We start from the raw sequence: 49,377 nt of genomic DNA, 5'->3' as shown, positions 1-49,377 counted from the left end.
GCGGGGGCGACCAGGGCGCTGCGGCCGGTGCGGGCGAGGGCGAAGATCAGCAGGACGAGGCCTGCGGTGGCGACGACATCGCCGAGCAGATGCCCTGCCGAGAACCGATCCGTCGTGGCGATCGTCGTCGGGGCGTCGAACATCAGGTTCGCCAGCACCGCCCCGCCGATCCCTCCGGCGATCTGCGCGACGAGGTACGCGGTGATCTCGGTCGGCCGGTGTCGGGTGCCGAGGAGCCGGTCGGCGAGGGTAACGACCGGGTTGAAGTGCGCCCCGCTGACGGGCTGGAAGATCAGGATGAGCACGGTCAGGCCGAGCGCGGTCGCCAGCGAGTTCTCCAGCAACTGCAGGCCGACGTCATCTGGCGAGAGTTGCTGGGCGGCGATGCCGGAGCCGACCACGACGGTCACCAGCAGTCCGGTGCCGAGGAACTCGGCGATCGCGCGCCGCCACAGCGGCGAGGAGGTCGATCTTGCGCTTGTTTCGTGGTTCACCTTGACGACGATACATTGCTCAGTCACTATTGAGGTAATGAACATTGAGCGAACTGACTTGACGGGGCGAGTGGCGCGGTATGCGGCGCTGGCCGATCCGGTGCGACTGCGGATCATGGACCTACTGACCCTGGGCGATGTCGCCCCGGTCGAGCTGCAAGCCGGGCTGGGAATCTCGTCCAGCTTGCTCGCGCATCACCTGAACCAGCTCGAGCACGCCGGATTCCTGGTGCGCACTCGGTCTGAGGCCGACCGGCGCCGCACCTACCTGCACCTCGCCCCCGACGCGTTCTCGGGGCTGACCCCGTCGCCGGGGCTCGGGGTGCGGCGGGTGGTGTTCGTCTGCACCGGCAACTCCGCCCGCTCCCAGCTCGCCGCCGCCCTCTGGCACGACGCCAGCGACATCCCGGCAGCCTCGGCCGGCACCCACCCGGCAAACGCCATCGAGCCCGGCGCGATCGCCGCCGCGAACCGGCACGGCCTCACCCTCCGCGCCACCCGGCCGCGCGCACTGGAGGACGTGGCCGAGGCGGACGACTTCGTGGTCACCGTCTGCGACACCGCCCACGAAGAACTCGCCGGCACGGGCGGGGTGCACTGGTCCGTGCCTGACCCCGTGCGCGACGGGTCCGATGCTGCATTCGATGCGGCCTTCGAAGACATCGCCGACCGCATCCAGAGCCTCGCCCCGAGACTGACCACCACCAAAGGATGACGACGCTACCCCGCCAGGGGCGAGCGCTGAACCGATGGCCGCGAGCATCAGTTCTCCATCTGCAGCGCACAGGCGTGAGTGCTCAGGAGGCCGCGTCAGCTCCCGTCCTTGCGGAGCACGAGGAATGCTGCGGCGATCGCGGCGGTGACGATGACGATGTCGGCGACGTTCCCGATGAACCAGTTGCCGTAGGCGAGGAAGTCCACGACGTGCCCCTGCGCGAATCCTGGTTGGCGGAAAAGCCGGTCGCCGGCGTGCGAGGCAGCGGCCCCGCCGAGCGCACCGATCACGATCGCCCATCCGGGGCGTCGGACTCGGAACGCGAACACGATCGCGGTGACCGTGGCCGCGACGGCGATGAGAGCGAACACCCAGGTGGAGCCCTCGCCGAAGGAGAATGCCGCGCCGGGGTTGTAGGCGAGTTGCAGGCCGAGCAGGTCGCCGATCAGCGGGATGCGCTCGTGCTCCGACAGAGTGGCCTCGGCCCATGCCTTCGTCCCCTGATCGATGAAGACGACGACCACGGCGATCAGGAGTGCCCAGGCAGTGAGCCGCCAGCGCCCCCTCTGCGGCCGCTGTTCCGATGCCGACTCAACGTCTGCGTTCGTGTCCGGAGTCATGCGAGGACCTCGAAGAGACGGACGATGACGCCGGACTCGATCAGGATGAACAGGCCCAGGCCGATGAACACGACCGGGACGAGCCAGTGCTCGACGCGCTCGAGCGTCTCGGTGACCGCCTTGTGCGTGCCGATCAGGCGTCCGGCGGCACACCAGACGGCGACGAGGATCAGGAACACGACGATCATGATCACGACGTCGCCGGGAGTGCTGGTGCGGAAGATCGGCGTGTAGAGGGAGATGTTGTCCGCCCCGTTGGCGATCGTGATCCCCGCCACGCCCCACAGGCCTACTGCGGTGATCTTGTCGTCATCGTCGTCACCGTCGCCGTTGCGGCGCAGGCCGCGCACGAGGGTCCAGATGCCGATGGCGAGCGGGATGAGACCGAGGAAGCCCACCCATTCGTCCGGGACGATCGTGAGACCGAGCGCGGCGATCACGCTGATCACGACGAGGGTGATGAACCCGAGATACTGCCCAGCAACGATCTGCCACGGCCGTGGCTTGCCCCGACTGGAGGCAAGGAACAGCACCGTGAGCACGACGATGTCGTCGATGTTGGTCGCAGCGAACAGGCCGATCGCTGAACCGATGGTCGCGAGCATCAGCTCGCCAACTGTGGCGTGCGGGTGCGGGCGGCGCGCAGGCCGTTGAGGATCACGACGACCTCCGCGACCTCGTGGACCAGAACGACAGCCGCGAGTCCCAGCACACCGAACAGCGCCAGCGGGAGCAGTGCGGTGATGATCAGCAGCGACAGGATGATGTTCTGGTTGATGATCCGCCGACCCCGCCGCGCGTGGTCGAACGCCCGCGGGATGAGACGCAGGTCATGGCCGGTGAAGGCCACGTCCGCGGACTCGATCGCTGCATCGGAGCCGGTCGCCCCCATCGCGATGCCGATGTCCGCGGACGCCAGGGCAGGGGCGTCGTTGATGCCGTCGCCGATCATCGCGACCGATTCCGCCTTCGACAGCTCGCCGATTGCGGCCGCCTTGTCCTCGGGACGCAGCTCCGCGCGCACGTCACCGATCCCCGCCTGCGCAGCCAGCGCACGAGCGGTGCGGGCGTTGTCCCCGGTGAGCATCGTCACGCCGATGCCCTGATCCGTGAGCGTACGGACGACCTCCGGGACTTCAGGGCGCAGCTCGTCACGGACGCCGATCGCGGCGACCGGCACTCCACCGCGGTGGACGATCACGACGGTCATGCCCTGTCCCTCAAGAAGCGCGACCCGGTCGCCGAGCTCGCCGACGTCGAGCCAGCGGGGGCTGCCGACCGTGATCGTCACGCCGTCGACGCTGCCTTCGATGCCGTGTCCGGCCTGCTCGGTCACGTCCGCGGCCGCGGAAACGCCCGGGGCGGCGGCGGTGATCGCGGCGGCGAGGGGGTGCGTGCTGTGCTGCTCCAGCGCTGCCGCCCAGGCCAGCGCCTGCGTCTCGGTCACGCCGTCCGCAGTGAGGACTGCGGTGACCGCGGGCTCGTTGCGGGTGAGGGTTCCGGTCTTGTCGACCGCGACGTGCCGGACCGTGCCGAAGCGCTCGAAGACAGCACCGGACTTGATGATCACGCCGAACTTGCTCGCCGCGCCGATCGCGGCGACGACCGTCAGCGGAACCGAGATCGCCAGTGCACACGGAGAGGCGGCGACCAGCACGACAAGCGCGCGGGTGATCCACACCTCCGGATCGCCCAGCAGCGACCCGATGATCGCGACGAGAGCCGCGAGGATCAGAACACCGGGCACCAGCGGGCGGGCAATCCGGTCCGCGAGACGGGCACGCTCGCCCTTCTCCGTCTGCGCCTGCTCCACCAGCTCGACAATGGTGGTGAGCGAGTTGTCGGTGCCCGCCGCGGTCGTCTCGACCTCCAGCGCGCCGGCGCTGTTGATCGCGCCGGCCGACACCGCATCCCCGGGCTCGACCTCGACGGGGATCGACTCCCCGGTGATCGCCGAGGTGTCCAGGCTGGAGCGTCCCGCACGGACGATCCCGTCGGTCGCGATCCGCTCGCCGGGACGGACCACCATGACCTGGCCGACCGTCAGTTCCTTCGCCTGCACCTGCACGAACACGCCGCCCTGCAGCACAGTCGCAGTCTCCGGCACGAGCTTCAGTAGCGCCCGCAGCCCGCCCCGGGCGCGGTCCATCGCCTTGTCCTCCAGGGCCTCAGCAATCGAGTACAGGAACGCCAGCGCCGCGGCCTCCTCCACGTATCCGAGGATGACCGCGCCAATCGCGCTGATCGTCATCAGCAGCCCGATGCCGAGCTTGCCCTTGAACAGCTTCCGGATCGCGCCAGGAGTGAACGTCGACGCCCCGGCCAGCAGCCCCGCCCAGAACAACACCAACGCTGGGATCTCGAGGCCGGACCATTCGAAGATCAGACCCGTCAGGAACGCGACACCGGAGAAGACCGGCAGCAGGATCTCGCGATCCTTCCACCACGGCCCATCGTGGTCATCGTCGTCGCTCTCCACCTCGTCGACCTGCGACCCCGTCACCGCGCTCACGCGTCTACCCCCGTGTCGCAGCATCCGGGCACCGTGCACGCAGAATCCACGCACGGCGCATCCTCATCCACCGCGAGCGTGACGTCGATCAGAGACGTCAACGCAGCCGCGAGGTGTGGGTCCGCGATCTCATAGCGGGTCTGCCTACCCTCAGGTTCAGCAACAACGATCCCGCAATCACGGAGACACGTGAGGTGGTTGGACACATTCGAACGCGTCAACTCCAGCTCGCGCGAGAGCACGGCAGGGTAGCTCGGGTGCTCAAGCAGCGTCATGAGTATCCTGGAACGCGTCGGATCCGCCATGGCCCGGCCCAGCCGGTTCATCACATCAAGTCGCGAAGCAATAGTCAGCACACGATGACTATATAGCCGATGGTGACCTATGGGCAAGCCGTCGACTCTTGTGTCCATCCGCCCTGGTGCCGCTCGCGCACGATGCGGGCCGGGAGGAGCCGCGGGATAAGGTGGACGAAGACGACCATTACGATGAGCTCGACGAGGGGCTGCGTCACCACGACGAGCGGGGCAAGGACGAGGATTACGCGCTGGAGACGGAGCGCACCGACACCCGACTGACCATCCACCACGCCAAGGTCGACGACTCCACCACTCGTCGCAGCTGAGAGCATTTGCTGCGCCTTCGCGGACTGGAACATCGACGAAACCCACGCCGACCTTCGACTCATCATCACCGGGACGCCGCAACAGCTCGCCACGCTCAACGTCCGATAGTCCGCTCACCCGACTCGCGGGAACCTGCTCACCCCTCCCGGTCGAGCCCCTTACTGAGGTCTGGGTCGAGGACGCGGAGGTAGCGGGTGGCAGCGTCGACGCCAATGCCGAAGAGATCGGCGATGCGGCGGACGTCGCCGCCGGTGGCTTGGATTTCTTGGATGATGCGGTCGTTGCGGAGCGCTTGGGCCGAGATCCCGGCTTTCTGCCAGGGAAACTGATGTCCCGGCGGGCTGAGGCGTCCTGCGGTGAGCAGGCTGACGAAGAGGTGTGGGTTGAGGGTCCGCGGCCAGGTCGTCGCCCGGTGGTCGAGCCAGACCGCCAGGCGAACACGGACGGGCTCGGCGAGCGGAATCACCCGCCCGTCGGGGAGGGAGAGTCTGCCATCGATGATGTCGGTGAGTTGGATCTCTCGGATCTGGCCGCTGGTGAGGCCGTCGAACGTGACAATCGAGGTCGCGAGGGCGATGGCCGGGTCTTCGTGGTTCAGGACGGCGAGGATTGTGTCGGTGTCGATCGGGAGTGGGATGCTCTCTCCGGAGTCGGTGAGGGGGATGCCGCGGGTGGGGTCGGCGAAGATGAGCTTGCGGCCCTTGAGGATGCTGAACAGGGTGCGGCATCCGCGCTCGGCCCAGTGTCGTTTCCCGCGCTCGGCCGGGAGGGCGTCGAGGATCATGTCCGTGGTGATCTCGGCGAGAGAGTGATGGCCGGCCGCTGCCCAGTCGGTGATGATCGGCGCGATGCCGAGGATCTGAATCTTCACCGTGGCGGGGTCGCGGGGTTTGCGTCGGGGCGGGGTGCGGCTGCCGTGGATCATGATGTCGAACCAGAGCTCGAGCTGGGTGCGCATCGTGGGCGGGAGGCTCTCGAACTTCCCGTCGAAGTAGCGGTCGATCGTCGGCACCCGGTCATCGATGAGGATGCCTGCGGCGTCGAGGACGTCGAGGGTGGAGACGACGTTCGCGTCGGCATCGTGGCGGCGCAGGCGGAGGACTTCGCTGGCGCGGATCGTGTTCGCGCCGGGGTTGAGGATCTGGAGCATCTTCAACGAGCGGCGGACCTGGTTCGTTTGGCGTTTCGACCAGCCGAAGCGTTCGGCATGCTCGAACACGATCGTGTCGGTGCGGTAGGTCCAGTCGCGGGCCTGCTCGGTCGCCAAACGCCGCAGCACCTCGGGGTCGGGATCGACATCGAACAGGGCCGGCTGTTCGTAGGCAGCGGCCGCAGCCGCGGCGGCTTCGGCGTCGAGGATGATGCGGGAGGCGCGCAAGAGCTGCTTGGGCTGTTTCGGTTTGCGGGGTGCGGGGAGGTTCGCGAAGAAGAGTTGCTGGCCGGCGGTGAGCACGTCGTCGAGGTTCGGGGCGGTGCCCGCGGGGGCGATGCGGCGGGCGGATTCGAGGCAGAGGCGGCAGGCTCCCGTCTCTCCGATCGGGACGTGGCGGCCGCACCAGGCGCAGTCTCCGACCGGGTAGTGGCCTTGCCACCAGCGGCATTGCCAGCATCGCCAGTTGTGGCGACGGTAGACACCCCAGGCCAGGCAGTCCTTGCAAGCACCGAGGTATTCCGGGCTGCCGGGATGGCATCTCTCGCAGAGCCCCTGACTGAAATACGCCGCCGACCCGCATCGTGAGCACGGTGGCGGAGCGAAGGGGCCGCCGGGAAGGCAGGCGTAGCAGTAGTCGACGCGGGGCCGCACCCAGGCCACTCGGGCGACGCCGCAGCCGGTGCATTTCTCCGGTGGGCGCAACCTCGCAGTGGGGCCGGGCGCGGGGCTCATAGCGGTGGCTCTGGCCGGCTCCCGGTGAAGCGGGGACGCACGATCGACGGCGACCCGTTACTGGTCTGCTCCTCGATCTCGGCCTGGGGTTTGCGTGCGGCAGCCGCAGCAAGGTCCGCGGTCAGCAAATCACCGGGGGTGCAGTCCAGTACCGCGCAGATCACGTCGAGGTCATCCAGCCGTAGCGTGGTCGGGGTCGTCGTCCACAGCTTCGACATCTTCCCGACGCTGATCTCCAGACCGGCGTCGGCGAGCATCCGCCGCAGCTCCGAGGACTTCCAGATGCCGCGCTCGGCGGCAGCCATCCGTAGGTTCCATTTCATGGGTTCACACCCTCCCTCCGAATCGGGTCTCCAGACGCCGGTTCGCGTTGACCCATGCCTGTTCGACATGGTCGCTGGAGACGTGAATGTACCGGGTCGTGGTGGAGAGCCACTCGTGTCCGAGGACCTCCTGGATCGCTTTGAGGTCCATGCCCGCCCCGTAGAGCGACGACGCACAGTAGTGCCGCAAAACGTGCGGGGTCATCCGGCCCACCCATGCCGGGAGGAACACTGCGGTCTGTGCTTTCAGGCCCTGCCGCAGCACGTCGTCGCTGGCCCGCTGGCAGCGGCCCAACTCAGCGTCAAACCGCTCCGAGGGAATCATCGGCGCGTCCGGGTCCTCCCAGTCCGGGCCGAACAAGTGACGCACCTCAGCAAGCCACCAATCAATCAGACGGTCCGTGCCGTTGATCGCCGGTACCAATCGCGGTTTCGCACCGCGCCCACGAGAGCCCTTCCCGAACCGGACATGGAGCTTCCCGAACTCGCCCAGGTCCGGCCGCCAGTCACGGATGTCGAGCTTCGCTGACTCGCTGATCCGCAACCCCAGCCTGCGCCAGAGCGATGCGGCGAAGTAGTCGCGGGCTGCGGGCAGGAACTTCCTCGCGCTCGACAGTGAACTCCGCCAGCCCGCGAACAGCACCTCCACCTCAGCATCCGACGGTGGCACGCGAATCCGACCCAGCGAGTTGCCCGACTGCCGGTTGAACTCGTCGATCGGCTGCTCCAACACGAACCCCGTCAACGCATGCACGTCCGCCTGGTAGCGGGTGATCGCGAAGTCATAGAACTGGGCCAGCACGCCAGCCTTCCCCGCCCTCGTGCTCACCGCCCGACCCGCGCGACGCAGCCCCGACAAGAACCTGTCAGCGTCATCCGGTCCCGCCGTCCACAACGGTGCCGCCAAGCCCTGCCGAAACTCGAACACCGTCGCCCGAGCAACGAGGATGTGCGCGTCGGTCAACCCGGCGGCCGCCATCGCCAGCGCGTACTGATCGACGATCTCCTGCTCGAAATCCGCCGCGTCCTGCTCGTCACGGAACCCGCGGGCACTCCCGATGCTCCGCACCGCAGCGAGCCTCATGACCCCGCCAGTTCACGAACATCACCCATGCATCAACAATACGCCGATTCTTTCACGAATCGTGAACTACTTTCGTGAATCTATGCGAGCGGTGGGAGCCCAGCGCACCTCTCAACTATGAGAGATCAACGCGTGATGCCCGTGCGCAAACTCACGGCAGTTGGGACAACGTCGCCATAAAGATGAACTTCAGGTGACAGAACAAATCTCAACTTGATTTCTGAATCGAAGTATCTCAATATAGAAACATGTCGAAACAAGAGGTCGAGTTAGTCATCGTCGGATCAGGTCCCGCGGGCTATACGGCGGCGATCTACGCTGCCCGTGCGGGTCTTGCCCCGGTGGTGATCGTGGGTTCGGTGACCGCTGGCGGCGCGCTGATGACGACGACCGAGGTTGAGAACTTCCCCGGTTTCATCAACGGCGTTCAGGGTCCGGAACTGATGGATGCGATGCGTGCACAGGCAGAGCGGTTCGGGGCGCGGATCGTCACCGACGATGCGACTCGGCTCGACATCTCTGGGCAGGTGAAGATCATCGAGACTGGTAATGGGGAAACGTATCTCGCGCAGGCGGTGATTCTCGCGATGGGCTCTGCCTACCGCAAGCTCGGCCTCCCCGCTGAGGAGCGACTGTCCGGCCATGGTGTGTCCTGGTGCGCGACGTGCGACGGGTTCTTCTTCCGTGAACGGGAGATCGTGGTGATAGGCGGCGGGGACTCCGCAATGGAGGAGGCACTTTTCCTCACACGTTTCGCGTCGAAGGTGACCCTCGTGCACCGCCGCAATGAGTTTCGAGCCTCAAAGATCATGGCGGAGCGGGCGCTGGCCGATCCGAAGATCCAGGTCGCCTGGAATAGCGAGGTGACGGAGATCATTGGAGACAGCCAAGTCACCGGGATTCGCTTGCGCGATATCGTCACCGGCGAGGAGCATGTGGTAGATGCCACCGGGGTGTTTGTCGCCATCGGTCACGATCCTCGCTCAGAACTCGTCAACGGGCAGGTCGACACAGATGCGGACGGGTATGTGCGAGTCGAGCATCCATCGACCCGGACAAGCCTGTCCGGGGTGTTCGCCGCGGGTGACCTCGTGGACCACACCTACCGGCAAGCAATCACCGCGGCAGGCACCGGGTGTGCCGCCGCACAAGACGCTCAGCACTACCTCTCCAGTCTCACGCCCGTCCAACCGCTCGAAGCCGTCGCCGAAGGAGTTCCCGCATGAGCCTGGTCACTCACGTCACCGACACCACATTCCAAAGCGAAGTACTCAGTTCCGAGCTACCCGTGGTCGTGGACATCTGGGCGTCCTGGTGCGGCCCTTGCAAAGCTATCGCGCCGATCCTTGATGCACTCGCCGCGGAGTACGGCAGCCGGGTCAAGATCGTAAAGGTAGATGCTGACGCGAACCCTCAGACGGTGACCGCTGCTGGTGTGACCTCGATTCCGACGCTCGGCTTCTATCGTGGCGGAGAACGAGTCAGCATGCTGATCGGCGCGCACCCGAAGCCGGTCATTGCTGCGAAGATCCAGGAGCTGCTCGCATGAGTGCGCCAACTACAACTGCCGCCCGTACGACACCGAAACGACTCTCTACCCTCGACAAGTGGTTACCGCTGTGGATCGGACTCGCCATGGTCGCGGGCCTCCTGCTCGGACGCTTCGTTCCCGGGGTCTCCGGCTTGCTGGCCAGGATGGAAGTCGGCGGTATCTCGGTGCCGATCGGGCTCGGGTTGCTAGTGATGATGTACCCGGTGCTCGCCAAGGTTCGCTACGACCGCATCGCGGCAGTCACGGGCGATAAACGCCTGCTCGTCTCGTCGCTGCTGCTGAACTGGGTCGTCGGCCCCGCGGTGATGTTCGCCCTGGCCTGGCTGTTTCTACCTGACCTGCCCGAGTACCGCACCGGCCTCATCATCGTCGGGCTCGCGCGCTGCATCGCGATGGTCGTGATCTGGAACGATCTCGCCTGCGGCGACCGTGAGGCCACCGCAGTGCTCGTCGCGATCAACTCAGTTTTCCAAGTCGTGATGTTCTCGGTGCTCGGCTGGTTCTACCTCACGGTGCTGCCCAGCTGGCTCGGCCTTGACACCCAGGGCCTCGAAGTGTCGGTCTGGCAAATCGCCCTGAACGTGCTCGTGTTCCTCGGCATACCACTCATCGCGGGGTTCGCATCTCGCTGGATCGGCGAGAGGCACCGCGGTCGCGAATGGTACGAGGCGAAGTTTCTTCCCGTGATCGGGCCGTGGGCGCTGTACGGACTGCTGTTCACGATCGTGCTGTTGTTCGCTCTTCAAGGCGACGCCGTGATCCAGAACCCGCTCGACGTGGCCCGGATCGCGCTGCCACTGCTGATCTACTTTGGGCTCATGTGGTTCACAGGCCTGCTACTCGGCAAGGGCCTCGGGCTCGGCTATGCCCGTTCAACTGCCCTCGCGTTCACCGCGGCTGGCAACAACTTCGAGCTTGCCATCGCTGTTGCGATCGGTACCTTCGGCGCAACCAGCGGGCAGGCGCTCGCCGGGGTGGTCGGCCCACTCATCGAGGTGCCCGTGCTCGTCGGCCTCGTCTACGTCTCGCTGTGGGCCGCTCGCGCCTGGTTCCACACTGACCCCTACGCCACCGAAATGAGGGCATCATGACCAGTAGCGTGAACAATCTTGACGAAAGATCATGCACACCAAGCGCATCGCATCCGATCAGTCTCGGTGCCGCGACTACAGTAGCGGGTGCCCTGAAGGCGCTGGCGGATCCACTGCGGTTGCGAATGCTCTCCGCGATCGCGACAGACCCTCGCGGAGAAGCCTGCGTGTGCGACTTGGCGGAACTTGCGGAAGTCTCTCAACCCACTGTCTCTCACCACCTCAAAGTCCTCAAGGACACCGGCTTGCTGAGTTCGGAACGTCGCAGCACCTGGGTGTACTATCGCGTTCAGCCTCATCAGCGAGACGCGGTGACGACACTTCTCGAAGCATTCGCGCCCGCAGCAGTCATTGCAGCAGATCCCAGGGTTGAGTCGCATAGTCCCGACTCCAAAATCGCACCAATGCCAGACATGGATGGTCGCGTCACCAGACTTGCCAGTGAACTTGCAGACGAACTTCCTGAGCTGAATCGCGATCTCGTAGTAGCGATCGTTCGTGAGTCCTACGCCGGGCTAGCTCGCACTGCGAAAGTTGCCCAGCATTTGATCCCACTCACCGAACGATTCGCGCGTCAGCGCCTGACGGATCTGACCCGCGACCGCGCGACCGGGGTGCCGCAAGTGTTGTTCGTTTGCGTCGCCAACGCGGGCCGCTCCCAGCTCGCAGCCGCCCTAGTCAACCGCATCGCGGAAGGACGCGTGATCGCACGTTCTGCCGGCTCCGCACCCGCTTCGGAAGTCCATCCTCACGTCCGCTCGCTACTTACCGAGATCGACGGCGAGGACCAGGCTCAGGAACGCTTCCCGAAGCCGCTGACCGATGACGCGGTGCGCGCAGCAGATGTGGTCGTCACGATGGGATGCGGAGATGTATGCCCGATAATCCCCGGCGTCCGCTATGAGGATTGGGCGGTCGGCGATCCGGCGCTCGCTTCTTCCGAAGGCGTCCAGGCCATTCGGGAGGATATTGAGAGCCGTGTCCGTGTACTTGTTGGCGCGCTCCTGACAGACCAAGAGCTAAAGAACGAAGAAGAGGAATACCCACATGGCTGACCAGAAGCCCTCAGTCCTGTTCGTCTGCGTCCACAACGCTGGTCGTTCGCAGATGGCAGCGGGCTATTTGCGACACTTCGCCGGCGACCGAATCGAGGTCCGATCTGCCGGGTCCATGCCTGCAGAGCAGATAAACCCTGTAGCAGTCGCGGCGATGCAGGAGGATCGAATCGATATCACGGCAGAGGCGCCTAAAGTACTGACGACCGAAGCCGTGGAAGCATCGGATGTTGTGATCACGATGGGCTGCGGCGATGCATGCCCGTTCTTCCCGGGAAAACGCTACGAAGACTGGAAACTCGACGACCCGGCAGGTCAGGGAATCGAAGCCGTACGCCCGATTCGCGATGACATCAAGACCCGAATCGAGGCATTAGTCGCTGAATTGCTCTGAAGACGACGGCCGTCATGACAGCAGACACCATAGGTCTCAGTTCCAGCTTGGATGCCATCGTCATCGGCGGGGGGCAGACCGGCCTCGCCGCAGGCTACTACTTGCGTCGGGCGGGGCTCCGCTTTGCGATTCTCGATGCTTCAAAACTCGCAGGGGGTGCTTGGCGGCAGGCATGGGATTCCCTACACCTGTTCTCACCCGCTGAGCACAGTTCGCTGCCTGGTTGGGGGATGCCTCCCCAGGAAGGCGAAACTTTTCAAGGTGGCGAGCCAAAGACAAGCCACCGAACGCACAGGTGTTTCCGTTTCCGAGCTTACTGACCTCGGTGACATAGTGATGGTACCGTCGCTGCGCGCAGCCCGTGACCGTGGCATGGTACGCACTCACCCAATGTTACGGCGTTCAGCACGAACGGAATCACCTGGAACGATGGTAGCGAATGGCACTGCGACGTCATCATCTGGTGCACAGGATTTCGGCCCGAGCTAACCCACCTCGCGCCGATCAATCTCACCCCCGAAGAGGGAGTGCCTCGCACCCGTGGAACCCGCTCAATCGATGAGTCGCGGCTGCAGTTGCTTGGCTACGGTGACTGGAGTGGTGTAGCTTCGGCCACCATCATCGGCGCTGGCCGCACCCCGCGGGCGGCCGTGGCGGAACTCTCCGGGCTCTGATTGTGGGGACAGCCGATCGATATTTCGGTGGACGCCCCGAGCTGCGGACCGAAGCGGGAGCCCAGGCCTAAAGTGCGACCAAAAGTCCCCGGATGTTCCGCTGAGATTAACCACTCGTTCATATAGATGAGCTTCTATGGTTCTGTTGATAGATGGTTATCTATCAATCAGATGGCGTTCTCGCCGTCATAGATCGATCAACACATCGAGAACCGAAGGAAGACATGACCGTGAAAATGAACACCCTCAAGCGTACGACGCTGGTAGCAGCAGCGCTTATTAGCGCCTTCGCGTTGAGCGCCTGCGGTGGTCAGTCCACCGGAAACAGTTCGGAAGGGAACGGACTCGCTGGCTCCGTGACAACCGACGGCTCGTCAACCGTGGCGCCGCTCACCGAGGCCGCGGCGGATCTCTTCCGCGATGAGACCCCGGATGTGAACGTCTCTGTGGCGACCTCGGGGACAGGTGGCGGCTTCAAGACGTTCTGCGCGGGCGAAACCGACATCTCCAACGCCTCACGTGAGATCAAAGACGAAGAAGCTACCACTTGCGCCGATAACGGGATCGAGTATACGGAGATCGTCGCTGCAAACGACGGGCTCTCAGTGATCGTCAACACAGAGAATGACTGGGCCGAAGATCTCACGGTTGAGCAGCTCAACAAGATCTGGGGCCCGGAGGCAGAAGGCGTCATCACGAACTGGAACCAGGTAGACCCAAGCTTCCCCAATGTCCCGATTACACTCTTCGGCGCGGGCACCGATTCGGGCACCTTCGACTACTTCACCGACGCAATAAACGGAGAAGAAGGGGCAATCCGTACTGACTACAGCCCCTCAGAAGACGACAACATCACCATTCAGGGTGTGAGTGGCGACAAGGGCGCGATCGGCTTTCTCGGCTTGAGCTATGTCGAAGAGAACGCAGGTGTGATCAAGGCAGTCAAGGTCGATGGAGTGATGCCGAGCACCGAGACCGTTCAGGACGGGACATACACGCCGCTAGGTCGACCCTTGTTCATCTATGTAAACAACGCCTCTTACGTGGAGAAGTCGCAGGTTGCTGCCTTTGTGGATTTCTATGTCGCAAATGCCGCAGCGATCTCCGAGCGCGCCCTGTTTGTGCCGCTGACTGAGGACCAGATCACTACGGCCGCTGACGAGCTTGCCTCTCTCGGCTAGTTCTGAACCTACTAAAAAGGTTTCGTCGATGACGACCACGATTGAGAGGCCGGGGAGCCATTTCACTAGCACGGCTCCCCGGCCGGGCGGCCAGTTCACTGGCCGCCCCCGCCCTGGCGAGTTCGTAATCCGCCTACTTCTGCGTGGTGCCGCCGCGATCACCGTGATCACCACGCTGGGGATTCTCCTCGCGCTACTCATTCCCTCACTCGGGTTTTTCTCGGAGGTACCGGTATTCGAGTTCCTCTTCGGTACTCGCTGGGCGCCAAGGTTCGCCGATGCATCATTCGGGGTACTGCCTCTGGTTACAGCGACGCTCTGGACCACAGTGATCGCGCTACTCGTGGCAGTACCGTTCGGGCTAGGAGCGGCGATCCTACTTGCTGAATACGCGAAGCCTCGATTGCGCAAGGTACTCAAGCCAATACTCGAGATTCTTGCGGGAGTTCCCACCGTCGTCTACGGGTTCTTCGCGTTACAGTTCGTCCAAACGATTGTGCTGAGGGACTGGCTGCAGTTACCTACTGGGGCATTCAGCGTACTTGCCGCAGGTCTGGTCATGGGCGTCATGATCATTCCCACAATCGCCTCGATTGCGGAAGACGCAATGTCGGCAGTGCCAAACAGCCTTCGTCAAGGCAGCGCGGCACTTGGCGCCAATCGGATGCAAACCACGCTCCGCGTCGTGTTTCCAGCAGCGCTCTCGGGCATCGTTGCGGCCATCGTTCTGGGAATATCCAGAGCTGTTGGGGAGACCATGATTGTCGCGATTGCAGCCGGAAGCCAAGCAAAAATCGTTACAAACCCGCTTGACCAGGGGCAGACCATGACAGGGTTCATCGCGAACGCTGCGCTCGGCGACTCAAGGGTCGGCAGCATTGAGTACAACACACTCTTCGCTGTCGGACTTCTTCTATTCCTGATCACGCTACTGATCAACTTCATCAGCATCCGCGTCGTCCGCCGGTTCCGAGAGGCCTATTGATGAACACAAACCTCCAGCGTGGCCCCGCCCCGGCTGCGAGCTCGCGCGGCCTCGCAACTGGGCGCAATGGCGAGCTTCGGCCATCCGCACTCGCATTTCTCATACTCATCTGGTTGGCGCTCTTTGTCGCTCTCACTGTACTTGCAACCCTGCTCGTGACTATCGTGATGTCCGGGCAGAATAAGTTCTCTTGGCAACTCCTCACCGCATTTCCTTCCGCCGACCCCGAGGAAGCCGGAGCCCGGCCCGCAATCTTGGGCTCGATCTGGGTCATATGCACCACAGCGGTGCTCACCCTCCCGCTCGGCATCGCTGCGGCGGTACATCTTGAAGAGTTTGCGGACCGGAAAAAATGGTTCAATCGCGTCATCGAACTCAACGTACAGAATCTCGCCGCGGTGCCTTCCATTGTCTACGGGTTGCTCGCGCTCTCCTTCTTGACCCTGCTGAATGTGACAAACAAGAACATCGTTATTGGCGGAGCTCTCGCGCTCACTTTGCTCATTCTGCCGGTGATCATCATCTCTACTCGAGAAGCACTTCGGGCGGTGCCGCGCGAGATCCGAGATGGTTCGCTCGCGCTCGGCGCTACGCCGTGGCAAACCACATGGCGACAGGTGCTTCCGTCGTCGGTTCCGGGTATCGCGACGGGTTCGATTCTCGCCCTTTCGCGGGCCCTAGGAGAAGCTGCACCTCTACTCGTTCTCGGCGCGCTGGTGTACATCACCTTTGACCCCAACGGCCTGCTCAGCGGCTATACGACGCTTCCCATACAGATTTTCAACTGGACAGGTCGCCCGCAAGCAGGGTTCCATGAACTCGCGGCTGCCACCAGCGTGCTGCTCCTGATCGTCCTCATCCTAATGAACGGTCTCGCGATCTTCATCCGCAACAAGTACCAGAAACGGTGGTAACCCCATGACTGATCTCCACGCTGCCTTCCAGACTCCCCATCCTTCGGGTCAGGAGGAGACATTGCCAAGCACGACAAGTGTCGTTCACGGCATTATGCGATGCGAGGACGTGAACGTTTACTATGGAGATTTTCGTGCGGTCACTGGTGTCGATCTTGAGTTCGGACGGAATGAGATCACCGCGCTCATCGGCCCATCAGGCTGTGGCAAGTCCACACTGCTGCGCTCGTTGAACCGCATGAATGACCTTGTCGACGGGGCACGAGTAGAGGGGGGTGTTCTCTTCCAGGAGGAAAACATCTACGGGAAAGGCGTTGACCCGATCGAGGTGCGCCGACGCATCGGCATGGTGTTCCAGAAGCCCAATCCGTTCCCGAAGTCCATTTACGACAATATCGCTTATGGGCCACGGGTCACCGGAATGAAGGTTGACTCGATGGATGACCTCGTCGAAGAGGCCCTCACACATGCTGCTCTTTGGCATGAAGTTAAGGACAAGCTCAAACAGTCTGCGTTCGGACTTTCAGGCGGTCAACAGCAGCGGCTTTGTATCGCTCGCACGATCGCTGTGCGTCCAGATGTGATCCTGATGGACGAGCCCTGCTCTGCGCTTGACCCGATTGCGACTTCGCGCATTGAAGATCTCATGAATGATCTGAAGCGCGACTATACGATCATAATTGTTACGCATAATATGCAGCAGGCGGCCCGGGTAGCAGACCGTACTGCGTTCTTCACTGCACTTGCTGATGAGACAACCGGCGATCGCACCGGGGTGCTTGTCGAGTATGGCCTGACTAAGCAGATCTTTGATACGCCAGCGGATCAACGCACCGAAGACTACATCAGCGGGAAGTTCGGATGATTGCGCAAGGTCAGAGACTCACAACACGTTTCATTTTGCTCTCCACGGAGGCTCGTTCTCTCCGCGGTAGTAGGGCTGAGTTCCTTCACTTCGGGTTTCCGCTTACGCGGCATGCGGAGGCTATAGATGCGCTTGCGGATCTCGCACACGATCCTTACACCGCCTTGATAGTTGCAGCTGAGCCAGAGCTTGAACTGGTTCCGCGGGTACTGCAGGTCGCCTGTGGAATTCCGGATCGCTCTGTGTACCTCGCGACTCGCGCATCAACGCAGGAGCATGTCATCAACGCCGCAGTCAGGTCAGGAGTTCAGGGATTCCTGACGTTGCCACTCACCCCGCATGGTCTTCACGACGCGCTCGCGATCTCCCCGCCTCCTGCGCCCGGAGAACGTGAGATTCAGTTCCACGACCTCATAGTGCATCTCGATGAGCAGCGGGTCAGTTGGAAAGAGAAATCCTTGATCCTCCCCGTAGGCGAGTTCAAGCTTCTGAGCTACATCGCACAGGCCTACCCTGAAACAATCACACTCGACACTCTTATATCGGTGTATGGGGCCACTCCTGACAAAAGAAAGTCCTCGGTTCGTACAGCGATCGCGAGACTCCGGCGCAGGCTTCGAGGCCTCGATCCTGGTGCAGACTTCATCCGGACAGTTCAGTTCGCCGGCTACTCCCTATCTGCCTGACCCATGTCGTGGAGAAGGCTAGCCACTCGATCACGAATCTCATCCCTGATGCGCCGCAGCCCCGAATCATCGAGCATCAAAGGATCTTCCAGATCCCAATCCAGATAGCGCCGACCCGGGAATACTGGGCATGCATCGCCACATCCCATGGTGACCACATAGTCTGCTGCGCGTACGACTTCATCTGTGAGAGGTTTTGGGAACTCGCCCCACACTGGGATACCGAGTTCTTCCATCGCTGCTACCACTCTCGGATGCGCCTCACTGCTTGGTTCTGATCCAGCAGTCCGAACGTGCACGCGATCCCTTGCGAAATGGCGCATAAATGCGCCCGCCATCTGTGATCGACCAGCGTTGTGGACACATACAAAAAGAACTTCCGGCGAACGGTGGAGACGCAACCCTCGCACAGATGCCAGCGCCTCTAACCGATCCGCCGCATATCTAGCGGTGAGCGACATGATGTGAGCATGCACTCTCGCGCGATTTGTGAGCAAAAGATAGCTCTCAACGACATAACGCGCAACTGTTTCTGGCGAAAAGATACTGTGGAATCGATAACCTAAATCATCAATGATCGTTGTTACGGCGGGAGGCAGCGCCGCGAGGGGTGTGGACGGCAAATCTGCCTCGCCGGTGATGGCTCCTACGAGTAGCCTTCCAAACCGGACCCAGGCGTTGGCTGTGAGTACGGGTTCAGCTGTCTCGATGCGTTGAACCAGGCCTGCCTCCATCAGCGTGTCGATTCTGCGGGCGATCTCTGAGGTCTCCATCTGGAATCTCGCCATCAACATCCTGGGGGTAGACCCAGCGGCGATTGCGCTGAGCAAGGTGAGATTCAGCGGATCGCTGAGTACCGCTGCCTGAGCTGCACGCTCTATCGCTGCTTCATAGTCAAGTGGTGCACCAATTCGACCCACCGAAGCTGCTCTAGTCATCTCAATAGGTCTTCTACGGAAGCGCGGCGTTCCTTTGGAACGGACAATCGGATGACCTTGCCTTCTGGACGACGAACCAGGTATCCATCAGCGACAAGGATATGCACATGGTGAGTCACCGTCGGCTGACGTAAGCCCAGAACCTGTGCCAGTTGGCCGACTGTCAAACAGCCTTGTTCGGAGTTGATGATCGAACTGAGGATCTGAAGACGAGTCGGATCGGCAACCGCGCGGAGTGAACGCGCCAACTCCTCAGCAATTGCCCGATCTAAAGGCGCACCAGGTGCAGGCTCATTCGACTTCGGGTACGGCAGCATAGAAGACAGTCTATTGCTGGATCTTTGACCTCGGTCAGCCCGGACGGCGGAAGCGATTCTCTTTGCTTTCAGTGGAGCTGACTCCCTGAGCACATTTCGAGCGAGGTTCCCGAGCACTCACGACCACCAGCACTGTTCCGATTGCGGCCACGGCCGAGAGCACACCGAACCCCATCGCATAGCTCCCTGTTACCAGCGCGAGGATGCTGCCTCCCCAGGGAGCTATTGCGGCTGCAAGCAGAACCGGCAGACTGAATGCAGCGGATAGGTGCCCGTAGGCCCGGTGCCCCCATCGCTCTGTAACCGCAGTCGCCTGGAGTAGAGTTGCGATTCCTCTTCCTATGCCGGCCATCATCGACATCGCTATGAGGTATGGGGTTGGTCCCGGAACGAACGCTAGTGCAGCCGTACTTATCGTGACTATTCCAAAGACCAGCGCTGTGCGTACTGCGAGCGAGGCCCAGCGCGCAAACACTGCGTAGAAGAGCCGGCCGGCGACCTGCCCGACTCCTCCTAGCCCAAGTATCCACGCGGCAGTTTGCGAGGTGAGGCCCCGTTCGAGCATTAGTGGCACTGTGGCAAGCAGCGTGGCGTACATCGTGATGGACGCAAGAGTCATTCCAGCCGAGAGTAGCCAGAACCTCCTAGTCTTGATAACGGTTGATGTATACGCTCGTTCTGCGCCGTGATCTTTGCTCCTGGCGTGCTCCTGAACGGGCCAAGGCCTGCGAAGCAAAACTCCGTGCAATGGGATCGTAAAGGCTGCAAGAATCACCGCTGCCCACAAATATGTGGCCCGCCACCCGAGACTGGTACTCATCGTCGCGGCGAGCGGCGCGAACACCGTGCTCGCGAGTCCGGCGACCAGTGTCAGCGTAGTGAGTGCGTTGAGACCACGAGTAGAGAACCATCCAGTGATCGCGGCGAAGGCCGGTGGGTAGAGCACTCCGGCCATTGCCGCTCCGGCCATCACCCACCCGATATAGAATATCGACAGGGTCTGCGCTGAGGCGACAACGCCCAAAGCAAGGGTAGCGAGCACGGAGCCCGTGGTCATGACCCAACGCGGCCCGTGCCGATCGATGAGACGCCCCACCGGTACTCCGAGGAATGCCGAAACCACCAAAGCCAAGGAAAATGCGGCCGTCACCACTGTAGGTGACCAGCCGGTGCCTGAACTGATGTGCGGGGCGACTACTGGGAATGTGTAGTACAGCAACCCCCACGATACGATCTCGGTTAAACACAGTGATGCGAGAACGACTCCAAGCGCAGGCCGCCGTCGGCTCTCCGCTGGGCGATGTGTTCGCCTGTACAACCGTAACCACTCTCTACTGGTTGGTGAGTGCTGTAACCACAAGCGTTGCGTCGCGGTGAACGCCACGTAACGTATTTGACGCGAACGAGCGCTGAAACTCGAGCCCCAAGAACCCGAGCCCCGGTACCCTCGTCGACACACCGCCCCGATGCCGAGGCATCTCGGCCTGGTCGAGCGCGCCGAGCACATCCAGGTAGGGCAGATTGGGGCGGTAACCGGTTGCGAAGATCACCGCATCAATCTTCTCCTCTCGGCCGCTAGCCCAGGTCACGCCATCTGACGTGAATGACCTGAACATCGGCTGCTGATCCAGGGCTCCGGTTGCCAGGGCGGCGCGGAAGGCACCCGCGTCTATCACTGGGTTCCTCTTGATGATCCGGTTCAACACCTTTGGCGGCAGACGGTCGAAGCGGCTACGGGTGAGCCACCAGTGCAGATCACGGCTGCCGATCTGCTGCGATGCGAACCTGATCCGATCCCGCACCACCAAAGACACCTGCGACACCTGCGCGAGCTCGTAAGCAATCTGGATCGCGGAGTTTCCTGCCCCGACAACCAGCACCCGCTGGTTTGCGAACGCACCGGGAGCGCGGTAGTCAGCCACATGCAATATCTCGCCAACGAACTTCTCATTGCCCGGAATCTTCGGCAAGTGTGGGTTCTCGAATGAGCCAGTCGCCGCGACCACCGCATCCCCGGTAATGTTGCTGGCATCGGCAAGCTCCACCGCGAACCCCTCGCCGTCAGCGGCAATGTCGAGCACACGGGCATTGGTGCGGATGTCGACTTCAAGCCAGGCGGCATAGCCGCGCAGATACTCGGTCACTTCATCGCGAGACGGATAGCCGTCCGGTGGGCCAAGGAACGGAAACCCAGGGAAGGTGCTGAACCGACGCGGCGAAAAGAGCCGCAGACTGTCGTAGTAACGCGGCCACGACCCCACCGGCTCCGGCCCCGCCTCGAGCACCACGGGTTCCCAGCCTCGCTCGCGGCCAGCACGCGCGGCGGCGAGCCCGGACTGACCACCACCGACGACCAGTAGGCGACCACGCCTCACCCGCCAGCCCTGCTGCCGAACTGGACAAGCTGCGGTGCCGGAGCGCAGCAGCCACCAGTAGCGGGCGCCGGAGCGTCGAAAAGGCCCGAACCGCCACACACCCCCGTGTCCGGCAGCGTCAGTTCCACACGAGCTGCGGCCTCGTGATCGCCGGCGAGTTCAGCGGCGATGGAGCGCACCTGCTCATACCCGGTCATCGCGAGAAACGTGGGCGCACGCCCATAGGACTTCGCCCCCACGATGAAGAACCCCGGCTCCGGATGCGCGAGCTCCGCCGCCCCGGTCGCGCGCACCGAGCCGCAGGAGTGGATGTTCGGGTCGACCTCGCTCGCGACCTGCACCGGAGCCTGGAGACGGAAGTCCAGCTCGAGCCGGATCTCCGAAAGGAACGACAGGTCCGGACGGAACCCCGTCAACACGAACACCCGAGCGGCCGGATCGAGCAGCCGCCCATCCTCCGCGGTGACGATCACCTGGCCATCGGTAGTGAGGGTGAGGGCGTCGGTGCGGAACCCGGTCATGAGCGTCACCAGACCCTCATCGACGGCCTGCTTCGCGCGCTGACCGAGCGCGCCCCGCTCTGCCAGCTCATCAGCGGCACCGCCGCCGAAAGTGTTCCCGACACTACCGCGCCGCAGCAGCCACGACACCCGCGTACCCGGGCGATCACGCACAGTCTCGGCGAGTTGGATGATCGCGGTCGCCGCTGAATGCCCGTTCCCGATTACGACAACGTGCCGACCTGCGAACGTCTGCGCTTCGATCTCGTCGGGGATACGATGCGCGACGAGTCCGGCAGTGACGGCGGCCTGTTCACCGAGCGCAGGAAGCCCGGAGGCCCCCGCCGGGGAGGCAGTCGTCCAGGTACCCGAGGCGTCGATCACCGCACGTGCCTCCACCCGAGCCTCAGTGCCATCGCCATCTCGGGTGAGCACTACAAAGGGCTGCTCGGCGCGGCCGGCATCTACGGAGAGATCCCTGCCCTTCCGCGCAACCCCGATCACGCGGATGCCCGTACGCACACGGTCGCCGAGCGCCCTGGCGAGCGGCGCGAGGTAAGTGCCAATCCATTCAGCGCCAGTCGGATACCCGGATGCGGGTGCAGCCCAGCCCGAGGGGGTAAGCATGCGCTCAGCCGCTGAGTCGACCAGCTCCGGCCATGGGGAGAACAGGCGCACATGCCCCCACTCCGCGACTGCAGCCGCAGCGGTCTCTCCAGCTTCGAGGATCAACGGCTCGATCCCACGCTCCAACAACTGCGCACCGGCGGCGAGCCCCTGCGGGCCAGCCCCGATCACGACCACGGGCAGTTCCATCACAACCTCCACATATCGACAAACATCAATAGGTAATATGTTTCCATGACGTATCGACAAATGTCAATACGTCGGGCAGGATGGAACCATGACCCGCACCCAGACCACCACCGAAACGCCCACCGTCGCGTGCTGCGCGCCGGGCGTCCAGCCGATCACTGACGAACACGCGGCCGACCTTGCCCGGGTATTCAAGGCGCTCGGCGACCCTGCCCGGGTGAAGCTCTTCTCCCTCATCGTCGCTTCCGCCTCCGGCGAGATGTGCGTCTGCGATCTCACTGACCCGGTGGGTTTGTCACAGCCGACGGTGTCGCATCATATGAAGCTCCTCGTCGACGCGGGGCTCGTCACTCGTGAACAGCGCGGACGCTGGGCGTATTACGCGCCCACGCCCGGCCCGCTCTTGGCCGCGACGCGACACCTTTCGGAGGTGTGAACGCAAAGAGATCCGGTCTATGACCGGAACAACGACCAGAAGACCTATAGGGCAGTCATCCGGGCCATATTTTCCACCGGCTAGGCTACGGCCTGTTCGCCTGGAATACGGCTTATGCAGGTGAGCACTCTAGCAGCGCCTTGTCACTGTCAGCGAGAAGGTTGGGCTACTCAGGTACGCCGTGCCCCGCCCGTCTCGGGGCGATCCGTGTGGCCAGTGACGGTCGCGAACATTCCCTCCTGCATTGACCCCACGCATTAGTCATAAGAGCCGACCGCACCCTACTTAATGAGCAGGAGGCGCACCTGACTGTTGGCCGTCCTCAACTCTGGCGGCGGCACTCGTTCACTCAGTCAGGAGTTCTCATGTCGCATACCGTTCTCGTGCCACCCGATACCGCGCCACCGCCGGGGCGAGCCGTCGCCCGGCTGTCGGCGATCCTCACCGTGCTGCTGATGCTCTTCGGGGGCCTGTTCTTCACTCCGGCACCCGCGCAGGCCGCGACCCTCGGGGTAGGGTACGGCAACGAGGATCTGTGGCTCGGCAGCTTCGCAAGCCACGGCCGGCAAGCGTACTGCATGGACCTGCTCGCGCTGCCGCCCTACGGCAGTACGCAGCATCCGGAGTTGAAGACCACACTCGATAGCCTGAACGAGACGGAACTGGCACGGCTCAACTACGTCATGGGCCGGTGGGGTGAATCGCAGGACCCGAACATCACCTCAGCAGTGCAGATGTACGTGTGGGATGTCGCCGACCACGGCAACTACGTGGGCCAGGGCGGTGACGGGCACTTCGTCACCCGGGTGCCCGCGAACGTGCGGGCCACGGTGCTCGCGAACCTCGCCGCGATGCGCGATGCCGCGGCGGCGAACGCGGTCGCGAATCCGTCGGTGTCGATGTCGATTCAGATGGACGACCAGTACCACGGACAGCTCACCATCAGCACGAACCCCGCCACTGCGACCGGCACCGTCACTCTCACCGGCGGCATCTTCGCGAACGGTTCCGCGACCGCGACGCTCGGCGCGGGCACGCATCAGATCGTCGGCACCCCCGCCGAGGGGGCTCCCGAATACCGGATCGAAGCGAAAATGTCCGCGCCTGCGGTCGGGTACGGCGCCGGCGTCGACCTGTTCTACACCCCTGGTGAGCAGCGGATCCTCGGAACCGCGTCCTTCGAGCCGCTGACCGCGACCGCGCAGTCCCCGGTGATTCCGCTGGACTTCCAGCCGATCATCGAAACGCAGGTGTCCTCGAAGTTCGTGCAGGCGGGTGATCCGATGCTGGATGACCTCACCGTGTCGGTGACCAAGCACTCCTGGATCAAGATCGACGGCCAGCCCGTGCCGGTGGTCGCGGAGGGCCGCCTCTATGGTCCATTCGATTCTCAACCGGCTGAGGCGAACGCGCCACCTGCGGGTGCGCCGCTCGCCGGCACCGAAGAGCTCACCCTCACCCATGCCGGTCACTATGTCTCGCCGGGCACGATCATCGCGCCCGAGTCAGGGTTCTACACCTGGGTGTGGTCGATCGACAAGACCGCGCAGGGCGACTGGGGGAAGTACCTCACCGATTCCTTCACCGACAGGTTCGGGCGGGTCGCAGAGACCAGTGTGGTGCCGTTCCAGCCGGAGGCGGTGTCGCAGGCGAATGGCCGGCTGGTGAAGCCTGGCGATGAGGTGACCGACACCATCACGGTCGCATCCACGAACGGGGCCTGGCTGGAACAGAACGGCGAGCCGATCCCGGTGGTCTTCGAGGGCTCCGCCTACCAAATCCCCGGCACCCTGCCGCCAGCGCAGAGCACGGAGATTCCTGCGGGTGCGGTGCCGCTCGGCACCGTCACGGTGACCGCGACCGGGCCAGGCACCTACACCTCACCGAAGGTGACACTTCCGGATGCGGGGTTCGTGACCTGGGTGTGGGAGGTCAAGAAGAGCAGCCAGCCGGAATGGGTGAGACCGTTCATCGCCTCAGACTGGCGCGACGACTACGGCATCAACGTCGAGACGCACAGCGTCCGCTGGCCCCTCACCATCACCTCGGAAGTCCGGGAGTACAACGTCCACAAGGGCGGGCGAGCGTTCGACCGGATCACCGTCAGCGGGTTCCCCGAAAACCATCCCGAGTTCGAGGGTGACGGCTACTGGCAGCCCGACGCGAAGGAACTCACGCACACCGTCTACGGCCCGTTCGCTACCGATGCGGAGCTGACCGAGGATATGGAGCTGGATGATGCGCCGGTGCTGACCCGGATCACGACGCCGGCGAAGAACGGGGTCTACGACATCGGCTACGGCGAGGACGATCGGATTCAGCCGACGGAGCCCGGCTACTACGTCGTGGTGACCCATTTCGAGGGCGACGACCGGGTGCAGCCGTTCACGTCGTCGCCGGCTGACATCTGGGAGCGATTCTTCGTCCCAGGGCCCGAGCAGCCGCTCTCGGTGGTAACGCAGGCGCAGGCGCAGGCGTTCGTCGGCGACCCCTTCGAGGACACCGCACTCGTACAAGGCTCCGCAATCCCCGAGGGCGCGTACCTGGTATTCCGCGCCTACGGGCCGCAGCTCGCAGGCGAAGACCCCGTGTGCGAGGTGCCGTTTTTCGTTTCGGAGCAGATCGCCGTAACCGAGGCCGGCCACTACCGCTCCGGTACGACGAGCACCGATGCGGCCGGGAACGTGTACTGGGTCGAGACCCTGTACGGGAAGGACGGGAACGTGCTCGCCGAGGGCCGATGCGGCGCGCCGGGCGAAACGACCGTCGTGAGCGTACGCCCGCCGGGTACCCCGGAGACGCCGACGCCGGACAAGCCGGAACTGCCTGAGCTGCCGCCGGAGCTCGCACTCACCGGCGGCACCGCCTGGGGTGCCTGGGTCGGTGGCGTGGCGGCCGTCCTGCTCCTCGCGGCCGGGGCGACGCTCTGGTTCGGCCGGAAGCTGGCGCTCCATCGTGAGCGCATGCAGGACGAGGACGAGGAGGTGACGATCGACGAACTCATGAATCAGTAACGCACCCCCACAGGACGGGCGGAACCCGCAGACCCCTACCCCCAGGTCTGCCGGCTCCGCCCGTCTCTCATGTCGTCGCTGACGCACCTCATTCCTGTAGACGGTCACACGAAAGATGAGGAGGGCCGACGATGGCGACGTTCTCGGAGGACATGCTCACCCGGATGGAGCTGACGGCGCTCGCCGAGCCCGGCAACCCGGTCACGGGCCAGCTCGTGCGCGCGATCGGGCTGAGCGAGACGCTCGCCTTGATCCGCGACTCGGGTGCGGCGATCCCCGCCGCGGTCGATCCGCTCCAAGGGGTCCGGTGGCGGCAAGCCGCCGCCACCCGCCAGCGCGACGCGCTCCGGGATCAGATCGCCGACCTCACCGACCGGCACGACTTCCGGGTGCTCACCCCAGGTGGGGCGGGGTGGCCGGTCGCGCTGAACGATCTCGGGGATCGGGCACCGCTCCTGTTGTGGGCGCGCGGGAACCCGGAACTCCTCACAGCCTCCGTGTCGTCGCGGGTGACGATCACCGGGGCCCGAGCCGCGACCGCCTATGGCGTGCACGTCACGCAAGAGCTCGCGGAAGACCTGGCCGAACTCCCGCGTATCATCGTCTCCGGTGGCGCCTACGGCGTCGACGCCGCCGCGCACCGCGCCGCCCTCACGACGGGTCCTGCCTCCACGATGGTCGTGTCTGCCAGCGGGCTCGACCGCCCGTATCCCGCCGCGCAGGCTGAGCTGTTCGAGCGGATCGTGGTGCAGGCCGGCATCCAGATCAGCGAGACCCCGCCCGGGCACAGTCCGTCGCGGGAACGGTTCGTCGCCCGCGCCCGGCTCCTCGCAGCGCTCAGCGGGGCGACGATCATTCCCGAGGCCGGAGCGCGCTCGGGGTCGCTGCTGGTCGCGGCGCGCGCGTTCGAGCTTGGCCGTCCGGTCGGTGCAGTTCCGGGCCCGGTCACCTCGGCATCGTCGGCGGGCTGTCACCGGCTCATGCGGGAAGGCATCGCCGAGACCGTCACCCGTGCCAGTGAAGTCGCCGAGCTGATGGACCCGTCGCCGTTCCCGCTCGCCCCGGCCTATCAGCAGGTCGCCCGCCGCGCCGCACCCGAGCACAGCCGCGCTGCACGCCGCTTCGCACTCTGACCCACCCCTCAGCCGCCCATACTCTCGGGCGGCTGTTCCTTCATCCACTCAATAGGAGAACTTTGCCGATGTCGAAGCGTGCCCGCTCGAAGACCGACCCGACTGCCGTGGTGATGGTGCGTATCGTCGTCGCCGAGGACGGCACCCTCTCGGTGACCGTGGACGGGGCACCGTATCTGCCGCCGGAGTTCTCGCCGCCGTGGCGGCGCTCCGCCTACCCGCACATCGTGGACGCCATCAGCCAGCACACCGGCCAGACCCTCCGCGTCGATGTCATCGAGATCGACGGACGAGTCATCACCGACTACCGCACCCCACCCAAACCCAGACCTGTGATCCCCGAGCCAGCCGCAGCCCCCGTGGCGGCAGCACCACAGCCTGCCGCACCGGCGGCCGCGCCTGTAGAGGCGGTGCCTCAGTTTGCGCAGCTCGCGGGCACAGGCTTCGTTCCCGGTGAGGATGTCGCGGTCGCGGTCATCATCTCCCACACCGAGACCGCACCCGACGGGATCGCCCGCGCCCTCATCGACTCGCGTTACCTGGCGGCGTGCCAGACGGGCGAGGCGATCCTCGTGGGCCGCATCTCCGGCACCCTGGTACTCGGGCGGCCCGAGTGAGCGGGCAGCTCCGCCCGACCGGCTCGATGGGCGACGAACTCACGAACGCCGCGCTCGTCGCCCTCGCGCTCCTCGGCGTGACGGCGGTGCTGCTGCGCGTCGCGGGCAGCATCGCCGCGTTCCTCACCGGCACCCCGCAACCCGAAGCCGGCCTCGGAGCCGGCGCAGCCGTGCTCCTGAACCCCGGCGACCCCGCCGCCGCGCTCGACGCGCCCGGCCTCAACGTCGTCGTCTACTGGATCGTCACGGGGCTCCTCATCGCCGGCAGTGGTGTCGGGGGCTGGTGGGTGTGGTCCGCGATCCGGCACCACACCCGCCAGCAGGCGCTCGACCCGTACCGGATCGTCGGTGTCGCGACCCGCCGCGAGGTCGCACAGGCAGGCTCCGTCAAGGCGCTCCTCGCCCGCGCCGGGAACCTCCGCCCCTCACTCGATCATCCCGAGCCCGTGGAGGTCGGCTACCGGATCGGCAGCTCGCGCGGGGTCGAGGTGTGGGCGTCGGTCGAGGACTCGATGCTGCTCATCGGGCCGCCCCGCTCCGGCAAGGGCGTGCACATCGTCATCAACTCGATCCTCTCCGCGCCCGGCGCGGTCATCACGACGAGCACGCGCCCTGACAACGTGACCGCCACGATCACAGCCCGGCAGCGTGTCGGTCCGGTCGCGGTGTTCGACCCGCAGCACCTCGCCGACGGCATCCCCGCAGGACTGCGCTGGTCACCCGTGCGCGGGTGCAGCGACCCGCTGACCGCGATGATCCGCTCCGCAGGTCTCGCCTCCGCGACCGGGCTCGGGAAGGGCGGGGTCGAGGGCGGCGACTTCTGGGAAGCGAAGACCCGGGTCGCACTGCAATGCCTCCTCCACGCCGCAGCCCTCGACGGCCGACAGCCCGCCGACCTGTTCCGGTGGACGCTCGACCCCGCCGCAGCCGGGGATGCCGTGTCGATCCTCGCCGCCCACCCGCGCGCGGCCGGCGGCTGGGCCGAGGCGCTGCAGGCGATGCTCGAATCCGACCCGCGCACGATGGACTCGATCTGGCAGGGCGTCTCCCTCGCACTCGCCGCGCTCGCCGACCCGCGCGTGCTCGACGCCGTAAGCCCAGGCCCCGACGAAGTATTCGACCCCGAGACATTCCTCGAGCAGAAGGGCACCCTCTACCTGCTCGCAACCGCGGCCGGAGCGAACAACAGCGCGCCTCTGGTCGCGGCGCTCATCGAGGACGTGGTCGAGGCCGCCCGCCGGCTCGCGGCACGCAGTTCAGGCGCGCGTCTCGACCCGCCGCTGTTGCTCGCGCTCGACGAGGTGGCGAACCTGTCACCATTGCCGTCTTTGCCGACGCTCATGGCTGAGGGCGGCGGGTCGGGGATCACGACCATGCCCGTTCTGCAATCGCTCGCACAGGCGCGGGAGAAGTGGTCAGAGAATGCCGCGTCGGCGATCTGGGATGCCGCGATCGTGAAGATCATCCTCGGCGGCGCCTCGAACTCGAAAGACCTCCAAGACCTGAGCACCCTGATCGGGGAACGCGACGAGATCACCGACTCCACCACCGTCGGCGATCACGGCTCACGCTCAGCGCAGCGCTCGATCCGCAGGGTGCCCGTCATGCCGCCCGACGTGATCCGCCGCTTCCCATTCGGCACCGGCCTCGTGCTGCTGCGCTCCGCTCCACCGATCGTCGCGCGCCTCCGCAGGTGGACCGAACGCGCCGACGCGAGGCAACTCACTCAGGATCGGGCAGAGGTCGAAGCCCAGCTCCACCACCGTCAGACCCCAGGCCAGGCGGGAGCACCTTCCGAATAGAGGCGGCACACCGGGTGCCGCAATGAGCGAGGAGGTCGTGACGATGGAGATCCGTTCAGAGCCGTCGATCCGAGGGTTTCTCTCCCGAGCACCGGAGCAGAAATCGAAGCCAGGAGAGGTTTTCCTACTGGTCGCGCAGATCGGGCAGAAGTTCCGTCGCCGCGAGGACGATGGCACCTTCACCCAGGTCGGTTCCGCATACATCGACCTGATCATGATCGGAGACAAGGCCGAGGAGGCCTTCGCGGATTTCGTCAAGGGCGATGATGTCGTAGCCATCGGCGAGTTCACGAAACGACAGTACGAGCAGGACGGACAGCGAATCGAGCGCCCTCAGTTCCGCGCCTCCCGGCTCCTCCTCGATACCTCCCGTGCCCGATATACCGTCGAGCGCACCCCGCGCCAGCTCGCACCAAAGACGCTCACGGCGGCGGAGGTTACGGCGGTGGAGTTCCGCTCGCCCGAACCTCGGCGTGCGAGCGGACTGGGGAGGTCAACACGATGACCGATGAGCCGACACAACCGGACCCAGAGGCCAAAGTCGAGATCGAGGACATCGACCTGTACGACGAGCTCATGGCCGGGATGGCGCTTCCCGAGCCGCCGCGTCCGATCAACTGGAATCTCCTGACCGCCGGAGACGCCGAGGCAGAGTGGCTGGCGCTAAACCAATGGGTGGACTGGCTACGGAAGACCTACGGGCTGCCCGCCTCAGTTGTGCCGCCGTTCTGGCACCGTCATCCCGAACTCGTATGGGAGCTCTCGGCGCTGCACCTGCACTGGTGCGCAAGCTACGATCCCGAACAGTCGGCCTCTGGGCCGATTGCCTGGCACACGGACTTCGCAGCGGCACGCGACCGGCTCCGCGAATGGGTCGTCACCTCCGGCACTCGGCTTGATCGCGACCGTCCGACACGGCAAACGGCCTGGCCCGGTGAGAAACCGCAACCGCCGCTCGAGGACGAGACGATCCCGAACCGGACCGAGGATTTCGTCGCGTTCGTCGCCGCCGACGTGCAGGCACGTCAAGACATCGAGGATGCATTCGGCCGAGCGCGACGGGCGAGCGACCATGCCCGCGGCGATTGACGCTGTCGAACCTCTCTGGAACTCGCAAGAGGCGGCGGAGTTCCTGAACGTCTCGCAGGCCACGCTCTCGCGCTGGCGACGCGAGCACGAGGGGCCGCCGTTCGTGCAGGTCGGCGGCATCGCCCGCTACAACCCGCCCACAGTGCGAGCCTGGGTGCTGGAACGCGAGGGAACGCATGGCTGACCCGCGCAACCACAAGATGCCCCCGATCGGGGTGAAGCTCTCCACGAGCATCGAGAGCCGCGGCAGCGGCTACCTCGCGCGCGTGCGCTGGACCGACCCGCAGACCAAGAAACGGCCCAGCCGATCCGAGTTCGTCGACACCCCGGAAGAAGCGGAAGCGTTCTTCGAGAAGCTGCAGCAGGCGACCGAGACCGGCGCGAACATCCTCATCACGTTCGCCGACTATGTGGAGTCCATCGGCGAGCGCTGGCAGCGCGGCCTCGACCCGACTTCGACAGCCTCCGGCTACGAGATCAGCCTCCGGCTGCGAGTGGTTCCCGCGCTCGGGCATCTGCAAGTCAGCCGCATCTCCACCGGCCTGATCGACCGCACCATCGACCAGTGGGAGACCGAGTTCGGGCCGTCAACAATCAAAACCTCGATCGCGGCTCTCGTGCGCGTCCTCGACGTGGCGGTGCGCGACGAGGTGATCCCATCGAACCCTGCCAAGAATCGTGCCCGCCGCACGCTCAGTCAGCAGTCGGCGCTGACGCCCGGCTCGCTGCGAGCCCTCGCCGTCCCGGACATGGAGACGCTGAACAAGATCGCCGATGCGTGCGCCAAGGTGCATCAGAGCTATTCGGATCACGTCATGCTCTGCGCCATGCTCTGCGCTCGCGGTTCCGAAGTCGCCGGGCTCGAAGTCGGCGACATCGACTGGGTAAATCGCATCGTGAAGATCGAACGGCAGATCTACCCCGGCAAGGGTGGCCTCGTAGCGAAGCAGACCAAGGGCCGCAAGGAACGCTATGTGCCGATACTCGACCCGCTCGAACCCATCCTCATCCGCCTCTCAGCAGGCAAGGAACCTGGCGATCCGCTGCTACGCGGCCCCCGTGGAGGGGTGCTCACCACTGCCACCGTGCGCGACGCAACGAAGTGGGATGAGCTCGTGACGAACCTCGGCCTGCCGAACCTCACCCGCCACGGCCTCCGGCACACCGGAGCCACCTGGCTCGCGGACGCCGGCGTGCCGCTTCATGTGCTCCAGCGCATCCTCGGCCATGCCTCCATCGAGACGACCAAGGGCTACCTGCACCCCGATCACCGGCACCTCAGCGAAGCTGCGACGCTCGCCAACCAGTTCTTCGCCAGCCCATCGAAGAGGAAGGAGACCACCGAGAAACCCCGCGGGCGACAGCTCTAGATTCGCTTGCCCCGGCATCCTGGTCAGGGAAGGGCCGGGAGCATCGTGCTGCCCGGATTTTGGCCCACTAGATTTCCACTTTTTGGCCCACTAGCTTGCTAGACAGGCCGGAACGAGCAGCGATCACGAGCGGGTCCTGGACCCGATTTTGGGCCCATTCCGAAGCCCGGCGAAGGTCACCAGAAACGAAGGAAGCCCTGACGAGAAATAGCTTCTCATCAGGGCTTTTCCGTCGGGATGACAGGATTTGAACCTGCGACCCCCTGACCCCCAGTCAGGTGCGCTACCAAGCTGCGCCACATCCCGCTATTCAGTTATAAGTCTTCGATTTGGGGCTACTGCCGTTAACCCCCAGTCAAGTGCGCTACCAAGCTGCGCCACAGCCCGCTGCCGCCCCACCCTCGCGAGGCAACCCCTCCATCTTACCCATACTCCGGGGGCGCAGCTGACCACTCCGCCAACCGGCGCGGGAAGCACAGTGGGGCCGCGCTACCCCTCCTGCTGGTCCTCGCGCCGCGGCTCGGGGCCGAACTCGAACGCCCGCCCCGTGAGGCCCTCGACCTCGACGCGCACGAAGGTCGGCTTGAGCGTCGACACGAACGGCGTCAGGGGCAGCTTCTCGACAGACGCGATCTCCGTCTCGCTCTCGATCGCCCGCGCGTCGCCCCGCACCACGACGCTCCACCCCTCGCTCTCGTCGAACTCGTCGACCTCGAAGAGCACCGAGCTGTTGATCGTCAGCTCCACCAGCTTGCTGCCGGCCGCGGTGCGGAAGACGACCGACTTGCCGTCGACCACGAAGTTGATCGGCACGACATCGATCACCTCGCCCACGCTGGTGACCAGGCGCCCCACGCGCTGCGTGCCGAGCCGCGCCCAGCACTCGCTCTCCGACAGTTCGACGATCGACTTCTCGCTAATGCCCATACTCCATTCTCACGCGAAGAGCCACAGGAGGGAAGAGACGCTCGAGACCGCGACCCGCATCACCGCGCACGACACCCCTGCGTCCTCCGGCCCCGCCCCGCTACGCTGAGAGCATGAGCGACCTCCGAAACCCCGGCGACGCCTGGGTCACCGCGTCAGACGGCGGGCGCTACTGGGGACGCTTCGGCGCTGCCGGCCTGCTCGCCCACGACCGCGCGCTCGACGCCATCCTGCTGCAGCACCGCGTCACCTGGAGCGACCACGGAGACACCTGGGGCATTCCCGGCGGCGCCCGGCACGAGGGCGAGGCCGCGATCGACGGTGCGATTCGCGAGTCGCAGGAGGAGGCCGGCGTGCCCGACCACGCGGTCACGCCCCGCTACACGCACGTGCTGGATCGCGGCGGCTGGACCTACACGACGCTCGTCGCCGAGGTCACCGCCCCCTTCGAACCGCGCATCACCGACCCCGAGAGCCACGCGCTCGAGTGGGTGCCGGTCGCGGAGGTCGACCTCCGCCCGCTGCATCCGGCCTTCGCCTCGAGTTGGCGGTTGCTGCGTCCGCTGCTCACCGCGTCTCCGGCGGTGGTCGTCGACGCCGCGAACGTGATCGGCAGCGTTCCCGACGGGTGGTGGCGGGATCGTCGCGCCGCCGCCGAGCGGCTGCGCGACCGGCTCGAGGTACTCGCGACGCACAACGGCGGGATCCGCGCCGGTTTTCTCGACCTCACCGAAACCCGCGTCTCCGGGATCGACCGCGCATTCCCCGAGTGGGTGATGGTGGCCGAGGGCATCGCTCGCGGCATCGACAGCAGCCCGCACGTGCGCGTCGTCGACGCCCCCGGCCTCGGCGACGACGCCATCGTCGCCGAGGCCTCCGCGTTCACGGCGTCGGGCCGCGCCGTCACCGTGGTGACGAGCGACGCCGAACTCCGAGCGCGCGCCCACGCCACCGGCGCCGCCACCCGCGGCGTCAGGAAGCTGCTGAGGCTGCTGCCCGAGTAGCGATTGTCCGCGCGGCGCGAGGCCGCGGTCGCGCACGGGTGCACGAGCGACACCGCAGCGCGCGGCACAAACGGCGTCGGTGCGCGAACGGCGTCGGCGGGCAGGATCCCGCTACGGCTCGACGAGGATCCCGTCGTCGTCGCACCACACGGTCGCGCCCGGGCGGAAGACGACTCCCCCGATCTCGACGGGCACGTCGGCCTCCCCCTCGCCGGTCTTGCCCGACTTGGCGGGGTTGGAGCCGAGCGCCTTCACACCGAACGGCAGCGTGCCGAGCGCCACCCGGTCGCGGATCGCGCCGTTCACGATGAGCCCCGCCCAGCCGTTGTCGACGGCGAGGCTCGCGATGATGTCGCCCACGAGCGCGGTCTCGAGCGATCCGCCCCCGTCGACCACCAGCACGGCGCCGTCGCCCGGACCGCTCAGCAGCTCCTTGATCAGCGCGTTGTCCTGGAAGCAGCGCACCGTGCGCACCGCGCCGCTGAAGCCGCTCATGCCGCCGATGTTCTGAAACTGCAGCGACACCGACTGCAGCTTGTCGCCTCGGGCGTCGTACAGGTCTGCAGTGCTGATCTGCGACATAGTGGGTTCTCCCTCCGGGCCGGCGCGCTGTCGGCGCCTGGTAGGCACCACGCTACCCGGATCCTCCGACAAACGCGCCAGGCGAGCCACACGAAGAAAACTTGCCCACCGGCCGACGTTCCTGTACATATGTACATGTACATATGTACATCTATCGACCTCGCCGGAGGAGACGCGAACGATGCCGCAACCCGCCACGACCGCGACCCCGCTCGCACCTCAGGCCGCTCCTAAACGCCGCGACCCCGAGGGGCGCCGCCGCACGATCCTGTCCGCCGCCGCAGAGCTGATCGTCGAGAGCGGGGCCGCCGCGCTCACGCACCGCGCGGTCGCCGCCCGCGCGCAGGTGCCCCTCGGCTCGACCACGCAGTACTTCGGCTCAATCGACGAGCTGCGCGAGGCGGCACTGCAGCAGCTCTCCGACGAGATCGACGAGGAGCTGGCCAACCTGGAGCCCTTCCTCAGCGAGTTCGTCAACGATCCGGATCGGGCCGTCGCGCAGTTTCTCGAGTATCTCCACGACACCCGCGTGCTCCAGGCCGACATCGCGCTCATGACGACCGGGGTCACCGATCCTCGCTTGCGCCCCCTGGCGCTGCGCTGGTTCGACCGCCTCACCGACATGCTCGCGCAGCACATCGGCCGCGAGCGCGCCGCAGCCATCGCCGTCTACCTCGACGGGGCCACGATGCACGCCGGCCTGCACGAGCAGCCCCTCGAGCACCACGAGATCACGCGAGCGCTGCGCGCCCTCGCCACGATGCCAGTCGATGCCGGCCCGCCTCCCTCCGCATCGACCACCCAGACCACAGCCGATCCACCACAGGAAAGATCATGACCTCCCCCATCCCAGCCGCAGCCGCACGCACCGCGCCGCCCCTCAACTCGAGGCGCCGCTGGGCGGCGGTGGCCGTGCTCACCGCGAGCCTGCTCGTGATCACGATGGACATGACGATCCTCAACATCGCGCTGCCCGAGATGGCGGCCGAGCTGCACCCCACCTCCGACCAGCAGCTCTGGATCATCGACGTGTACTCGCTCGTGCTGGCGGGCCTGCTCGTCTCGTTCGCAGCGATCGCCGACCGCTGGGGCCGCAAGCGCATGCTGCTGCTCGGCTACTCGATCTTCGGCGCGGCCTCGCTGCTCGTGCTGCTCGCCGGCAGCGCGGAGGCGGTCATCGCGATCCGCGCGCTGCTCGGCGTGGGCGGCGCGATGATCATGCCGATCACGCTGTCGCTGATCCGCGTCATCTTCACCGACCCCAAGGAGCGCGCCACCGCCCTCAGCATCTGGGCCGCGGTCTCGGGCCTCGGCGCCGCGGTGGGCCCGCTCATCGGCGGCCTGCTGCTCGAGCACTTCTCGTGGCAGGCGGCGTTCCTCATCAACGTCCCGCTCATGGCCGCCGGCGTCATCGCTGGGCTCGCTATCCTGCCCGAGTCGCGCGTGCGCGTAACGGGTCGCTGGGACGCCCTCGCGGCTCTGCTCTCGCTCGCCGGCATGACGCTGCTGGTCTGGGCCATCAAGACCTTCGGCAAGGAGGCCAGCCTGCTCGTGCCCGAGGCCCTCGCCGCGTTCGCGGCGGGCGCGGCGCTGCTCGCCTGGTTCGTCGCGCGCTGCGTGCGCAGCGACTCCCCGCTGCTCGACCTGCGGCTCTTCCGCAACCGCGAGTTCTCGGCGGGCATCGTCGCGGCGCTCGGCTCGATGTTCGCCATGGCGGCCGCGCTGCTGCTCATCGCGCAGTGGATACAGCTCGTCGACGGAGCGACGCCCGTCGAGGCGGGGGTGCGCCTCTTCCCGATCGCGATCGCGGGCGCCCTTGCCTCGCTCGCCGCTCCCCCGCTGGCGCGCAGGATCGGTGCGCGCGCCGTGCTGGCCGGCGGGGTGAGCCTCGCGGGCGCCGGCATGCTGATCATCGCGCTGCAGCCGGGGACGCTGACCACGCTCACCGTGCTCATCGCGCTCACGCTCGTGGGCGCCGGCACGGGATCCCTCGCCATCGGATCGGCGATGATCATGCACGGCTCACCCGAGGAGAAGGCCGGCAACGCGGGCGCGCTCGAGGAGACCTCCTACGAGCTGGGCGCGGTGCTGGGCGTGGCGATCCTCGGCAGCATCTCGGCGCTGATCTACCGCGCCGAGCTCGTCGGCAGCGGCGCTCTCGCGAGGCTCGACGCGACGACGGCCGGGCAGGCCGAGGCGTCGCTGGGCGCCGCGGTGGCGATCGCCGGCGAGGCTCGGCTGCCGGATCTCGCGTACCAGGCGGGCACGGCCTTCACCCACTCGCTGCAGGCGACCGGGATCGCGGGAGGCCTCATGATGCTCGCCGTCGCCGCGCTCGTGTTCTTCATGGCACCCCGCGGCACCGATGTCTCCGGGGCCTCGCACTGACGGGGATCCGGGATCCGCGCCTCTGATTCGCGGTCCTCGCCCGCGGCCCTGCCCCGGAGCCCCGACCCGGAACCCCGACCCGCGGCCCTGCCCCGGAATCCGTGTGCGCCTTTTGGGCGCTTCGCCGCAATGGATGCGCCCAAAAGGCGCACACGGATCACCGAGAACCGCACCGGATCACCGAGAACCGCACCGGATCACCGAGGACCGCACCGGATGATCGAGGACCGCACCGGACCGCGCCTGAACGGTGGTACTCCGGTACGAGCGAGGCGATACCTGGGCAGGACGCGGCCGGGCGAGCCTCGGACGTACCGTGGAGACACGACGAAAGGACACCGATCATGACCACCGCGCACATCACCCCCTCGACCATCACCGGCGCCGGCACCACGCAGTTCGCCCAGCCCGTCTCGGAGGGCTCCCGAGGCTTCGCGATCACCAGCTTCGTGCTCGGGGTCGCGTCGGTCGTGAGCGGCTGGACCTTCATCGCGCCGATCACCGGCCTCATCCTCGGCGTCATCGCGCTGCGACGCGGCACGAGCGAACGCTCCCTCGCGCTCTGGGGCGTCTGGCTCAACGGCATCATGCTGGCGCTCGCCGCGCTTGCGGCGGTCGTGATGCTCTCGCTGATCTTCCTCGGAGTCTTCAGCCTGCCGTTCCTGGCCTGACAGCCGTACCCGCCCCGGGGACACGAGGCGGGTACACCCAGGTCACCATCACCACCGAGATGATCATCAGCAGGAACCAGGAGACGAGCTTCTGCGGCGACACGATCTCCCAGCCGCCCTCCTGGTTCGGGTAGAGCCAGGCCCCGGCCCAGGTGCCGATGTTCTCGGCCAGCCAGATGAACACCGCCACCCCCGCGAACACCAGCAGCAGGGGCACCCGCAGCGTAGCCCGCCACACCCGGAAGCGCATGACGGTGCGCCACCACAGCAGCACGACCAGCGCGAGCAGCAGCCAGCGCAGGTCGACGATGAAGTGCTGGCTGAAGAAGTTGACGTAGATCCCCGCCGCCACGAGCGTGGTCGCCCATACCCGCGGGTAGCGGTCGAAGCCGAGGTCGTGCAGCCGGTGGACCCGCACCATGTACGAGCCCACCGCCGCGTACATGAAGCCGCTGAAGAGCGGCACCGCGCCGATGCGCAGCACCCCCTCGGCCTCGTAGGCCCACGAGCCCGCATCGGTCTTGAACAGCTCCATCGCGGTTCCCGTGATGTGGAACAGCACGATCACCCACAGCTCGCGCCCGCTCTCCAGCCGGAACACGAGCATGCCGATCTGGATCAGGATCGCAGCGACCGTCAGCGCGTCGTTGCGCGCCAGCGGCGCGTCGTCGGGGTACCAGAACCGGGCCGCGACGATCACGGCGAGCAGCAGCGCCCCGAACACGCACGCCCACGCCTGCTTGAGCACGAAAACCGCGAACTCGATGAGCCACGCCCGCGCCCCGCGTTCCGGGCGCCCCGCGAGCAGGCGGTGCGCGGCGCGGTCGATCGCCGCCTCGAGGCGGGTCAGATCCCGACGCGGTTCCGGATCGGGGCCGTGCGCGGGATCGGGGGTCTCGGAGGGGGCCACTCTCCGAGGCTAGCGCGCCCGCGGAGGCTCCCGTTTCGAGAGTTAGGGCAACCTTGCCTTCATCTGCTGTATGGTTGTCGATGATCGACGGTGTCTCCCAGTTACTTCGAGAAAGGTTTCTCTCGCATGCGCGTTCCTCGGTATCGGAGGGTCCTCGCCCTCGCCTCCGCACTCTTCGTCGCTGCGCTGGCGCTGACGGGTTGCGCCTCTCAGCCTCAGCAGAGCGGGGCCGACCAAGCGGCAGCGGCGTCGGGGACGCGCACCGTGAAGCACGCGCGGGGCACGACGGAGGTCCCGGAGGATCCGCAGCGCGTCGTCACGCTGGAACCGGTCGAGCTGGATACAGCGGTGGCGCTTGGCGTTACGCCGGTGGGAGCAGCGGTGGCGAGCAACGTCTCGGGCATCCCCGGGTACCTCGGAGTCGACGGAGTCGCGCCGGTGGGCACGGTGCCCGAGCCCGATCTCGAGGCGATCGCGGCCTTGAAGCCCGATCTGATCCTGGGCACGGAGTCGCGGCATTCGAAGCTGTACGACCAGCTGCAGGCGATCGCGCCGACGGTGTTCATGGAGACGCAGGCCGACCCGTGGCAGGAGAACGTGCGGCTCATCGGCAAGGCGCTCGGTCGTGAAGACGCGGCGCAGAATCTGCTCGACGAGTTCAACGGCCGGTGCGAGCAGATCGCCGGCAAGTTCGACGTCGAGGGGAAGACGGCGAACCTGGTGCGGCCGCGAGACGAGACGACACTGAGCCTGTACGGACCGACGTCCTTCGCGGGAGGCGCGCTGGAGTGCGTGGGGCTGTCGATCCCGGAGCAGAACTGGGAGGACGGGCTCATGGCCGACATCTCTCCTGAGAACATCCTGACCGCACAGGCCGACTACGTCTTCGTCGCGACCGCCGATGTCGACGATGCGTCGACCATCCCGGCCGCGATCACGCAGAACGGCACCGCGTTCCCGTCGGTGACGCCCGTCGACACCAGCTACTGGATCTCCGGGGTCGGCCCGGGCGGCGGAAAGCTGGTGCTCGACGACATCGAGCAGTTCCTCGAAGCGCAGCAGTGACCGGCGTCCGCGTCGAGGGTGAGGCGCGGTTGACCACGAGTCGGCGAGGCCGGGTCGCGCTCGGCCTCGCCGGCATCACCGTCGCGCTCGCGGTTGCGGTGGCGCTGTCGCTCACGGTGGGCTCGAACTCGCTCCCGCTCGAGGTGCTCGTCGACGTGCTGCGCGGCGGCGGCTCGAGCGAAGCGCGGTACATCGTGAACGAGCTGCGCGTGCCCCGCACCGTCACCGGCCTGGTGGTGGGCGTCGCGTTGGGGGCGGCGGGGGCGCTGATTCAGGCCTTCACCCGCAATCCGCTGGCGGACCCGGGGATCCTGGGCGTGAACGCGGGTGCGGCGTTCGCCGTCGCGGTCGGGGTGGCGTTCTTCGGGCTGCGGAGCATCTCCTCGTTCGTTTGGCTGGCCTTCCTCGGAGCGCTCGCGGTCACCGTCGCGGTCTACCTGATCGGATCCTCCGGCCGCGGCGCGGCCGATCCCATCCGCCTGACCCTGGCCGGAGTCGCGCTCGGAGCGGTGTTCTCGGGGATGACCACCGGCATGACGCTGAGCAACCCGGACGCCTTCGAGCAGATGCGGTCGTGGAACGCCGGCTCACTGCTCGGCCGCGGCTTCGAAGTCCTCCTCCCGCTGCTGCCCCTCCTCGGACTCGCCGCGCTGGCTGCGATCCTCCTCGCCCCCGGCCTGAACGCGCTCGCGCTGGGCGAGGACGTGGCGAGGGCGCAGGGCGCGAACGTGGCCGGGATCAGGATCGGCGTCATCGTCACGGTGACCGTCCTGGCCGGCGCGGCGACAGCCCTGGCCGGGCCGATCTCGTTCGTCGGCCTCATGGTCCCCCACGTGGCCCGCTGGGTGTTCGGGGTGGACGAGCCCACGGTGCTGACGGTCTCCCTCGGCCTGGGCCCGGTGATCGTGCTCCTCGCGGATGTGCTCGGGCGAGTGCTGATCTCCCCGGCGGAGATCCCAGTCGGCATCGTGACCGCGTTCGTCGGCGCCCCCGTGCTCATCGTCCTCGCCCGTCGACGCAAAGCGAGCACCCTGTCATGATCCGCGCTCGAGACGCCGAGACGACGGACGTCGGCTACCGGCGCCGCCTTCTCCGGGCCGGCCCGTTCACGATTCCCCTGCGCACGCGCAGTCTGATCACCGCCGCCGCGTTCGTGCTCGCCATCGCGATCCTCACGATCGCCGCGCTCGGGCTCGGCACCTATCCGCTCGCCCCGGACGCGGTCCTCAGCGCCCTCCTCGGCGGCGGTGAGGCGCTCGATCGCACGGTGGTGTTCGAGTGGCGGCTTCCCCGCGCGCTCGCGGCGATCGTGCTGGGCGCATTCCTGGCGATCGCCGGCGCGCTGTTCCAGACCGTGACCCGCAACCCGCTGGCGAGTCCGGATATCCTGGGGCTCTCCAACGGCGCCTTCACGGGAATGCTCCTGACCGTCGTGTTCCTGTCCGCGAGCTGGCCGCTCATGACCGCCGGGGCGGTCCTCGGCGGGCTCCTGACGGCCGCCCTCATCTGGGGGCTCGCGCACCGGGGCGGGGTGCAGGGGTTCCGGCTCATCGTGATCGGGATCGGCGTCGCAGCGATCCTCGCCTCGGCGAACACGTGGATGCTGCTCGAGGTCGAGCTGGAGACGGCGATGTTCGCCTCGGCCTGGGGCGCGGGCACCCTCAACGGCGTCACCGCGCCACCGCTCACGGGCGCCATCGCCGTCGGACTGCCTCTGCTGCTGGCCCTGGCGGTCCTCACCCCGCAGATGCGGCAGCTGGATCTCGGCGACGACGTCGCGACCGCCACGGGCGCGAGGCCCGTCGTCGTGCGAACGCTCATGCTCCTCATCGGGGTGGGGCTCGTGTCCGTCGCGACCGCCGTGATCGGACCGGTCGCGTTCATCGCGCTGGCCGCGCCCCAGGTCGCCCGGCGGGTCTCCCGCACGCCGTATCTGTCGCTGGTGCTCTCGGCGCTCGTGGGAGCATTTCTGCTGCTCGCATCCGATCTGCTCGCGCAGCACGTCCTCCCGGCGGCACTGCCGGTCGGGGTCGTCACCGTCTCCGTGGGAGGCGTCTACCTCGTCGCTACACTCATCCAGGAGATCCGTCACCGTGCCTGACCAGACCACCCTCTCGACATCGACTCAGCAGGCGGCCCGACTCCGCGCAGAGCGGGTGACGCTCGGGTACGACAGGCGCCCGATCATCCGGGATCTGACCGCAGCGATCCCGGACGGATCGTTCACCGTGATCATCGGCCCCAACGCCTGCGGCAAATCCACTCTCCTGCGCGGTCTCTCCCGCCTCCTGGCGCCCGAGGCCGGGCAGGTGATCCTGGACGGAAAGGCCATCACGAACCTGGCCGCGAAGGATCTCGCCCGCCGTCTCGGGCTGCTCCCGCAGTCCGCGATCGCGCCCGACGGCATCACCGTCGCCGATCTCGTCGCACGCGGCCGATATCCCCACCAGGGTCTCCTGCGGCAGTGGTCGGATGCCGACGAGGCCGCCGTGCGCGATGCGCTCGCCGCCACCGGGACCCGCGACCTCGCGCCGCGGCGCGTCGACGAGCTCTCGGGCGGGCAGCGCCAACGCGTGTGGGTGGCCATGGTGCTCGCCCAGCAGACCGATCTGCTGCTGCTCGACGAGCCGACGACATTCCTGGACATCACCCATCAGGTCGAACTCATGGAACTGTTCGCGCACCTGAACCGCAGTGGGCGCACGGTCGTCGCGGTGCTCCACGACCTCAACGCCGCCGCCCGCTACGCCGACCACATCATCGCCATGCGAGACGGCCGCATTCTGGCCGCGGGCGCTCCCGCCGAGGTGATCACCAGCGCACGGGTGGAAGAGATCTACGGACTGCCGAACGTCGTCATCGACGATCCCGTCACCGGCGGGCCGCTCGTCGTGCCCCTCGGCGCGCCCGCCTCCGACGCGGAGGAGGCCCCGCGATGACGCTCCCCGCTCGGACCACCCGCGCGGATCGGCCGTGGGAGTACAGCGCATTCCCCGTCAGCGTCGCCCGCAAGGTGCAGGTCACACCGGGATTCATCCGCATCACCCTGGCCGGTGAGTCGCTCCGCGACTTCGCTCCCTGGGGGCTCGACCAGCGCATCAAGCTCGTCCTTCCCATGTCCGACGGCAGCCGGCCGGACTTCGGGCTCCTGGACGACCCGACCCCGCACCCGAAGCAGTGGTACACCCGGTGGAAGGCGCTCCCGGAGAATCGGCGCAACGTCCTCCGGACCTACACGCCCGCCGCGATCCGGCCCGAAGCCGGCGAGATCGACGTCGATCTGTTCGTCCACGAGCCGGCTGGTCCGGCCTCCGCCTGGGCTCTCGGCTGCCGGCCCGGCGACGAACTCGTCGTCACCGGTCCCGATGTCCGCGTCGGCTACACGGGGTACGGGATCCACTACGCTCCGCCGACGGTCCCCCGGAGGGTCCTCCTCGTCGGCGACGAATCGGCGCTTCCCGCGATCAACAACATCCTCACCGGCCTCGCACCGGACACCTCCGCCGAGGTTCTCCTCGAACTCGCCCACCCCGCGAACGGCGCGCTTCTGACGGAGGGCGGACGCATCACCGCCCGCGTCGTCGACGCCGGTTCATCACCCGGAAGTCGGCTGGAGCGCGCCGTTCGCGACTGGGGGACGCTGAACAGCGGCGACGCGACGATACGGACGAGCCTGTATGCGTGGATAGCCGGGGAGGCGACCGCCACCGGCGACATCCGACGCTACCTGGTGGGCACGCTTCTCGTGCCGAAGGAGCGGGTCGCCTTCATGGGGTACTGGAAACTCGGGGGCCCGCTCGTCTCATGACCGGCGATCCTCGAGAGCGGGACTACCGCCGCGGGCGGCGCTCGCGGATGCGCATGTTGAGCACGATGGGGGTGCCTTCAAAGCCGTAGCGCTCGCGCAGGCGGCGCTGGATGAAGCGGCGGTAGCCGGGATCCAGGAAGCCCGAGGTGAAGAGCACGAAGGTCGGCGGGCGGTTCTGCACCTGCGTGCCGAACAGGATGCGCGGCTGCTTGCCGCCGCGCAGCGGATGCGGGTGCTCCTGCACGAGCTCGGCGACGAAGGCGTTGAACTTGCCCGTCGGGATGCGGGTGTCCCACGACTCGAGCGCCGTCTCGAGGGCGGGCACGAGCTTCTCGAGGTGGCGGCCGGTGCGCGCCGAGATGTTGACGCGCGGCGCCCAGTCCACGTGGCCGAGATCCTGCTCGATCTCCCGCTCCAGGTAGCGACGGCGGTCGTCGTCGAGCAGATCCCACTTGTTGAACGCGAGCACGAGCGCGCGACCCGACTCGAGCACGAGGTCGATGATGCGCAGATCCTGGTCGCTGATCTCCTGCGTCACGTCGATGAGCACGACCGCGACCTCGGCCTTCTCGAGCGCGGCCGCGGTGCGCAGCGACGCGTAGAAGTCGGCGCCCTTCTGCAGGTGCACGCGGCGGCGGATGCCGGCGGTGTCGACGAAGGTCCACACGCGGCCCGCGATCTCCACCTGCTCGTCCACGGGATCGCGCGTGGTACCGGCGATATCGCTGACGACCGCCCGCTCTTCACCGGCGGCCTTGTTGAGCAGGCTCGACTTGCCCACGTTCGGGCGGCCGAGCAGCGCGACGCGACGCGGGCCGAGCAGCTTCGGCTGCGCCACCGAGGACTCCTCGGGCAGCGCCTCGACGACCTTATCCAGCAGGTCGGCCACGCCTCGGCCGTGCAGCGCCGAAACGGCGCGCGGCTCGCCGAGCCCGAGCGACCACAGCTGCGCCGCCTCAGCCTCCAGCACCGGGTCGTCGACCTTGTTGGCGACGAGGAAGACGGGTTTGTGGGTGCGGCGCAGCAGCTGCACCACCCGCTCGTCGGTCGCGGTGGGGCCCACGCGCGAGTCGACCACGAACAGCACGACGTCGCAGAGCTCGATCGCCACCTCGGCCTGGAGCGCCACCGAGGCGTCGATACCCTTGGCGTCCGGCTCCCACCCGCCGGTGTCGACCAGGCTGAAGCGCGTGCCGTTCCACTCGGCGGAGTAGGTGACGCGGTCGCGGGTCACACCGGGCACGTCCTCGACCACGGCCTCGCGGCGACCGAGGATGCGGTTGACGAGGGCCGACTTGCCGACGTTCGGCCGGCCGACGATCGCGACCACGGGCAGAGCCTCGGCGACCGGCTCGCGGAAGCCCAAGAACTCGCCGTCCTCACCGATGATCGCGAGGTCCTCGTCCTCCAGATCGAAGCCCTCGAGGTTCGAGCGCATGGCGCGCAGGCGCTCCTCGTCGGTCACATCGCCGTCGAAGTCCTCGCCGACGACGATCTCGTCCTCCGCCACCGCGGCCGCGTCGAAGGCCCCCGGCTCGTCCTGCCCGGTGCTCGCCCCGGGGTTCTGCTCGCTCATCGCACGCCCTCTTCCGCGGCGGCCGGCGCCGCCGTCACGATATCGACCACAGCCCGCACCGACTGCTCGAAGTCCAGTTCGCTCGTGTCGACGAGCGCCACCCCCGCTGAGGGGGTGATGAAGTCCACCACGAGCGCGTCCTTCGCGTCGCGCGCGGCGATGTCGGCGAGCACCTGCTCGTGCGACAACCCCTCCAGCTCAGCGGCCCGGCGCCGCGCGCGCACCTCGGGCGAGGCCGTCATCAGGATGCGCACCGGTGCGTCCGGTGCGACCACCGTGGTGATGTCGCGCCCCTCGATCACCACGCCGGGCAGCCCCGACTCGGCGACGATCTCGCGGAACATCGCGTTGAGCCGATCCCGCACCTGGGGGTGCCGTGAGACCCGGCTCACCTGCCCGCTCACCGCGTGGTCGCGGATCGCGGCGGTCACGTCGTGCGTCGCGCACTCGCCGCCCTCGGGCAGCACCACTCCGATGCGCTGCTCGCCGAGCAGCGTGCTCGAGTACCTCCACGAGCCGAGCAGCGCGACGACCGCCTCGGGGTCGTCGAGGTCGACTCCGGTCTGCAGCGCGGCCCACGCGAGCGAGCGATAGGCGGCCCCGGTGTCGAGGATCCCGAATCCCAGGCGCTTCGCCGCCGCGCGCGAAACGCTCGACTTGCCGCTGCCGGCCGGTCCGTCGATCGCGACGAGGATCGGGGGCGGTGTCACCGCATCGCTCACAGCGTCCTCCATCCGCGTTCGACGAGATCGGAGACCGCGCGCTCCGCCACCTCGGGCAGCACCGCGATCTCCGCGAAACCGATCTGCGCGCCCGGCGAGTGCTCGAGGCGCAAGTCTTCCATGTTAATGCCCAGTTCTCCGAGTTCGGTGAGCAGGCGCCCGAGCTCGCCCGGCCGGTCGTCGATGAGCACGGTGATGGTCGTGAAGTGCTCGGACGAGCCGTGCTTGCCCGGAATGCGGGCGACGCCCCGGTTGCCCTCCGCGAGCAGGTCGGCGATGCGCCGCTTGGCACCGGCCTGCGCCGGATCGCGCAGCGCATCGGCAAAGGCCGCGATGTCGGCGCCGAAGGCGTCGAGCAGCTCGACCACGGGCTGCCGGTTGGCGCCGAGGATCTGCACCCACAGCTCCGGATCGCTCGACGCGATGCGGGTCGTGTCGCGCAGGCCGCTGCCCGCGAGACCGATCGCCTGATCGGTCGCCGACGCGAGCCGAGCGGCGAGCAGGCTCGACACCACCTGCGGCAGGTGCGATACGAGCCCAACGGAGCGGTCGTGCTGCTCCGGCGTCATCTCGATGAGCACGCCCCCGAGGTCGAGCGCCACGGCCTCGACGAGCGCGAGCGCCTCGGCCGGGGTCTCGTGGTCGCGGCAGACGACCCACGGGCGGGCCTTGAAGAGGTCGGCGCGCGCCATGACGGCGCCGCCGCGCTCGCGCCCCGCCATCGGGTGCGAGCCCACGTAGTTGGTGAGGTCGATGCCCCGCCGCGTGAGCTCGAGGAAGGGCGCCAGTTTGATGCTCGCGACATCGGTGACCACGGCCTCGGGGTAGGCGGCGAGCGCGCGCTCGACCACGTCGGCGGTCACGTCGGGCGGCGTGGCCACGACCACGAGCGCAGGCGCCGGGTCGTCTGCCGTGCGCACCCGTCCGGCGCCGTAGTCTGCCGCGAGTGCGACCGTGGTCGGCGAGAGATCCTCGAGCGTCACCTCGACGCCGCGCTCGCGCAGCCCGAGCCCCACGCTCGCGCCGAGCAGGCCGGCCCCGATCACGTGCACGGGTCCGCGCGTGCGCGCTCTGAGCTCGTTCACCGGCCGTCTCCCTTCCGCTTGCCGCGTGGCTGCTGCGCATCATTCTGCCGTCGACCAGCGACACTGTTCGCTCCGCCTGTTGGCGAGCCCCGGCCGCCCGACGAGGCGGCGTCGCGGCGACCGTGCGGATTGCCCCTGGCCGCCACGCCGCGCATGCCGCGCGCGCCCTTGCCGTCGCCCGGCCGCCCGGCCGTCACGGCGCCGCCCTCCTCGACCGCCGACAGCAGCGCCCCGCGCTCCGCCGCCGACAGCTCGCGCATCTGGCCGCTGCGCAGCGCGCCGAGGTGCAGCGGCCCGAACCGGCGCCGCACGAGCTCCTCGACGGGGTGCCCCACCTCGGCGAGCATGCGCCGCACGATGCGGTTGCGCCCCGAGTGCAGAGTGATCTCGACGAGGGAGTGCGAGCCGCCCGACCCTCCGGGCAGCAGCTTGGCGCGGTCGGCGCGGATGGGCCCGTCGCTCAGTTCGACGCCGTCCCTGAGGCGCTGGATCACGGCGGCCGTCACTCGCCCGCGCACCTTGGCGACGTACGTCTTGCTCACGCCGAAGCTGGGGTGCGCCAGCCGGTGCGCGAGCTCCCCGTCGTTCGTGAGGATGAGCAGCCCGCTCGTGTCGGTGTCGAGGCGGCCCACGTTGTAGAGGCGGTCGTCGACGCGATCGGTGAACTCGCGAAGGTCGGGGCGCCCGTTCTCGTCGCGCATGGTGGAGACGACGCCCCGAGGCTTGTTGAGCACGAAGTAGCGCTTGGAGCTGTCGAGCTGCACCACGACCCCGTCCACGCGCACGTCGTCGCGATCCGGATCGATGCGCGACCCCAGCTCCCGCCGCACCCGCCCGTTCACCGTGACGCGACCCCCCGTGATGAGCGCCTCGCACGCGCGACGCGACGCGACGCCCGCGTGCGCGAGCGCCTTCTGCAGGCGCACGCGGCCATCATCCTGAGGCGCGGGATCCCGCGGCGCCGGCCGGTTCCCGCCGAACTCGGCCAGGTCGACGTCGACGTTCTCGCCGTCGACGGAGAAGGATCCGCCGAAGCCCCCGCCCTCAAACCGGCTCACGGTCGAACCCTTCCGAGCCGTCGTCGAGCAGCGGCGCGATGGGCGGCAGTTCGGAGACGTCGCCGACGCCCAGGTGGCCGAGCAGCGCCTCGGTGGTGCCGTACAGGGTGGCGGTGGTCTCGGGATCCTGCCCCACCTCGGTGATGAGGCCGCGCGCCAGCAGCGTGCGCACCACCGAATCGACGTTGACGGCGCGGATCGACGCGATCGCGCCGCGCGAGATCGGCTGCCGGTACGCGACCACGGCCAGCGTCTCGAGCGCGGCCTGCGACAGCCTCGCGGGGGTCTGCTGCTGCACGAAGTCGGCCACCACCGGGTCGAGGCTCTCGCGCACGTAGAAGCGGTACCCGCCGGCGACCTCGCGCAGCTCGAAGCCGCGCGGCGATCCCGGCCTCTCAGCCGCCTCTCCGTTGAACTCGGCGACGAGCGCCTCGAGCGCCGCCCGCACCTCGCGCACGGGCCGGTCGGTCGCGGTGGCGAGCGCCACCGCGCTGAGCGGCTCGTCGGCGACGATCAGCAGCGCCTCGAGCTGCTGCGCGAGCGTGTGGCCGTTCCGCGCGCGCGACAGCTCGGTATCGGCGGCCTGCTCGGTCTCCGCGGTCTCTTCCATCTGCTCCGTCGTCTCAGTCATAGTCGTTCCCCAGCGTCGAAAGCTCCTCGTCCGACCAGTTCTCGCCCGTCCACTGCACGAGCAGCTCCCCCAGGGGCTCCGCCTGCTCGAACGTCACGGCGGACCGCCGGTAGAGTTCGAGAATCGCGAGGAAGCGTGCGACGACCACCCCGCGCTCCCCCACCCCGGCGATCAACTCGCGGAAGCTGCGGGGGCCGCCGCGGCCACCGGCGCCTCGCAGCAGCGAGACGACCACGGCCGCCTGCTCGCGGATCGAGACGAGTGGCGCGTGCAGGTGGTCGAGCCCCACCGTCGGGATCTCGCGGGGCGCGAAGGCGAGCGTGGCGATGGCCGCGAAGTCCTCGGGCGAGAGCTGCCACACGAGCTCCGGTGCGCGGTCGCGGTACTTCGCGTCGAGCGGCACGAGCCGGGGATGCCGCGCCTCCTCCGCCGCGAGCCGGTCCCTGAACCAGGCGCTCGCCTGCTTGAACGCCCGGTACTGCAGCAGCCGGGCGAAGAGCAGGTCGCGGGCCTCGAGCAAGGCGATGTCCTCGGCGTCGACGGCCTCGCCCTGCGGCAGCAGGCTCGCGATCTTCAGGTCGAGCAGCGTGGCGGCCACCACCAGGAACTCCGAGGCCCGGTCGAGCTCGATGACGCCCTGCCCATCGAGCGAGGCGAGATAGGCGATGAACTCGTCGGTGACGAGGCTGAGCGACACCTCGGTGATGTCGAGCTCGTGCTTGCCGATGAGGTTCAGCAGCAGGTCGAAGGGCCCGTCGAACACCTCGAGGCTCACCCGGAACCCCGGCGCGCTCGATTCACCGGGCGCCTCGGCAGCGCCCGGTTCTGCGTGGTTCGTGTCGAGCGCGACCATGGGTGAGTTCAACCGGTCGATGCAACACCGGGTC

The 49,377-nt window shown here is 66.8% G+C and carries 52 protein-coding genes, 1 tRNA gene and 1 pseudogene; 31 read left to right on the top strand and 23 right to left on the bottom strand.

Annotation, left to right across the window (positions count from 1 at the left end):
* On the bottom strand, window positions 1-494 hold a 494-nt coding region (locus D1J51_RS16480; RefSeq protein WP_240423390.1), incomplete at its 3' end, for an aquaporin.
* A gap of 37 nt (window positions 495-531) precedes the next feature.
* Here D1J51_RS16480 and D1J51_RS16475 point away from each other — a divergent pair.
* Window positions 532-1,209 carry an arsenate reductase/protein-tyrosine-phosphatase family protein gene (locus D1J51_RS16475; RefSeq protein ID WP_017792501.1) on the top strand — a complete coding sequence of 226 codons (678 nt, stop codon included), beginning with the start codon at window positions 532-534 and terminating at the stop codon, window positions 1,207-1,209.
* 95 nt (window positions 1,210-1,304) lie between these two features.
* Here D1J51_RS16475 and D1J51_RS16470 read toward each other — a convergent pair whose 3' ends face one another.
* The 4 genes from D1J51_RS16470 to D1J51_RS16455 are packed head-to-tail and all read right to left on the bottom strand — an operon-like array spanning window position 1,305 to window position 4,697.
* Window positions 1,305-1,829, bottom strand: coding sequence for a signal peptidase II (locus D1J51_RS16470; RefSeq protein ID WP_017882773.1), 525 nt, complete (start codon window positions 1,827-1,829; stop codon window positions 1,305-1,307).
* Window positions 1,826-2,434: a cadmium resistance transporter gene (locus D1J51_RS16465; RefSeq protein ID WP_017882772.1), complete on the bottom strand. Its 609-nt coding sequence runs from the start codon at window positions 2,432-2,434 to the stop codon at window positions 1,826-1,828. The genes D1J51_RS16470 and D1J51_RS16465 overlap by 4 nt, the downstream gene beginning before the upstream one ends.
* The gene (locus D1J51_RS16460; protein ID WP_238560278.1) at window positions 2,434-4,365 is read right to left on the bottom strand and encodes a heavy metal translocating P-type ATPase; all 1,932 of its coding nucleotides are present in this window, start codon (window positions 4,363-4,365) and stop codon (window positions 2,434-2,436) included. The genes D1J51_RS16465 and D1J51_RS16460 overlap by 1 nt, the downstream gene beginning before the upstream one ends.
* The gene (locus D1J51_RS16455) at window positions 4,338-4,697 is read right to left on the bottom strand and encodes a Cd(II)/Pb(II)-sensing metalloregulatory transcriptional regulator CmtR (protein ID WP_031289545.1); all 360 of its coding nucleotides are present in this window, start codon (window positions 4,695-4,697) and stop codon (window positions 4,338-4,340) included. The genes D1J51_RS16460 and D1J51_RS16455 overlap by 28 nt, the downstream gene beginning before the upstream one ends.
* Before the next feature lie 110 nt (window positions 4,698-4,807).
* Here D1J51_RS16455 and D1J51_RS18080 point away from each other — a divergent pair, with 110 nt between their 5' ends.
* Window positions 4,808-4,966 carry a hypothetical protein gene (locus D1J51_RS18080; protein WP_017882769.1) on the top strand — a complete coding sequence of 53 codons (159 nt, stop codon included), beginning with the start codon at window positions 4,808-4,810 and terminating at the stop codon, window positions 4,964-4,966.
* A gap of 137 nt (window positions 4,967-5,103) precedes the next feature.
* On the opposite strand, the gene D1J51_RS16445 is transcribed toward D1J51_RS18080, so the two are convergent.
* From D1J51_RS16445 to D1J51_RS16435, 3 genes are all read right to left on the bottom strand, one after another.
* On the bottom strand, window positions 5,104-6,420 hold the full coding sequence (locus tag D1J51_RS16445; protein ID WP_017882768.1) for a hypothetical protein: 1,317 nt from the start codon (window positions 6,418-6,420) through the stop codon (window positions 5,104-5,106).
* 428 nt (window positions 6,421-6,848) lie between these two features.
* The gene (locus D1J51_RS16440) at window positions 6,849-7,157 is read right to left on the bottom strand and encodes a helix-turn-helix domain-containing protein (RefSeq protein WP_017882767.1); all 309 of its coding nucleotides are present in this window, start codon (window positions 7,155-7,157) and stop codon (window positions 6,849-6,851) included.
* Between the two features lie 22 nt (window positions 7,158-7,179).
* Window positions 7,180-8,259, bottom strand: coding sequence for a tyrosine-type recombinase/integrase (locus D1J51_RS16435; RefSeq protein ID WP_119076982.1), 1,080 nt, complete (start codon window positions 8,257-8,259; stop codon window positions 7,180-7,182).
* 248 nt (window positions 8,260-8,507) lie between these two features.
* Between D1J51_RS16435 and trxB the strand changes: the two genes are divergently transcribed.
* The 11 genes from trxB to D1J51_RS16380 all read left to right on the top strand — a co-directional run bounded on the left by trxB (window position 8,508) and on the right by D1J51_RS16380 (window position 17,656).
* Window positions 8,508-9,485: a thioredoxin-disulfide reductase gene (trxB, locus tag D1J51_RS16430; protein ID WP_017882765.1), complete on the top strand. Its 978-nt coding sequence runs from the start codon at window positions 8,508-8,510 to the stop codon at window positions 9,483-9,485.
* On the top strand, window positions 9,482-9,808 hold the full coding sequence (gene trxA / locus D1J51_RS16425; protein WP_017882764.1) for a thioredoxin: 327 nt from the start codon (window positions 9,482-9,484) through the stop codon (window positions 9,806-9,808). The genes trxB and trxA overlap by 4 nt, the downstream gene beginning before the upstream one ends.
* Window positions 9,805-10,902, top strand: a complete 1,098-nt coding sequence (arsB, locus tag D1J51_RS16420) for an ACR3 family arsenite efflux transporter (protein WP_031289539.1) — start codon at window positions 9,805-9,807, stop codon at window positions 10,900-10,902. The genes trxA and arsB overlap by 4 nt, the downstream gene beginning before the upstream one ends.
* Window positions 10,899-11,957 carry a metalloregulator ArsR/SmtB family transcription factor gene (locus tag D1J51_RS16415; protein ID WP_081611569.1) on the top strand — a complete coding sequence of 353 codons (1,059 nt, stop codon included), beginning with the start codon at window positions 10,899-10,901 and terminating at the stop codon, window positions 11,955-11,957. Before arsB ends, D1J51_RS16415 begins: the two co-directional genes overlap by 4 nt.
* Window positions 11,950-12,351, top strand: coding sequence for an arsenate reductase ArsC (locus D1J51_RS16410; protein WP_081611568.1), 402 nt, complete (start codon window positions 11,950-11,952; stop codon window positions 12,349-12,351). Before D1J51_RS16415 ends, D1J51_RS16410 begins: the two co-directional genes overlap by 8 nt.
* 14 nt (window positions 12,352-12,365) lie before the next feature.
* Window positions 12,366-12,671, top strand: a complete 306-nt coding sequence (locus D1J51_RS18240; protein WP_202950815.1) for an FAD-dependent oxidoreductase — start codon at window positions 12,366-12,368, stop codon at window positions 12,669-12,671.
* 578 nt (window positions 12,672-13,249) lie between these two features.
* Window positions 13,250-14,206, top strand: a complete 957-nt coding sequence (locus tag D1J51_RS16400) for a PstS family phosphate ABC transporter substrate-binding protein (protein WP_017882762.1) — start codon at window positions 13,250-13,252, stop codon at window positions 14,204-14,206.
* A gap of 28 nt (window positions 14,207-14,234) precedes the next feature.
* Window positions 14,235-15,191 (top strand): phosphate ABC transporter permease subunit PstC, encoded by a 957-nt coding sequence (gene pstC, locus D1J51_RS16395; protein WP_017882761.1) that lies wholly within the window; start codon window positions 14,235-14,237, stop codon window positions 15,189-15,191.
* Complete coding sequence (pstA, locus tag D1J51_RS16390) at window positions 15,191-16,105, top strand: phosphate ABC transporter permease PstA (RefSeq protein ID WP_017882760.1); 915 nt, start codon at window positions 15,191-15,193, stop codon at window positions 16,103-16,105. Before pstC ends, pstA begins: the two co-directional genes overlap by 1 nt.
* Before the next feature lie 94 nt (window positions 16,106-16,199).
* Entirely contained in the window at window positions 16,200-16,970 is a 771-nt protein-coding gene (pstB, locus tag D1J51_RS16385; RefSeq protein WP_202950820.1) for a phosphate ABC transporter ATP-binding protein PstB, read from the top strand.
* A 35-nt stretch (window positions 16,971-17,005) separates the two neighbouring features.
* Window positions 17,006-17,656, top strand: a complete 651-nt coding sequence (locus tag D1J51_RS16380; RefSeq protein ID WP_162903902.1) for a winged helix-turn-helix domain-containing protein — start codon at window positions 17,006-17,008, stop codon at window positions 17,654-17,656.
* Here the strand turns inward: D1J51_RS16380 and D1J51_RS16375 are convergent.
* The 5 genes from D1J51_RS16375 to D1J51_RS16355 are packed head-to-tail and all read right to left on the bottom strand — an operon-like array spanning window position 17,638 to window position 22,602.
* A complete protein-coding gene (locus D1J51_RS16375; protein WP_202950814.1) occupies window positions 17,638-18,594 on the bottom strand; it encodes an arsenate reductase ArsC in 957 nt (318 codons plus the stop codon). The two genes, D1J51_RS16380 and D1J51_RS16375, sit on opposite strands and share 19 nt — an antisense overlap.
* On the bottom strand, window positions 18,591-18,911 hold the full coding sequence (locus D1J51_RS16370) for an ArsR/SmtB family transcription factor (RefSeq protein WP_081611565.1): 321 nt from the start codon (window positions 18,909-18,911) through the stop codon (window positions 18,591-18,593). The genes D1J51_RS16375 and D1J51_RS16370 overlap by 4 nt, the downstream gene beginning before the upstream one ends.
* A gap of 34 nt (window positions 18,912-18,945) precedes the next feature.
* On the bottom strand, window positions 18,946-20,295 hold the full coding sequence (locus D1J51_RS16365) for an MFS transporter (RefSeq protein ID WP_238560277.1): 1,350 nt from the start codon (window positions 20,293-20,295) through the stop codon (window positions 18,946-18,948).
* Entirely contained in the window at window positions 20,243-21,286 is a 1,044-nt protein-coding gene (locus D1J51_RS16360; protein ID WP_031289536.1) for a flavin-containing monooxygenase, read from the bottom strand. The genes D1J51_RS16365 and D1J51_RS16360 overlap by 53 nt, the downstream gene beginning before the upstream one ends.
* Entirely contained in the window at window positions 21,283-22,602 is a 1,320-nt protein-coding gene (locus tag D1J51_RS16355) for an NAD(P)-binding domain-containing protein (RefSeq protein WP_017882756.1), read from the bottom strand. The genes D1J51_RS16360 and D1J51_RS16355 overlap by 4 nt, the downstream gene beginning before the upstream one ends.
* Before the next feature lie 88 nt (window positions 22,603-22,690).
* On the opposite strand from D1J51_RS16355, the gene D1J51_RS16350 reads away from it, so the two are divergent.
* From D1J51_RS16350 to D1J51_RS16310, 9 genes are all read left to right on the top strand, one after another.
* Window positions 22,691-23,038: an ArsR/SmtB family transcription factor gene (locus D1J51_RS16350; protein ID WP_017882755.1), complete on the top strand. Its 348-nt coding sequence runs from the start codon at window positions 22,691-22,693 to the stop codon at window positions 23,036-23,038.
* Between the two features lie 365 nt (window positions 23,039-23,403).
* A complete protein-coding gene (locus tag D1J51_RS16345; RefSeq protein WP_017882754.1) occupies window positions 23,404-26,052 on the top strand; it encodes a hypothetical protein in 2,649 nt (882 codons plus the stop codon).
* A 131-nt stretch (window positions 26,053-26,183) separates the two neighbouring features.
* Entirely contained in the window at window positions 26,184-27,185 is a 1,002-nt protein-coding gene (locus tag D1J51_RS16340; protein ID WP_017882753.1) for a DNA-processing protein DprA, read from the top strand.
* 68 nt (window positions 27,186-27,253) lie between these two features.
* On the top strand, window positions 27,254-27,802 hold the full coding sequence (locus D1J51_RS16335) for a hypothetical protein (RefSeq protein ID WP_017882752.1): 549 nt from the start codon (window positions 27,254-27,256) through the stop codon (window positions 27,800-27,802).
* Between the two features lie 26 nt (window positions 27,803-27,828).
* A complete protein-coding gene (locus D1J51_RS16330; RefSeq protein WP_017882751.1) occupies window positions 27,829-29,604 on the top strand; it encodes a TraM recognition domain-containing protein in 1,776 nt (591 codons plus the stop codon).
* A gap of 22 nt (window positions 29,605-29,626) precedes the next feature.
* Window positions 29,627-30,109: a single-stranded DNA-binding protein gene (locus D1J51_RS16325; protein WP_017882750.1), complete on the top strand. Its 483-nt coding sequence runs from the start codon at window positions 29,627-29,629 to the stop codon at window positions 30,107-30,109.
* Window positions 30,106-30,693 (top strand): hypothetical protein, encoded by a 588-nt coding sequence (locus D1J51_RS16320; protein WP_017882749.1) that lies wholly within the window; start codon window positions 30,106-30,108, stop codon window positions 30,691-30,693. The genes D1J51_RS16325 and D1J51_RS16320 overlap by 4 nt, the downstream gene beginning before the upstream one ends.
* Window positions 30,677-30,877, top strand: a complete 201-nt coding sequence (locus D1J51_RS16315) for a helix-turn-helix domain-containing protein (protein ID WP_017882748.1) — start codon at window positions 30,677-30,679, stop codon at window positions 30,875-30,877. Before D1J51_RS16320 ends, D1J51_RS16315 begins: the two co-directional genes overlap by 17 nt.
* On the top strand, window positions 30,870-32,063 hold the full coding sequence (locus D1J51_RS16310) for a tyrosine-type recombinase/integrase (protein WP_017882747.1): 1,194 nt from the start codon (window positions 30,870-30,872) through the stop codon (window positions 32,061-32,063). The genes D1J51_RS16315 and D1J51_RS16310 overlap by 8 nt, the downstream gene beginning before the upstream one ends.
* Before the next feature lie 232 nt (window positions 32,064-32,295).
* Here the strand turns inward: D1J51_RS16310 and D1J51_RS16305 are convergent.
* A tRNA-Pro gene (locus tag D1J51_RS16305) sits at window positions 32,296-32,369 on the bottom strand.
* Window positions 32,370-32,552: 183 nt separating this feature from the next.
* Window positions 32,553-32,990, bottom strand: a complete 438-nt coding sequence (locus D1J51_RS16300; RefSeq protein ID WP_119076980.1) for a pyridoxamine 5'-phosphate oxidase family protein — start codon at window positions 32,988-32,990, stop codon at window positions 32,553-32,555.
* A gap of 113 nt (window positions 32,991-33,103) precedes the next feature.
* On the opposite strand from D1J51_RS16300, the gene D1J51_RS16295 reads away from it, so the two are divergent.
* Window positions 33,104-33,994, top strand: a complete 891-nt coding sequence (locus D1J51_RS16295) for an NUDIX domain-containing protein (RefSeq protein WP_119076978.1) — start codon at window positions 33,104-33,106, stop codon at window positions 33,992-33,994.
* Between the two features lie 111 nt (window positions 33,995-34,105).
* On the opposite strand, the gene rraA is transcribed toward D1J51_RS16295, so the two are convergent.
* A complete protein-coding gene (gene rraA, locus D1J51_RS16290) occupies window positions 34,106-34,576 on the bottom strand; it encodes a ribonuclease E activity regulator RraA (RefSeq protein ID WP_119076977.1) in 471 nt (156 codons plus the stop codon).
* Between the two features lie 181 nt (window positions 34,577-34,757).
* Here rraA and D1J51_RS16285 point away from each other — a divergent pair, with 181 nt between their 5' ends.
* The 3 genes from D1J51_RS16285 to D1J51_RS16275 all read left to right on the top strand — a co-directional run bounded on the left by D1J51_RS16285 (window position 34,758) and on the right by D1J51_RS16275 (window position 37,635).
* Complete coding sequence (locus D1J51_RS16285; protein ID WP_119076975.1) at window positions 34,758-35,414, top strand: TetR/AcrR family transcriptional regulator; 657 nt, start codon at window positions 34,758-34,760, stop codon at window positions 35,412-35,414.
* Window positions 35,411-36,964, top strand: a complete 1,554-nt coding sequence (locus D1J51_RS16280) for an MFS transporter (protein ID WP_119076974.1) — start codon at window positions 35,411-35,413, stop codon at window positions 36,962-36,964. Before D1J51_RS16285 ends, D1J51_RS16280 begins: the two co-directional genes overlap by 4 nt.
* Before the next feature lie 344 nt (window positions 36,965-37,308).
* Window positions 37,309-37,635, top strand: a complete 327-nt coding sequence (locus tag D1J51_RS16275) for a DUF4190 domain-containing protein (protein ID WP_240423387.1) — start codon at window positions 37,309-37,311, stop codon at window positions 37,633-37,635.
* On the opposite strand, the gene D1J51_RS16270 is transcribed toward D1J51_RS16275, so the two are convergent.
* Window positions 37,613-38,545, bottom strand: coding sequence for a DUF817 domain-containing protein (locus D1J51_RS16270; protein WP_371414098.1), 933 nt, complete (start codon window positions 38,543-38,545; stop codon window positions 37,613-37,615). The genes D1J51_RS16275 and D1J51_RS16270 overlap by 23 nt on opposite strands.
* Window positions 38,546-38,671: 126 nt before the next feature.
* Between D1J51_RS16270 and D1J51_RS16265 the strand changes: the two genes are divergently transcribed.
* From D1J51_RS16265 to D1J51_RS16245, 5 genes are read left to right on the top strand one after another with little or no spacing between them, the layout of a single operon-like run.
* The gene (locus D1J51_RS16265) at window positions 38,672-39,610 is read left to right on the top strand and encodes an ABC transporter substrate-binding protein (RefSeq protein WP_119076972.1); all 939 of its coding nucleotides are present in this window, start codon (window positions 38,672-38,674) and stop codon (window positions 39,608-39,610) included.
* Window positions 39,607-40,650 (top strand): iron chelate uptake ABC transporter family permease subunit, encoded by a 1,044-nt coding sequence (locus D1J51_RS16260; RefSeq protein ID WP_240423385.1) that lies wholly within the window; start codon window positions 39,607-39,609, stop codon window positions 40,648-40,650. Before D1J51_RS16265 ends, D1J51_RS16260 begins: the two co-directional genes overlap by 4 nt.
* The gene (locus D1J51_RS16255) at window positions 40,647-41,711 is read left to right on the top strand and encodes a FecCD family ABC transporter permease (RefSeq protein ID WP_119076971.1); all 1,065 of its coding nucleotides are present in this window, start codon (window positions 40,647-40,649) and stop codon (window positions 41,709-41,711) included. The genes D1J51_RS16260 and D1J51_RS16255 overlap by 4 nt, the downstream gene beginning before the upstream one ends.
* Window positions 41,704-42,549 (top strand): ABC transporter ATP-binding protein, encoded by an 846-nt coding sequence (locus tag D1J51_RS16250; protein ID WP_119076969.1) that lies wholly within the window; start codon window positions 41,704-41,706, stop codon window positions 42,547-42,549. The genes D1J51_RS16255 and D1J51_RS16250 overlap by 8 nt, the downstream gene beginning before the upstream one ends.
* On the top strand, window positions 42,546-43,418 hold the full coding sequence (locus D1J51_RS16245; protein ID WP_119076967.1) for a siderophore-interacting protein: 873 nt from the start codon (window positions 42,546-42,548) through the stop codon (window positions 43,416-43,418). Before D1J51_RS16250 ends, D1J51_RS16245 begins: the two co-directional genes overlap by 4 nt.
* 22 nt (window positions 43,419-43,440) lie before the next feature.
* Here the strand turns inward: D1J51_RS16245 and der are convergent, their stop codons facing one another.
* The 6 genes and pseudogenes from der to D1J51_RS16215 all read right to left on the bottom strand — a co-directional run bounded on the left by der (window position 43,441) and on the right by D1J51_RS16215 (window position 49,343).
* Window positions 43,441-44,994, bottom strand: a complete 1,554-nt coding sequence (gene der / locus D1J51_RS16240) for a ribosome biogenesis GTPase Der (RefSeq protein WP_162903901.1) — start codon at window positions 44,992-44,994, stop codon at window positions 43,441-43,443.
* The gene (gene cmk, locus D1J51_RS16235; RefSeq protein ID WP_119076965.1) at window positions 44,991-45,728 is read right to left on the bottom strand and encodes a (d)CMP kinase; all 738 of its coding nucleotides are present in this window, start codon (window positions 45,726-45,728) and stop codon (window positions 44,991-44,993) included. Before cmk ends, der begins: the two co-directional genes overlap by 4 nt.
* The gene (locus D1J51_RS16230; RefSeq protein ID WP_119076963.1) at window positions 45,713-46,801 is read right to left on the bottom strand and encodes a prephenate dehydrogenase; all 1,089 of its coding nucleotides are present in this window, start codon (window positions 46,799-46,801) and stop codon (window positions 45,713-45,715) included. Before D1J51_RS16230 ends, cmk begins: the two co-directional genes overlap by 16 nt.
* Window positions 46,802-46,974: 173 nt before the next feature.
* Window positions 46,975-47,727 (bottom strand): annotated as a pseudogene (locus D1J51_RS16225) (pseudouridine synthase); the annotation flags it as partial.
* A 118-nt stretch (window positions 47,728-47,845) separates the two neighbouring features.
* Window positions 47,846-48,490: an SMC-Scp complex subunit ScpB gene (locus D1J51_RS16220; protein WP_240423383.1), complete on the bottom strand. Its 645-nt coding sequence runs from the start codon at window positions 48,488-48,490 to the stop codon at window positions 47,846-47,848.
* Window positions 48,483-49,343: a segregation and condensation protein A gene (locus tag D1J51_RS16215; RefSeq protein WP_119076961.1), complete on the bottom strand. Its 861-nt coding sequence runs from the start codon at window positions 49,341-49,343 to the stop codon at window positions 48,483-48,485. The genes D1J51_RS16220 and D1J51_RS16215 overlap by 8 nt, the downstream gene beginning before the upstream one ends.
* Window positions 49,344-49,377 lie beyond the last annotated feature (34 nt).

The sequence above is a fragment of the Leucobacter sp. wl10 genome, from assembly GCF_003569785.1.
GTDB lineage: Bacteria > Actinomycetota > Actinomycetes > Actinomycetales > Microbacteriaceae > Leucobacter.
Note: the sequence above shows the minus strand (reverse complement) of the source record. Positions and strands in the feature narration are given on the sequence as shown.

What these genes read in the sequence shown, in the direction of transcription:
- D1J51_RS16375 (WP_202950814.1), bottom strand. Translation starts at nt 18,594, where the DNA reads ATGACTAGAGCAGCTTCGGTGGGTCGAATTGGTGCACCACTTGACTAT.
- D1J51_RS16310 (WP_017882747.1), top strand. Translation starts at nt 30,870, where the DNA reads ATGGCTGACCCGCGCAACCACAAGATGCCCCCGATCGGGGTGAAGCTC.
- trxA (WP_017882764.1), top strand. Translation starts at nt 9,482, where the DNA reads ATGAGCCTGGTCACTCACGTCACCGACACCACATTCCAAAGCGAAGTA.
- der (WP_162903901.1), bottom strand. Translation starts at nt 44,994, where the DNA reads ATGAGCGAGCAGAACCCCGGGGCGAGCACCGGGCAGGACGAGCCGGGG.
- D1J51_RS16330 (WP_017882751.1), top strand. Translation starts at nt 27,829, where the DNA reads ATGGGCGACGAACTCACGAACGCCGCGCTCGTCGCCCTCGCGCTCCTC.
- pstA (WP_017882760.1), top strand. Translation starts at nt 15,191, where the DNA reads ATGAACACAAACCTCCAGCGTGGCCCCGCCCCGGCTGCGAGCTCGCGC.
- D1J51_RS18240 (WP_202950815.1), top strand. Translation starts at nt 12,366, where the DNA reads ATGACAGCAGACACCATAGGTCTCAGTTCCAGCTTGGATGCCATCGTC.
- D1J51_RS16345 (WP_017882754.1), top strand. Translation starts at nt 23,404, where the DNA reads ATGTCGCATACCGTTCTCGTGCCACCCGATACCGCGCCACCGCCGGGG.
- D1J51_RS16470 (WP_017882773.1), bottom strand. Translation starts at nt 1,829, where the DNA reads ATGACTCCGGACACGAACGCAGACGTTGAGTCGGCATCGGAACAGCGG.
- D1J51_RS16280 (WP_119076974.1), top strand. Translation starts at nt 35,411, where the DNA reads ATGACCTCCCCCATCCCAGCCGCAGCCGCACGCACCGCGCCGCCCCTC.
- D1J51_RS16465 (WP_017882772.1), bottom strand. Translation starts at nt 2,434, where the DNA reads ATGCTCGCGACCATCGGTTCAGCGATCGGCCTGTTCGCTGCGACCAAC.
- D1J51_RS16435 (WP_119076982.1), bottom strand. Translation starts at nt 8,259, where the DNA reads ATGAGGCTCGCTGCGGTGCGGAGCATCGGGAGTGCCCGCGGGTTCCGT.
- D1J51_RS16440 (WP_017882767.1), bottom strand. Translation starts at nt 7,157, where the DNA reads ATGGCTGCCGCCGAGCGCGGCATCTGGAAGTCCTCGGAGCTGCGGCGG.
- D1J51_RS16460 (WP_238560278.1), bottom strand. Translation starts at nt 4,365, where the DNA reads ATGCTGCGACACGGGGGTAGACGCGTGAGCGCGGTGACGGGGTCGCAG.
- D1J51_RS16285 (WP_119076975.1), top strand. Translation starts at nt 34,758, where the DNA reads ATGCCGCAACCCGCCACGACCGCGACCCCGCTCGCACCTCAGGCCGCT.
- D1J51_RS16295 (WP_119076978.1), top strand. Translation starts at nt 33,104, where the DNA reads ATGAGCGACCTCCGAAACCCCGGCGACGCCTGGGTCACCGCGTCAGAC.
- D1J51_RS16315 (WP_017882748.1), top strand. Translation starts at nt 30,677, where the DNA reads ATGCCCGCGGCGATTGACGCTGTCGAACCTCTCTGGAACTCGCAAGAG.
- D1J51_RS16415 (WP_081611569.1), top strand. Translation starts at nt 10,899, where the DNA reads ATGACCAGTAGCGTGAACAATCTTGACGAAAGATCATGCACACCAAGC.
- pstB (WP_202950820.1), top strand. Translation starts at nt 16,200, where the DNA reads ATGCGATGCGAGGACGTGAACGTTTACTATGGAGATTTTCGTGCGGTC.
- D1J51_RS16300 (WP_119076980.1), bottom strand. Translation starts at nt 32,990, where the DNA reads ATGGGCATTAGCGAGAAGTCGATCGTCGAACTGTCGGAGAGCGAGTGC.
- D1J51_RS16355 (WP_017882756.1), bottom strand. Translation starts at nt 22,602, where the DNA reads ATGGAACTGCCCGTGGTCGTGATCGGGGCTGGCCCGCAGGGGCTCGCC.
- D1J51_RS16325 (WP_017882750.1), top strand. Translation starts at nt 29,627, where the DNA reads ATGAGCGAGGAGGTCGTGACGATGGAGATCCGTTCAGAGCCGTCGATC.
- D1J51_RS16475 (WP_017792501.1), top strand. Translation starts at nt 532, where the DNA reads ATGAACATTGAGCGAACTGACTTGACGGGGCGAGTGGCGCGGTATGCG.
- arsB (WP_031289539.1), top strand. Translation starts at nt 9,805, where the DNA reads ATGAGTGCGCCAACTACAACTGCCGCCCGTACGACACCGAAACGACTC.
- pstC (WP_017882761.1), top strand. Translation starts at nt 14,235, where the DNA reads ATGACGACCACGATTGAGAGGCCGGGGAGCCATTTCACTAGCACGGCT.
- D1J51_RS16335 (WP_017882752.1), top strand. Translation starts at nt 27,254, where the DNA reads ATGTCGAAGCGTGCCCGCTCGAAGACCGACCCGACTGCCGTGGTGATG.
- D1J51_RS16340 (WP_017882753.1), top strand. Translation starts at nt 26,184, where the DNA reads ATGGCGACGTTCTCGGAGGACATGCTCACCCGGATGGAGCTGACGGCG.
- D1J51_RS16275 (WP_240423387.1), top strand. Translation starts at nt 37,309, where the DNA reads ATGACCACCGCGCACATCACCCCCTCGACCATCACCGGCGCCGGCACC.
- D1J51_RS16370 (WP_081611565.1), bottom strand. Translation starts at nt 18,911, where the DNA reads ATGCTGCCGTACCCGAAGTCGAATGAGCCTGCACCTGGTGCGCCTTTA.
- D1J51_RS16320 (WP_017882749.1), top strand. Translation starts at nt 30,106, where the DNA reads ATGACCGATGAGCCGACACAACCGGACCCAGAGGCCAAAGTCGAGATC.
- D1J51_RS16400 (WP_017882762.1), top strand. Translation starts at nt 13,250, where the DNA reads ATGACCGTGAAAATGAACACCCTCAAGCGTACGACGCTGGTAGCAGCA.
- D1J51_RS16220 (WP_240423383.1), bottom strand. Translation starts at nt 48,490, where the DNA reads ATGACTGAGACGACGGAGCAGATGGAAGAGACCGCGGAGACCGAGCAG.
- D1J51_RS16255 (WP_119076971.1), top strand. Translation starts at nt 40,647, where the DNA reads ATGATCCGCGCTCGAGACGCCGAGACGACGGACGTCGGCTACCGGCGC.
- rraA (WP_119076977.1), bottom strand. Translation starts at nt 34,576, where the DNA reads ATGTCGCAGATCAGCACTGCAGACCTGTACGACGCCCGAGGCGACAAG.
- trxB (WP_017882765.1), top strand. Translation starts at nt 8,508, where the DNA reads ATGTCGAAACAAGAGGTCGAGTTAGTCATCGTCGGATCAGGTCCCGCG.
- cmk (WP_119076965.1), bottom strand. Translation starts at nt 45,728, where the DNA reads ATGGAGGACGCTGTGAGCGATGCGGTGACACCGCCCCCGATCCTCGTC.
- D1J51_RS16265 (WP_119076972.1), top strand. Translation starts at nt 38,672, where the DNA reads ATGCGCGTTCCTCGGTATCGGAGGGTCCTCGCCCTCGCCTCCGCACTC.
- D1J51_RS16245 (WP_119076967.1), top strand. Translation starts at nt 42,546, where the DNA reads ATGACGCTCCCCGCTCGGACCACCCGCGCGGATCGGCCGTGGGAGTAC.
- D1J51_RS16215 (WP_119076961.1), bottom strand. Translation starts at nt 49,343, where the DNA reads ATGGTCGCGCTCGACACGAACCACGCAGAACCGGGCGCTGCCGAGGCG.
- D1J51_RS16350 (WP_017882755.1), top strand. Translation starts at nt 22,691, where the DNA reads ATGACCCGCACCCAGACCACCACCGAAACGCCCACCGTCGCGTGCTGC.
- D1J51_RS16410 (WP_081611568.1), top strand. Translation starts at nt 11,950, where the DNA reads ATGGCTGACCAGAAGCCCTCAGTCCTGTTCGTCTGCGTCCACAACGCT.